58 protein-coding genes (1 of these 58 running past the window's edge) are annotated in these 53,507 nt (G+C 68.0%); 37 read left to right on the top strand and 21 right to left on the bottom strand.

Features of this window, described 5'->3' with window-relative positions; translation table 11 throughout:
- On the bottom strand, positions 1 to 299 hold the 5' portion of the coding sequence (locus GH815_RS01920; RefSeq protein WP_153747055.1) for a DUF3280 domain-containing protein. 181 nt of this gene lie to the left of the window's left edge; 299 of the gene's 480 nt are visible here — the first part of the coding sequence; the start codon lies at positions 297 to 299; its stop codon lies off the left edge, out of view.
- A gap of 239 nt (positions 300 to 538) precedes the next feature.
- On the opposite strand from GH815_RS01920, the gene GH815_RS01915 reads away from it, so the two are divergent.
- From GH815_RS01915 to uvrC, 12 genes are all read left to right on the top strand, one after another.
- Positions 539 to 1,513, top strand: a complete 975-nt coding sequence (locus tag GH815_RS01915; RefSeq protein ID WP_153747054.1) for an ABC transporter substrate-binding protein — start codon at positions 539 to 541, stop codon at positions 1,511 to 1,513.
- A gap of 9 nt (positions 1,514 to 1,522) precedes the next feature.
- A complete protein-coding gene (locus tag GH815_RS01910) occupies positions 1,523 to 2,272 on the top strand; it encodes an ABC transporter permease (RefSeq protein WP_153747053.1) in 750 nt (249 codons plus the stop codon).
- Positions 2,218 to 2,880, top strand: coding sequence for an ABC transporter ATP-binding protein (locus GH815_RS01905; protein ID WP_246176270.1), 663 nt, complete (start codon positions 2,218 to 2,220; stop codon positions 2,878 to 2,880). Before GH815_RS01910 ends, GH815_RS01905 begins: the two co-directional genes overlap by 55 nt.
- Positions 2,877 to 3,614, top strand: a complete 738-nt coding sequence (locus tag GH815_RS01900) for an ABC transporter ATP-binding protein (RefSeq protein ID WP_153747052.1) — start codon at positions 2,877 to 2,879, stop codon at positions 3,612 to 3,614. Before GH815_RS01905 ends, GH815_RS01900 begins: the two co-directional genes overlap by 4 nt.
- Positions 3,611 to 4,402 (top strand): ABC transporter permease, encoded by a 792-nt coding sequence (locus tag GH815_RS01895; RefSeq protein ID WP_153747051.1) that lies wholly within the window; start codon positions 3,611 to 3,613, stop codon positions 4,400 to 4,402. The genes GH815_RS01900 and GH815_RS01895 overlap by 4 nt, the downstream gene beginning before the upstream one ends.
- Before the next feature lie 176 nt (positions 4,403 to 4,578).
- On the top strand, positions 4,579 to 4,791 hold the full coding sequence (locus tag GH815_RS01890; RefSeq protein WP_153747050.1) for a hypothetical protein: 213 nt from the start codon (positions 4,579 to 4,581) through the stop codon (positions 4,789 to 4,791).
- 57 nt (positions 4,792 to 4,848) lie between these two features.
- The gene (locus GH815_RS01885) at positions 4,849 to 5,724 is read left to right on the top strand and encodes a class I SAM-dependent methyltransferase (protein WP_153747049.1); all 876 of its coding nucleotides are present in this window, start codon (positions 4,849 to 4,851) and stop codon (positions 5,722 to 5,724) included.
- A gap of 80 nt (positions 5,725 to 5,804) precedes the next feature.
- Entirely contained in the window at positions 5,805 to 6,608 is an 804-nt protein-coding gene (locus tag GH815_RS01880) for a S49 family peptidase (RefSeq protein WP_153747048.1), read from the top strand.
- Between the two features lie 3 nt (positions 6,609 to 6,611).
- Entirely contained in the window at positions 6,612 to 6,794 is a 183-nt protein-coding gene (locus GH815_RS19110; protein ID WP_170290274.1) for a hypothetical protein, read from the top strand.
- A gap of 4 nt (positions 6,795 to 6,798) precedes the next feature.
- Positions 6,799 to 7,779: a calcium/sodium antiporter gene (locus tag GH815_RS01875; protein WP_153747047.1), complete on the top strand. Its 981-nt coding sequence runs from the start codon at positions 6,799 to 6,801 to the stop codon at positions 7,777 to 7,779.
- Positions 7,776 to 8,558: an SDR family oxidoreductase gene (locus tag GH815_RS01870; protein WP_153747046.1), complete on the top strand. Its 783-nt coding sequence runs from the start codon at positions 7,776 to 7,778 to the stop codon at positions 8,556 to 8,558. Before GH815_RS01875 ends, GH815_RS01870 begins: the two co-directional genes overlap by 4 nt.
- A 300-nt stretch (positions 8,559 to 8,858) precedes the next feature.
- Positions 8,859 to 10,739 carry an excinuclease ABC subunit UvrC gene (gene uvrC, locus GH815_RS01865; protein WP_153747045.1) on the top strand — a complete coding sequence of 627 codons (1,881 nt, stop codon included), beginning with the start codon at positions 8,859 to 8,861 and terminating at the stop codon, positions 10,737 to 10,739.
- A gap of 37 nt (positions 10,740 to 10,776) precedes the next feature.
- On the opposite strand, the gene gdhA is transcribed toward uvrC, so the two are convergent.
- Positions 10,777 to 12,126: an NADP-specific glutamate dehydrogenase gene (gene gdhA, locus GH815_RS01860; RefSeq protein ID WP_343030610.1), complete on the bottom strand. Its 1,350-nt coding sequence runs from the start codon at positions 12,124 to 12,126 to the stop codon at positions 10,777 to 10,779.
- 179 nt (positions 12,127 to 12,305) lie between these two features.
- Here gdhA and pgsA point away from each other — a divergent pair, with 179 nt between their 5' ends.
- The 3 genes from pgsA to GH815_RS01845 are packed head-to-tail and all read left to right on the top strand — an operon-like array spanning position 12,306 to position 13,566.
- Complete coding sequence (gene pgsA, locus GH815_RS01855; protein ID WP_153747044.1) at positions 12,306 to 12,872, top strand: CDP-diacylglycerol--glycerol-3-phosphate 3-phosphatidyltransferase; 567 nt, start codon at positions 12,306 to 12,308, stop codon at positions 12,870 to 12,872.
- Positions 12,872 to 13,117, top strand: a complete 246-nt coding sequence (moaD, locus tag GH815_RS01850) for a molybdopterin converting factor subunit 1 (protein WP_343030625.1) — start codon at positions 12,872 to 12,874, stop codon at positions 13,115 to 13,117. The genes pgsA and moaD overlap by 1 nt, the downstream gene beginning before the upstream one ends.
- 2 nt (positions 13,118 to 13,119) lie before the next feature.
- Positions 13,120 to 13,566: a molybdenum cofactor biosynthesis protein MoaE gene (locus tag GH815_RS01845; protein WP_153747042.1), complete on the top strand. Its 447-nt coding sequence runs from the start codon at positions 13,120 to 13,122 to the stop codon at positions 13,564 to 13,566.
- 40 nt (positions 13,567 to 13,606) lie between these two features.
- On the opposite strand, the gene GH815_RS01840 is transcribed toward GH815_RS01845, so the two are convergent.
- From GH815_RS01840 to ubiA, 3 genes are read right to left on the bottom strand one after another with little or no spacing between them, the layout of a single operon-like run.
- Complete coding sequence (locus GH815_RS01840) at positions 13,607 to 13,933, bottom strand: hypothetical protein (RefSeq protein WP_153747041.1); 327 nt, start codon at positions 13,931 to 13,933, stop codon at positions 13,607 to 13,609.
- Positions 13,920 to 15,800 (bottom strand): OmpA family protein, encoded by a 1,881-nt coding sequence (locus GH815_RS01835; RefSeq protein WP_153747040.1) that lies wholly within the window; start codon positions 15,798 to 15,800, stop codon positions 13,920 to 13,922. Before GH815_RS01835 ends, GH815_RS01840 begins: the two co-directional genes overlap by 14 nt.
- 54 nt (positions 15,801 to 15,854) lie before the next feature.
- Positions 15,855 to 16,835 (bottom strand): 4-hydroxybenzoate octaprenyltransferase, encoded by a 981-nt coding sequence (gene ubiA / locus GH815_RS01830; RefSeq protein ID WP_153747039.1) that lies wholly within the window; start codon positions 16,833 to 16,835, stop codon positions 15,855 to 15,857.
- Between ubiA and GH815_RS01825 the strand changes: the two genes are divergently transcribed.
- From GH815_RS01825 to GH815_RS01815, 3 genes are read left to right on the top strand one after another with little or no spacing between them, the layout of a single operon-like run.
- A complete protein-coding gene (locus tag GH815_RS01825) occupies positions 16,834 to 17,568 on the top strand; it encodes a 16S rRNA (uracil(1498)-N(3))-methyltransferase (RefSeq protein ID WP_153747038.1) in 735 nt (244 codons plus the stop codon). The two genes, ubiA and GH815_RS01825, sit on opposite strands and share 2 nt — an antisense overlap.
- The gene (locus tag GH815_RS01820) at positions 17,565 to 18,086 is read left to right on the top strand and encodes a hypothetical protein (RefSeq protein WP_153747037.1); all 522 of its coding nucleotides are present in this window, start codon (positions 17,565 to 17,567) and stop codon (positions 18,084 to 18,086) included. The genes GH815_RS01825 and GH815_RS01820 overlap by 4 nt, the downstream gene beginning before the upstream one ends.
- Positions 18,087 to 18,144: 58 nt before the next feature.
- Positions 18,145 to 19,515 carry a glutamate--cysteine ligase gene (locus GH815_RS01815; protein ID WP_153747036.1) on the top strand — a complete coding sequence of 457 codons (1,371 nt, stop codon included), beginning with the start codon at positions 18,145 to 18,147 and terminating at the stop codon, positions 19,513 to 19,515.
- A gap of 217 nt (positions 19,516 to 19,732) precedes the next feature.
- On the opposite strand, the gene plsY is transcribed toward GH815_RS01815, so the two are convergent.
- Genes plsY through GH815_RS01795 form a run of 4 tightly spaced genes read right to left on the bottom strand, consistent with a single transcriptional unit; the run spans position 19,733 to position 23,002 of the window.
- Complete coding sequence (gene plsY, locus GH815_RS01810; protein ID WP_153747035.1) at positions 19,733 to 20,341, bottom strand: glycerol-3-phosphate 1-O-acyltransferase PlsY; 609 nt, start codon at positions 20,339 to 20,341, stop codon at positions 19,733 to 19,735.
- A gap of 6 nt (positions 20,342 to 20,347) precedes the next feature.
- On the bottom strand, positions 20,348 to 21,622 hold the full coding sequence (gene pyrC / locus GH815_RS01805) for a dihydroorotase (RefSeq protein WP_153747034.1): 1,275 nt from the start codon (positions 21,620 to 21,622) through the stop codon (positions 20,348 to 20,350).
- Positions 21,619 to 22,053 carry a hypothetical protein gene (locus GH815_RS01800; protein ID WP_153747033.1) on the bottom strand — a complete coding sequence of 145 codons (435 nt, stop codon included), beginning with the start codon at positions 22,051 to 22,053 and terminating at the stop codon, positions 21,619 to 21,621. The genes pyrC and GH815_RS01800 overlap by 4 nt, the downstream gene beginning before the upstream one ends.
- Positions 22,046 to 23,002, bottom strand: coding sequence for an aspartate carbamoyltransferase catalytic subunit (locus GH815_RS01795; RefSeq protein WP_153747032.1), 957 nt, complete (start codon positions 23,000 to 23,002; stop codon positions 22,046 to 22,048). Before GH815_RS01795 ends, GH815_RS01800 begins: the two co-directional genes overlap by 8 nt.
- A gap of 103 nt (positions 23,003 to 23,105) precedes the next feature.
- Here GH815_RS01795 and GH815_RS01790 point away from each other — a divergent pair, with 103 nt between their 5' ends.
- From GH815_RS01790 to GH815_RS01770, 5 genes are all read left to right on the top strand, one after another.
- On the top strand, positions 23,106 to 23,876 hold the full coding sequence (locus GH815_RS01790; protein ID WP_153747031.1) for a uracil-DNA glycosylase: 771 nt from the start codon (positions 23,106 to 23,108) through the stop codon (positions 23,874 to 23,876).
- A complete protein-coding gene (locus GH815_RS01785; RefSeq protein WP_153747030.1) occupies positions 23,873 to 24,478 on the top strand; it encodes a metallophosphoesterase family protein in 606 nt (201 codons plus the stop codon). Before GH815_RS01790 ends, GH815_RS01785 begins: the two co-directional genes overlap by 4 nt.
- A complete protein-coding gene (gene moaB / locus GH815_RS01780) occupies positions 24,475 to 25,017 on the top strand; it encodes a molybdenum cofactor biosynthesis protein B (protein ID WP_153747029.1) in 543 nt (180 codons plus the stop codon). Before GH815_RS01785 ends, moaB begins: the two co-directional genes overlap by 4 nt.
- A gap of 100 nt (positions 25,018 to 25,117) precedes the next feature.
- Positions 25,118 to 26,575 carry an efflux RND transporter periplasmic adaptor subunit gene (locus GH815_RS01775; RefSeq protein WP_153747028.1) on the top strand — a complete coding sequence of 486 codons (1,458 nt, stop codon included), beginning with the start codon at positions 25,118 to 25,120 and terminating at the stop codon, positions 26,573 to 26,575.
- 3 nt (positions 26,576 to 26,578) lie between these two features.
- Positions 26,579 to 29,983 (top strand): efflux RND transporter permease subunit, encoded by a 3,405-nt coding sequence (locus GH815_RS01770; protein ID WP_153747027.1) that lies wholly within the window; start codon positions 26,579 to 26,581, stop codon positions 29,981 to 29,983.
- Between the two features lie 34 nt (positions 29,984 to 30,017).
- Here GH815_RS01770 and GH815_RS01765 read toward each other — a convergent pair whose 3' ends face one another.
- Positions 30,018 to 30,830 (bottom strand): protein-disulfide reductase DsbD domain-containing protein, encoded by an 813-nt coding sequence (locus GH815_RS01765; RefSeq protein ID WP_246176268.1) that lies wholly within the window; start codon positions 30,828 to 30,830, stop codon positions 30,018 to 30,020.
- Between the two features lie 87 nt (positions 30,831 to 30,917).
- Here GH815_RS01765 and GH815_RS01760 point away from each other — a divergent pair, with 87 nt between their 5' ends.
- Positions 30,918 to 31,526, top strand: coding sequence for a YqgE/AlgH family protein (locus GH815_RS01760; protein ID WP_281354763.1), 609 nt, complete (start codon positions 30,918 to 30,920; stop codon positions 31,524 to 31,526).
- Here GH815_RS01760 and GH815_RS01755 read toward each other — a convergent pair whose 3' ends face one another.
- Entirely contained in the window at positions 31,527 to 32,492 is a 966-nt protein-coding gene (locus GH815_RS01755; RefSeq protein ID WP_153747024.1) for an L-threonylcarbamoyladenylate synthase, read from the bottom strand.
- Positions 32,493 to 32,632: 140 nt separating this feature from the next.
- Between GH815_RS01755 and GH815_RS01750 the strand changes: the two genes are divergently transcribed.
- The 3 genes from GH815_RS01750 to GH815_RS01740 all read left to right on the top strand — a co-directional run bounded on the left by GH815_RS01750 (position 32,633) and on the right by GH815_RS01740 (position 36,133).
- Positions 32,633 to 34,339: an acyl-CoA dehydrogenase gene (locus GH815_RS01750; RefSeq protein ID WP_153747023.1), complete on the top strand. Its 1,707-nt coding sequence runs from the start codon at positions 32,633 to 32,635 to the stop codon at positions 34,337 to 34,339.
- Positions 34,336 to 35,394, top strand: a complete 1,059-nt coding sequence (locus GH815_RS01745) for an MBL fold metallo-hydrolase (protein ID WP_407072151.1) — start codon at positions 34,336 to 34,338, stop codon at positions 35,392 to 35,394. The genes GH815_RS01750 and GH815_RS01745 overlap by 4 nt, the downstream gene beginning before the upstream one ends.
- Positions 35,395 to 35,455: 61 nt before the next feature.
- Positions 35,456 to 36,133, top strand: a complete 678-nt coding sequence (locus GH815_RS01740; RefSeq protein WP_246176267.1) for a hypothetical protein — start codon at positions 35,456 to 35,458, stop codon at positions 36,131 to 36,133.
- A 103-nt stretch (positions 36,134 to 36,236) separates the two neighbouring features.
- Here GH815_RS01740 and GH815_RS01735 read toward each other — a convergent pair whose 3' ends face one another.
- From GH815_RS01735 to greA, 4 genes are all read right to left on the bottom strand, one after another.
- Positions 36,237 to 36,566 carry an AzlD domain-containing protein gene (locus tag GH815_RS01735; protein WP_153747022.1) on the bottom strand — a complete coding sequence of 110 codons (330 nt, stop codon included), beginning with the start codon at positions 36,564 to 36,566 and terminating at the stop codon, positions 36,237 to 36,239.
- Positions 36,563 to 37,270, bottom strand: a complete 708-nt coding sequence (locus tag GH815_RS01730) for an AzlC family ABC transporter permease (protein ID WP_153747239.1) — start codon at positions 37,268 to 37,270, stop codon at positions 36,563 to 36,565. The genes GH815_RS01735 and GH815_RS01730 overlap by 4 nt, the downstream gene beginning before the upstream one ends.
- 82 nt (positions 37,271 to 37,352) lie before the next feature.
- Positions 37,353 to 38,360, bottom strand: a complete 1,008-nt coding sequence (locus tag GH815_RS01725) for a hypothetical protein (RefSeq protein ID WP_153747021.1) — start codon at positions 38,358 to 38,360, stop codon at positions 37,353 to 37,355.
- Between the two features lie 18 nt (positions 38,361 to 38,378).
- Positions 38,379 to 38,849, bottom strand: a complete 471-nt coding sequence (greA, locus tag GH815_RS01720) for a transcription elongation factor GreA (RefSeq protein ID WP_170290273.1) — start codon at positions 38,847 to 38,849, stop codon at positions 38,379 to 38,381.
- Between the two features lie 243 nt (positions 38,850 to 39,092).
- On the opposite strand from greA, the gene GH815_RS01715 reads away from it, so the two are divergent.
- The 3 genes from GH815_RS01715 to GH815_RS01705 all read left to right on the top strand — a co-directional run bounded on the left by GH815_RS01715 (position 39,093) and on the right by GH815_RS01705 (position 43,400).
- A complete protein-coding gene (locus GH815_RS01715; protein ID WP_153747020.1) occupies positions 39,093 to 40,742 on the top strand; it encodes an electron transfer flavoprotein-ubiquinone oxidoreductase in 1,650 nt (549 codons plus the stop codon).
- Positions 40,743 to 40,846: 104 nt separating this feature from the next.
- Positions 40,847 to 42,556 (top strand): tetratricopeptide repeat protein, encoded by a 1,710-nt coding sequence (locus tag GH815_RS01710; protein WP_246176266.1) that lies wholly within the window; start codon positions 40,847 to 40,849, stop codon positions 42,554 to 42,556.
- On the top strand, positions 42,546 to 43,400 hold the full coding sequence (locus tag GH815_RS01705; protein ID WP_153747019.1) for a 4-(cytidine 5'-diphospho)-2-C-methyl-D-erythritol kinase: 855 nt from the start codon (positions 42,546 to 42,548) through the stop codon (positions 43,398 to 43,400). The genes GH815_RS01710 and GH815_RS01705 overlap by 11 nt, the downstream gene beginning before the upstream one ends.
- Here GH815_RS01705 and GH815_RS01700 read toward each other — a convergent pair.
- On the bottom strand, positions 43,397 to 44,398 hold the full coding sequence (locus GH815_RS01700) for a polyprenyl synthetase family protein (protein ID WP_153747018.1): 1,002 nt from the start codon (positions 44,396 to 44,398) through the stop codon (positions 43,397 to 43,399). The two genes, GH815_RS01705 and GH815_RS01700, sit on opposite strands and share 4 nt — an antisense overlap.
- Positions 44,399 to 44,454: 56 nt before the next feature.
- On the opposite strand from GH815_RS01700, the gene GH815_RS01695 reads away from it, so the two are divergent.
- The 3 genes from GH815_RS01695 (at position 44,455) to GH815_RS01685 (ending at position 45,705) form a co-directional block, all read left to right on the top strand.
- A complete protein-coding gene (locus tag GH815_RS01695; RefSeq protein ID WP_153747017.1) occupies positions 44,455 to 44,676 on the top strand; it encodes a putative signal transducing protein in 222 nt (73 codons plus the stop codon).
- Positions 44,673 to 45,434 carry a tRNA1(Val) (adenine(37)-N6)-methyltransferase gene (locus GH815_RS01690; RefSeq protein WP_153747016.1) on the top strand — a complete coding sequence of 254 codons (762 nt, stop codon included), beginning with the start codon at positions 44,673 to 44,675 and terminating at the stop codon, positions 45,432 to 45,434. The genes GH815_RS01695 and GH815_RS01690 overlap by 4 nt, the downstream gene beginning before the upstream one ends.
- A 103-nt stretch (positions 45,435 to 45,537) precedes the next feature.
- Complete coding sequence (locus GH815_RS01685) at positions 45,538 to 45,705, top strand: YdcH family protein (RefSeq protein ID WP_153747015.1); 168 nt, start codon at positions 45,538 to 45,540, stop codon at positions 45,703 to 45,705.
- Here the strand turns inward: GH815_RS01685 and yddG are convergent.
- The 4 genes from yddG to GH815_RS01665 form a co-directional block, all read right to left on the bottom strand.
- Positions 45,696 to 46,568, bottom strand: a complete 873-nt coding sequence (gene yddG, locus GH815_RS01680) for an aromatic amino acid exporter YddG (protein WP_153747014.1) — start codon at positions 46,566 to 46,568, stop codon at positions 45,696 to 45,698. The two genes, GH815_RS01685 and yddG, sit on opposite strands and share 10 nt — an antisense overlap.
- Positions 46,569 to 46,729: 161 nt before the next feature.
- Positions 46,730 to 47,452, bottom strand: a complete 723-nt coding sequence (gene phbB, locus GH815_RS01675; protein ID WP_153747013.1) for an acetoacetyl-CoA reductase — start codon at positions 47,450 to 47,452, stop codon at positions 46,730 to 46,732.
- 96 nt (positions 47,453 to 47,548) lie between these two features.
- Complete coding sequence (locus GH815_RS01670) at positions 47,549 to 48,724, bottom strand: acetyl-CoA C-acetyltransferase (RefSeq protein WP_153747012.1); 1,176 nt, start codon at positions 48,722 to 48,724, stop codon at positions 47,549 to 47,551.
- A gap of 137 nt (positions 48,725 to 48,861) precedes the next feature.
- Positions 48,862 to 49,701 carry an EAL domain-containing protein gene (locus tag GH815_RS01665; RefSeq protein WP_153747011.1) on the bottom strand — a complete coding sequence of 280 codons (840 nt, stop codon included), beginning with the start codon at positions 49,699 to 49,701 and terminating at the stop codon, positions 48,862 to 48,864.
- 132 nt (positions 49,702 to 49,833) lie between these two features.
- On the opposite strand from GH815_RS01665, the gene GH815_RS01660 reads away from it, so the two are divergent.
- From GH815_RS01660 to rplT, 3 genes are all read left to right on the top strand, one after another.
- Positions 49,834 to 50,409 (top strand): DNA-3-methyladenine glycosylase I, encoded by a 576-nt coding sequence (locus GH815_RS01660; protein WP_153747010.1) that lies wholly within the window; start codon positions 49,834 to 49,836, stop codon positions 50,407 to 50,409.
- Positions 50,410 to 50,616: 207 nt separating this feature from the next.
- On the top strand, positions 50,617 to 50,817 hold the full coding sequence (rpmI, locus tag GH815_RS01655; RefSeq protein ID WP_153747009.1) for a 50S ribosomal protein L35: 201 nt from the start codon (positions 50,617 to 50,619) through the stop codon (positions 50,815 to 50,817).
- Positions 50,818 to 50,829: 12 nt separating this feature from the next.
- Positions 50,830 to 51,192 carry a 50S ribosomal protein L20 gene (rplT, locus tag GH815_RS01650; RefSeq protein ID WP_132695107.1) on the top strand — a complete coding sequence of 121 codons (363 nt, stop codon included), beginning with the start codon at positions 50,830 to 50,832 and terminating at the stop codon, positions 51,190 to 51,192.
- A gap of 72 nt (positions 51,193 to 51,264) precedes the next feature.
- On the opposite strand, the gene GH815_RS01645 is transcribed toward rplT, so the two are convergent.
- Positions 51,265 to 51,885 carry a nitrogen fixation protein NifQ gene (locus GH815_RS01645; RefSeq protein ID WP_153747008.1) on the bottom strand — a complete coding sequence of 207 codons (621 nt, stop codon included), beginning with the start codon at positions 51,883 to 51,885 and terminating at the stop codon, positions 51,265 to 51,267.
- A gap of 278 nt (positions 51,886 to 52,163) precedes the next feature.
- On the opposite strand from GH815_RS01645, the gene pheS reads away from it, so the two are divergent.
- Complete coding sequence (gene pheS, locus GH815_RS01640; RefSeq protein WP_153747007.1) at positions 52,164 to 53,237, top strand: phenylalanine--tRNA ligase subunit alpha; 1,074 nt, start codon at positions 52,164 to 52,166, stop codon at positions 53,235 to 53,237.
- Positions 53,238 to 53,507: the final 270 nt, after the last annotated feature.

The following is a 53,507-nucleotide window of genomic DNA, read 5'->3' as shown; positions in this document are numbered from 1 at the left end:
TAATCGGCCCCCAGCTTGTCCGCGATGCGCAACTCGCAGCCATAGCAATTGGCAGGGTTCTTGATGCGGGCCAGATCCTCGGCAACCGGTGCGTTGTCCATCAGCGCAAACCCCTCGGCGCCAAAGCGCGCGCGCACCTCGTCCTCCAGCAGGACGATGCGCGCCTGTTCGTCTTCACGCGCGCCGAAATAGGCGCCTTCGGTCGAGGTATCGAGAAACGCGATCCCGAAGAACGCCACCTGGGCGTCGCGGTTCAACGGCACCTGCGCCGCAAGCGGGGCCGCGGCTAAGGCAATCATGGCGGCCAGAGCCGCAAGACGGGGGCGCAGGTTCATCGGTCGAGCTTATCCCCGCCCGGACGGGTCGCAATGCGCCTTAAGTATCGGTTTCCCATTTGCTCTGCGCTCTGGCACGATCCCCGAAACTCTGCCTGCGCTGCCGGGGAGGGGGCTGGCGGCGATCATGCCCGCCGGTCCGTACGGCGCGGGGCGGACAAGAGCGACACCGGAAACGCGCGCAAGAAACCGGGAGGAAGACCATGTTGAACCGAGTGACGGGCGCGCTTGCGGCCCTTGTGACGCTATGGAGCGCCGCCGCAGCCTGGGCCGAGGATTTGCCGCGGCTGCGTGCGGCCGTGTTGCAGTTGGGCACCGTGACCTGGGAACTGACGACGATCATGGAAAACGGGCTCGATACCGCGCACGGGTTCGAGCTGGTGCTGTCGCCCTTTGCCGATAACGGTGCCACGCGCGTCGCGGTCGAGGGGGGCGAGGCCGACATGATGGTGGTCGACTGGATCTGGGTCGCCCGCCAGCGCGCGGCGGGCCGGGACTATATCGCCATCCCCTATTCGCGGGCGGTGGGCGGTCTGGTGGTGCCCCCGGACAGCCCGGCGCAGACGCTGAAGGATCTGGCGGGAAAGAAGATCGGCATCGCGGGCGGCCCGCTGGACAAGAGCTGGCTGGTGCTGCGGGCCTATGCCGCGCGCGAATACGGCATGGATCTGGCCGCCGAGACCGAACAGGTCTATGGCGCGCCGCCGCTGATCTTCAAGGCGGGGTTGTCGGGCGAAACCGGCGGGGCGATCAATTTCTGGCACTTCCTCGCCAAGATGAAGGCCGCGGGCATGCGCGAACTGATCTCGGTGGCGGATGCCTCGGCGGCGCTGGGGCTTGATCCCGACACGCCGCTTCTGAGCTATGTGCTCAAGGAAAGCTTCCTGGCCGAGAATCCCGGCATCGCCGAAGCCTTTTACGCCGCCTCGCGCGAGGCCAAGGCGATGCTGCTGGACAGCGATGCCGCATGGGAGGCGATCCGGCCGATCATGAACGCCGCCAACGATGCCGAGTTCGAGCGGCTGCGCGACGATTACCGCGCGGGGATCCCGGCGCCGGGCAATGTCGATGCCGAGGCGGCGGACCGCTTTCTGGCGCTGATGGCGGAACTGGGCGGCGAGGAACTGGTGGGGCGGGCCACGACCCTGCCTGCGGGCCTGTTCCTGGATCTGGAGTGAGCGGCGGCGATGCTTGGCCGCCTCGCCGTCCCGGCGATCTCGCTTTCCGGTTTGCTTCTGCTCTGGATCATCGCCGCGGCGCTGACCGCAGATCCGCAGATCCTGCCCCAGCCCTTCGCGCTGGTCGGGCCATGGCTGGCCGAGATCCGCTCGGGCGCGCTGCCCCATCACCTGGGCCAGACACTCGTCCGGGTGATTTGGGCGTTCTGCCTGGCGATGAGCCTGGGGTTGATCCTGGGCCTGCTGATGGGCCGGTTCGAGCGGCTGAACCGCTGGCTTGATCCATGGCTTGTGGTGTTCCTGAACCTGCCCGCGCTGGTGCTGATCGTGCTGTGCTATCTGTGGATCGGGCTGAACGAGACCGCGGCCATCGTGGCGGTGACGCTGAACAAGGTGCCGAATGTCACCGTCACCATCCGCGAAGGCGCGCGGGCGCTGTCGGGCGATCTGGACGCCATGGCGCGGGTCTATCGCATGTCCGGCTGGGCGCGGCTGCGCCATGTGCTGTTGCCCCAGCTTGCGCCCTTCGTGGCGGCGGCGGCGCGGGGCGGCGTGGCGGTGATCTGGAAGATCGTGCTGGTGGTCGAGTTCCTGGGCCGCTCGAACGGGATCGGCTTCAAGATCCACCTTTACTTCCAGTTGTTCGACGTGGGCATGGTGCTGATCTATGCGCTGTCTTTCATCGCGGTCATGCTGGCCGTCGAATGGCTGATCCTGCAACCCTGGGAGCGGCGCGCGCGGCGCTGGCGGACGGCATGATCCGGGTCGATATCCGTGCCAAGTCCTTTGGCGGTACCGCCGTTCTGGGCCGCGTCGCCTTCGAGGTCGCGCAGGGCGAGACTGTGGCGATCCTTGGCCCTTCGGGGATCGGCAAGACCACGCTCTTGCGCATTGTCGCGGGGCTGGACGAGCGGTTCGAAGGCAATGTCGAGCGGCCCGGCCGGATCGCGATGGTGTTCCAGGAGCCGACCCTTCTGCCCTGGCGCAGCGTGCTGAAGAACCTGACGCTGGTTCATCCGGGCCTGACGCGGCGGGCGGCGCGCGACATGCTGGCCCGTGTCGGCATCGGCGACAAGGCGCATGCCTTTCCCGGCCAGTTGTCGCTGGGCCAGCAGCGGCGGCTTGCGCTCGCGCGGGCATTTGCCGGGCATCCCGAGCTTCTGATCATGGACGAGCCCTTCGTCTCGCTCGACCCTGCCACCGCCGAGGCGATGCTGGCGCTGACCGAGCGGCTGATCGCCGAGGAACGGCCCGCCACGCTGTTCGTGACCCATTCCCGCGCCGAGGCCGAACGGCTGGCGACCCGGATTCTGGACCTTGTCGGCCGGCCCGCTATCCTCACCCCTGCCAACGGACAGGACATATGACCCGCACTCCCGCCCTTCGCGTTTCCAATGTCAGCCTGTCCTACGGGGCAAGGCGGGCGCTGGACGATGTGTCCTTTGCGCTGGAGCGGGGGCGGTTCTGCGCGCTGCTGGGGCCGAACGGGGCCGGAAAATCGACGCTGTTCTCGCTGCTCACGCGGCTTCTTGTGACGCGCGAGGGCAGGATCGAGGTCGCGGGCTTCGATCTGGCCCGCGATCCGCGCGCGGCGCTGGCCCGGATCGGGGTGGTGTTCCAGCAGCCGACGCTGGATCTGGACACGACGGTCATGCGCAACATGCGCTATTTCGCGGCGCTGCACGGGATGGCGGGGCGCGAGGCCACCGCGCGGATCGACGCCGCGCTGGAGCGGCTGAACATGCGCGAGCGCGCGGGCGAGAAGGTGCGCGCGCTGAATGGCGGGCACCGGCGGCGGATGGAGATCGCCCGCGCGCTGATCCATGCGCCCGAGGTGCTGTTGCTGGACGAACCGACCGTGGGGCTGGACACTGCCGCGCGCCGGTCGATCACCGCCCATGTCCACGATCTGGCGGCCGAGGGGCTGAGCGTTCTGTGGGCCACCCATCTGGTCGACGAGATCGAGCCCTCGGACGAGGTCGTGGTGCTGCATCGCGGCCGGGTGTTGCGACAGGCCACCGCCGCCGAGATCGCGGGCGAGGGCGATCTGATCGACGCCTTCATCGAGATGACCGGCGGCAATGACGAGGCCGCGGCATGAACGCCTGGCTGATCGCGCTTCATGCCATCGTCCTGCGCGAGGCGATGCGGTTTCTTCAGAACCGCGGCCGTTTCCTGTCGGCGCTGGTGCGTCCGCTGGTATGGCTGGTGATCTTTGCCGCCGGGTTCCGCGCGGCGCTGGGCCTGTCGATCACGCCGCCCTACCAGACCTATATCACCTACGAGGTCTACATCGTGCCGGGCCTGTGCGCGATGATCCAGCTTTTCAACGGGATGCAGTCGTCGCTTTCGCTGGTCTACGATCAGGAAATGGGCTCGATGCGGCTGTTGCTGACCTCGCCCCGGCCGCGCTGGTGGCTTCTGTTCTGCAAGCTGATGGCGGGCGTGGCGGTGTCGCTGTTGCAGGTCTATGCCTTTCTCGGCATCGCGGCGCTGATGGGCATCAAGATGCCCGCGATGGGTTATGTCTATGTCCTGCCGGCGCTTGTCCTCAGCGGTTTGATGCTGGGGGCGCTGGGCTTGCTGATCTCGTCCACGATCCGGCAGCTCGAGAATTTCGCGGGCGTGATGAACTTCGTCATCTTCCCGATGTTCTTCCTGTCGACCGCGCTTTATCCGCTGTGGAAGATGGCCGAAGCCTCGCGGCTTCTGCGCGACATCTGCGCGGTGAACCCCTTTACCCATGCGGTCGAACTGATCCGCTTTGCGCTTTATGCGCAGTTCAACGGCTGGGCGTTGCTGTGGGTCGGGACGGGGGCGGTCGCGTTCTTCCTGCTGGCGCTGTTGGGCTATGACCCGGCGCGGGGGTTGATGCGGCGCAAGGGATAGCCGCTTTCTGCCCGGGATTCGGGCAGAGCGGGGCGAAACCGCTGCCGATTTCCACTTTGCGTTCGCAGCATCATTTGCGCTGCGGTGCAGCATTGCACGATGCGCCCGCCCGGTTAACCATCGGTGCAGGATTGCCTGCCACCCTTGAGGCAGGAACCGGAAAGCGCGAGGTCGCCATGATCGAACTTGTCTTCGTCGCCTGCTTTGGACTGGCGCAGAATGAACAAGGGGCCTGCGAGGAACGCAGCCTTATCTATACCGACATCACACCCATGACCTGCATGATGGGGGCCCAGCCGGAACTGGCCAAATGGGTCGCGACGCATCCGAACTGGACCGTTGCCAACTGGAAGTGCCGGTATCTGAACACCGCCCAGCGCAAGGTCTGATCCCGCAGGCTGCGTTTGCGCTTGCGGCGGCGGCGGGGCGGGGGTTCATTCGGGGCCATGGCCCAGGACACGCCCCAGACCCCCAAGGATATCGAGCCTCTGGCGCGGATCGCGCGGTTTTCCTGGGACTGGGCGCCCGCGCTTTGTGCGCCCGGCGATGGCTGCGCCGATTACCACCGGGCATGGTCCATGCTGCGGCTGGTGCAGGCGCAGGGCAAGCCGCCCGCGGGCTGGGCGTTCTTTCATGCCGAGATTGCGCGGGCGGCGGCGCAGGGCGCGCGGCGCGTGCTGATCTCGGGCGGGGCCGATACCGGGGTGCTGGCCATTGTCGCCTCGGGGTTCCGCAATGCGGGTGTTGCGCCGCAGATCACCTATGTCGACCGCTGCGCGACGCCGGTGATGCAGAACCGCCTGCTGGGCGCCGAGCTGGGCCTTGATCTGACCGCCCGCACCGCCGACATGCTGACCTTCCGTGCCGAGGGCATGGACCTGGTGATCGCCCATTCCTTCCTTGTCTTCTTTCCACGCGACCAGCGCGGCCGGGTCGTCGCCAACTGGGCGGCAAGCCTTGTGCCCGGGGGCGCAGTGCTGATGTCCGGCGCGCTGGCCGAGGATGGCGAGGGCGAGCCCTGGCGGCCAGCGGGCGCCGACGACATCCCCACCCGGCAGGCAAGGCTGACCGAACAGGCGCGCGCCGCAGGGCTTGCGCCCGCCAAGGCGACAGAACTGGCCGAGGTTGCGGGCCGGTTCTGGACAACCCGCCCGACACGGCGCACCGGCCCCCTGGCCGAGACAGAGCTGCGCGGGCTGTTCGAGGCCGCCGGGCTGACGGTCGAGCGGGTGGATTATACCGCCAAGTCAACAGCCGCGCGCACCGGAACCGGGACCGTGCGCCGATGCCGGGCCGAGATCGTCGCGCGCAAGCCCGCCTGAGCCGGGCGGCGATGCAACAGCGCGGGGCCATTTCTTCGCGCGTCTTGTTCGGGCTCGCCCCTCACTCTACATGCGAGTCCATGAAACGGTGGCTTCCCTTCGTCAAATCCGACCCGCTGGTGGCGGTGATCCGTCTGTCCGGGCCGATTGCGGCGGGTGGGCGGGGCGGATCCAGCCTGTCGGATGCGGGTCTTGCCCCCGTGATCGAACGCGCCTTTCGCAAGGGCCGGCCGGCCGCGGTGGCGCTGGCGCTGAACTCTCCCGGCGGATCGCCCGCGCAAAGCGCGATGATCGGCGCGCGGATCCGGCGGCTGTCCGAGGAATGCGAGGTTCCGGTCTATGCCTTTGTCGAGGATGTGGCCGCCTCGGGCGGGTACTGGCTGGCCTGTGCGGCGGATCAGATCTGGATCGACCGCAGTTCGATCATCGGCTCGATCGGGGTGATCTATGCGGGCTTCGGCTTTCCCGAGTTCCTGTCCCGCTACGGCGTGGAACGCCGTGTCCATACCGCGGGCGAAAGCAAGAGCTTCCTCGACCCGTTCCAGCCCGAAAAGCCCGCGGATGTGGCGCGGCTGATGCAGTTGCAGACGCCGATCCATGACGCGTTCAAGGACCATGTCCGCGCGCGTCGCGGCACAAGGCTGAAAGAGGATCGCGACCTCTTTACCGGCGATGTCTGGGTCGGCGAACAGGCGGTCGAACTGGGTCTGGCCGACGGCATCGGCCATATGGTGCCGGTGATGAAGGAACGCTTCGGCGACAAGGTGAAATTCGCGCTGCACAGCCCGCGCAAGGGGCTCTGGTCGCGGCTCGGCGCGCCTGCGGTGACGAGCGTTCTGGACGAGATCGAGGCCCGCGCGCTGTGGGCCCGCTATGGATTGTAGGTCATGCTCCTCAAGGTCGTTACCCTGTTCCTGATCGCCATGGCGGTGCTTGCCATGTTCGGACGGCTGCGTCTGCCCGGGAAGGGGGACGGCCGGTTTGCCCTTGGCCGCGCAAAGACCGGCAAATGCCCCGCCTGCGGGCGCCACCGGATCGGCAGCGGACCCTGCCCCTGCGGAAAGGCATAGGGTCATGGCAATCCAGTTGCTGTATGCCGCTCTCGGGCTGGCGCTTCTGGTTCTGGCCGGGGATGCCCTGGTCAAGGGGGCTGTGAACCTGTCGCTGCGGCTGGGTGTGCCCGCGCTGATCGTGGGGCTGACCATCGTCGCCTTCGGCACGTCCGCGCCCGAGCTTCTGGTCTCGATCCAGGCCGTTCTGCGCGACTCGCCGGGCATCGCGCTGGGCAATGTCGTGGGCTCGAACATTGCCAATGTGTTGCTGGTGCTGGGCCTGCCCGCGCTGATCATGGCGATCCGGACGGATGAATGCGACACAAGGCGCACCTATGCGATGATGCTGGGCGCGACCGTCTTCTTCATCGCCATAGCGCTGACCGGAACGATCACCTGGATTCACGGTATCGCCCTTTTGCTTGCGCTGAGCTTCGTGCTGGCCGACGCGTTCATGACGGCCCGCAACCACCGGCGCGCGAACGGTGCAGCGGCGGCGGCCGCTGCTGCTGCCGTCGACAACCCGGACGAGATCGAAGGCGCCGACGCCGGAATGGGCTGGCCCAAGATCGTGATGTTCCTTGTTCTGGGCCTGATCGGTCTGCCGCTGGGCGCCGATCTGCTGGTCGACAGCTCGATCGAGATCGCCCGCGCGCTGAACGTCTCGGAAACGGTGATCGGGCTGACGCTGGTCGCCATCGGCACGTCCTTGCCCGAACTTGCCACGACGGTCATGGCCGCGCTGCGCCGTCAGGCGGATGTCGCGCTGGGCAATGTCATCGGCTCGAACATGTTCAACCTGCTCGCCATCGTCGGGGTGGCCAGCTTCTTCGGCAATATCCCCGTCCCGGCCGAGATGCTGCGCTTTGATCTCTGGGTGATGCTGGCGGCCGCGCTGTTGATGCTGCCCTTCGTGTTCCGCGGCTGGCCTCTGACCCGGGCTTGGGGGATCGTCTTCTCGGTCCTGTTTGTCGTCTATATCGCGTTGGTGGTTCTGGCATGACAGGCCGTGCACTGGTGACGGGCGGTGCGCGGCGGTTGGGCCGGGCGATGGCCCTGCACCTTGCGGCGCGCGGGTATGATGTGGCGGTGCATTATGTCGGCAGCGCCGACGAGGCCGAGGATGTGGCGGACCTGATCCGCGCCATGGGCCAGCATTCCGCGACCCTTCAGGCCGATCTGCTGGACGAGGGTGCCGCCGCGGCGTTGGTCGGCCGCGCGGCCGAGGCGCTGGGCGGGCCGCTGACGGTGCTGGTCAACAATGCCTCGATCTTTGAACACGACACGATCCACACCGCCACCCGCGACAGCTGGGACCGGCATATCGGCTCGAACCTGCGCGCGCCGTTCCTGCTGACCCAGGCTTTCGCGCATCAGGCGCCCGACCATGGCCAATGCGAGGGCGGCGAGCCGCTGGCCTCGGGCCTGGTGGTCAACATGATCGACCAGCGCGTGCTCAAGCCGACGCCCGAATTCATGACCTATACCATCGCCAAGATGGGGCTCTGGGCCTTTACCCGCACCGCGGCGCAGGCGCTGGCCCCGGCGATCCGGGTGAACGCGATCGGCCCGGGGCCGACGCTGCGCGGCGGGCGGCAGTCCGAGGATCATTTCACCCGCCAGCGCGCCGCGACGATCCTGCGCCGCGGTGCCGATCCCGACGAGATCTGCGCCGCGCTGGACTATTTTCTCGATGCACGCTCGGTCACGGGGCAGCTTCTGTGCGTCGATGGCGGCCAGCATCTGTCCTGGCAGACCCCCGACGTGCTGGGGGTCGAGTGACCGGGGTGGGGCGCCGGGCGCGTTAACTTTTCCACCGCGCGCGGATCGGGTCATATTTTCTTCACTGTTTCTTTAGGAAATTCAACAATTTGCAACATTGTGAAATTTCTCCATGTTTTTCAGCCGCTTAAATGTGCGCACAAAATTTAGGCAAACCATTGAAAGGGGCGGAATACAATGGAAAATCCGGCGCACCCCAAGCTTATGCGCAGACTTATCCACAGAATTCGTGGACATGTTTAGACTTGATGCGCCGCCGATTATCGTTGCAGCCATGCCGGGAATCACGACTGCGAGACCATGACCACTGAGCCGACAGCCGCCGAAACCGCCCCCCGCCCGCAGGGCCATGCCTGCGTGCAGTCCTATCTGGCGACGCTGGACAACTCGCCCGGCGTCTATCGCATGCTCGATGCGCAGGCCCGCGTCCTGTATGTCGGCAAGGCGAAAAGCCTGAAGAAACGGGTCGCGAATTACGCCAAGCCGTCCGGCCACAGCCCCCGGATCGCGCGGATGATCTCGGAAACCGCGTCGATGATGTTCCTGACGACGCGCACCGAGACCGAGGCGCTGCTGCTGGAACAGAACCTCATCAAGCAGCTCAAGCCGCGCTACAACGTGCTGCTGCGCGACGACAAGAGCTTTCCCAACATCCTGATCACCACCGGCCACCCGTTCCCGCAGATCACCAAGCATCGTGGGGCCAAGACCGAAAAGGGGGCCTATTTCGGCCCCTTCGCATCCGCGGGCGCGGTGAACCGGACGCTGAACCAGTTGCAGAAGGTGTTCCTGCTGCGCAACTGCTCGGATTCGGTGTTCGACAGCCGCACCCGGCCCTGCCTGCTGTTCCAGATCAAGCGGTGCAGCGGTCCCTGCGTGGGCCGGATCTCGCAACAGGAGTATGGGGCGGCGGTGCGCGATGCCGAACGCTTTCTTCAGGGCCGCACGACCGGCGTGCAGGAGGCGCTTGCGGCCGAGATGGCGGCGGCCTCGGATGCGATGGAGTTCGAGCGCGCGGCGGCGCTGCGCGACCGGATCCGGGCGCTGACCCAGGTGCAATCGGTGCAGGGCATCAACCCGCGCGGCGTGGCCGAGGCGGACGTGATGGCGCTGCATATGGAGGGCGGACAGGCCTGTGTGCAGGTCTTCTTCATCCGGGCGAACCAGAACTGGGGCAACCGCGACTACTATCCCAGGACCGGATCCGGCGCCGAGGCCGCCGAGGTGCTGCGCGGTTTCCTCGGCCAGTTCTACGAGAACAAGGATCCGCCCCGGCTGATCCTGCTGTCCGATGATATCGAGGATCGCGACCTGATGGCCGAGGCGCTGTCCGAACGCGCGGGCCGCAAGGTCGAGATCGCGGTGCCCCAGCGCGGCGAAAAGGCGGACCTGGTGGCCGGGGCCGCCCGCAATGCCCGCGAAAGCCTGGCCCGGCGACTTTCGGAAAGCGTGGCGCAGGGCAAGCTGCTGGCCGGGCTGGCCGAGGCGTTCGGGCTGGACGCCCCGCCCGCGCGGATCGAGATCTACGACAACAGCCATATCCAGGGCACGAATGCGGTCGGCGCGATGGTGGTGGCCGGCCCCGAGGGTTTCGCCAAGAGCCAGTATCGCAAGTTCAACATCCGCGGCACCGACCTGACGCCGGGCGACGATTTCGGCATGATGCGCGAGGTTCTGACCCGCCGCTTCCAGCGCCTGCTCAAGGAAGACCCGGATCGCGAGGGCGAGACATGGCCCGACCTGCTGCTGATCGACGGCGGCGCCGGGCAGGTGGGGGCGGTCGCGCAGATCATGGCCGATCTGGGCGTCGAGGACATTCCCGTTCTGGGCGTGGCCAAGGGCATCGACCGCGATGCCGGGAAAGAGGAATTCCACCGCCCCGGCCAGCGCCCCTTTGCGCTGAAGCACAATGACCCGGTGCTGTATTTCGTGCAGCGCCTGCGCGACGAGGCGCACCGCTTCGCCATCGGCGCGCATCGCCAGAAGCGGGCCAAGGCGGTCGGCGCCACCCCGCTGGACGAGATCCCCGGCGTCGGCGCCACCCGCAAGCGCGCGCTGCTGGCGCATTTCGGCAGCGCCAAGGCCGTGGCCCGCGCGGGGCTGGCCGATCTGAAGGCGGTCGAGGGGATTTCGGATACGCTGGCCGAAACCATCTACGGCTTCTTCCACGACCGCGGCTGATCCCCGGCCGGTCGGCCCGGCCGGGGATGTCGGTTTGTCAGATCACGCCCATCGCGCGCATCGCCTCGGCCACCCGGACGAAGCCCGCGATATTGGCCCCCAGCACATAGTCGTTGGGCGCGCCATATTCCTCGGCGGTGCGGGCACAGCGGTCATGGATGCGCTCCATGATCTCGGCCAGCCGCGCCTCGGTCTGCTCGAAGGTCCAGCTGTCGCGGCTGGCGTTCTGCTGCATTTCCAGCGCCGAGGTCGCTACGCCCCCGGCATTCGCCGCCTTGCCCGGCGCGAACAGCACGCCCGCCTTCTGAAAGGCGCGCACCGCGTCCGGGGTCGAGGGCATGTTCGCGCCTTCGCCCACGGCGATCACGCCATTGCCGATCAGCGCTGCCGCGTCCTTGCCGGTCAGCTCGTTCTGCGTGGCGCAGGGCAGGGCGACATCGCAGGGCACATCCCAGATCGAGCCCTTCTCGATGTAATGCACGCCGGTACCCTTGATGCGGGCATATTCGGAAATGCGCTGGCGGCGGACCTCCTTGATCTCCTTGACCAGGTCAAGGTCGATGCCGTTCTCGTCCACCACATGGCCCGAACTGTCAGAACAGGCGACGACCCTGGCGCCGAAGGACAGCGCCTTTTCCATCGCGTAGATCGCCACATTGCCCGAACCCGACACCGTGACCCGCTTGCCCTCGAAGCTCTGGCCGCGGGTTTCCAGCATCCGCTGGACGAAAAAGACCGTGCCGAAACCCGTGGCCTCGGTGCGTGCGCGCGAGCCGCCATAGACCAGCCCCTTGCCGGTCAGAACGCCTGCCTCGTAGCGGTTGGTCAGCCGCTTGTACTGGCCGAACATGTAGCCGATCTCGCGCCCGCCCACGCCGATATCGCCCGCGGGCACGTCGGTATATTCGCCCAGATGGCGGTAAAGCTCGGTCATGAAGGACTGGCAGAAGCGCATGATCTCGCCATCCGAGCGGCCCTTGGGATCGAAATCCGACCCGCCCTTGCCGCCGCCGATCGGCATGCCGGTCAGCGCGTTCTTGAAGATCTGCTCGAAGCCCAGGAACTTGATGATGCCGACATTCACCGAGGGGTGGAACCGGATGCCGCCCTTGTAGGGGCCCAGCGCCGAGTTGAACTGCACGCGGAAGCCGCGGTTGATCTGGACCTGCCCCTTGTCGTCCACCCAGGGCACGCGAAAGATGATCTGCCGCTCGGGTTCGCAAATCCGTTCGATCAGGGCGTCATTGGCATAGTCGGGATGCTTGGCGATCACCCTGCCAAGGCTTTCCAGCACCTCATGCACGGCTTGGTGGAACTCCTTCTCACCGGCATTGCGGCGCAGGACGGATTCCAGAACGGGTTGCAGCTTCTCGTCGATCGTATGCACAGGGAACCTCTTGTTGTCATTCTGCGCAGCCTATTGGCGGAAATTTAGGCGAAGTGCCATATCATTAATCGACTGACGAAAAATGCCGCGGATCTTGCGGGACCCGGCTGCCTGCCTTCTGGTCGCCGATCTGCCGCGCCCCCCTTTCCCTCGGCCGCAGCGCCCGCTAGGGTCGGCCCATGAGGTGGACCCTGCCCAACATCCTGTCCGTGCTGCGCCTTTGCGCGGCGCCGCTGTTCCCGGCGGTCTATTTCCTGTGGGACAGCCCGCTGGCCGACTGGATCGCGCTGGCGCTGTTCGTCGGCGCCGCGGCGACCGACTGGGTCGATGGCTATCTTGCCCGCAAATGGAACGTCGTCAGCCGCTTTGGCGCGATGGTCGACCCGATCGCCGACAAGGCGATGGTGCTGATCGCGCTGATGGTGGTGGTGGCGCAGGCCGGTATGCCCGCGGTGATGACGCTGGCTGCGGGCGTGATCGTCTTCCGCGAGGTGTTTGTCTCGGGCCTGCGGGAGTTTCTGGGCGCCCGCGCCGGGCAGCTCAAGGTGACGCAGCTTGCCAAATGGAAGACCACGGTCCAGATGGTCGCGATCTCGGTGCTGATCGGCCATGGTATCGTGGCCTCGCCCGTGATCGAGACCCTTGGCACCGCGCTTCTGGTCGTGGCGGCGGGGCTGACGCTGATTACCGGCGCGGATTACTTCAGCAAGGCCTGGCCCCATCTCGCCGAGGGAGAGCGGCGGTGATCGACGTGCTCTATTTCGCCTGGCTGCGCGAACGGATCGGGCTGCCGAAGGAACGGGTCCAGACCTCTGCCGCGACGGTTGCCGATCTGGTCGAGGAACTGAAGGCGCGCGAGGAACGCTATGCCGTCGCCTTTGCCGATCTTGCGGCGGTGCGGGTGGCGCTGGATCAGGAACTTGCCGAGTTCGACGCGCCGCTGGCAGGCGTGCGCGAGGTTGCCTTCTTCCCGCCGATGACCGGGGGCTGACCATGCGGGTCCGCGTCCAGGCCGAGCCCTTCGATTTCGGCGCGGAATGCGGGGCCTTCGCAGCCGGACGCAGGGATGCGGGTGCGGTGGTGACCTTTGCCGGAATCGTGCGCGACGATGGCGGGCTCGCCCGGATGGAACTGGAACACTATCCCGGCATGACCGAAAAGGCGCTGGAGCGCATCGCGGCCGAGGCCATGCGGCGCTGGAGCCTTGTCGATTGCCTGGTGATCCACCGCCACGGGCCGCTGATGCCCGGCGAGACGATCATGATGGTCGCCACCGCCGCCCCGCACCGCGCCGATGCCTTTGCCGCGGCGGAATTCCTGATGGATTACCTGAAATCCCGAGCGCCCTTCTGGAAAAAGGAATTCGGCGCGGATGGCGCGGCCTGGGTCGCGGCCAAGGATGCCGACGAACAGGCGCTGGACCGCTGGTCCGAAGACTGAGCCTTCCGCTTCTTCTTGGCCCAAATACCCATTCTGCCTCTCAATCCGGGCGCATCCGGTCCAGATTGGCGCGCAACTCGCCCGCTTCGGCCCGCGCATCGCGCAGCCCGTCCATCGCGGCGCGCAATTCTGCCTCGGTCTGGCTGAGACGGTTGGTCAGTTCCGCCTCGCGCTGGTGCAGATAGCCGATTGCCTGGTCGCGCTGTTCCTCGGCCTCGTGCAGCGCCTGGGCCATGTGGTCCAGATCGTCCATGTTCTCATGCGTCACCTGCGCCACGCGATGCACCAGAAGCGAGGCGAACCAGCCCAGCAGGAAGGTCGCGAACAGGACCAGTGTGGTCACGATGATGAATTCAGTCCTGTCCATCGGCCTCGTCCTCCTGCCCATTCTCGTTCGCCTCGGCCTCGGGGGCCGCCTCGACCAGCCGGAACTCGATCCGCCGGTTCGCCTCGCGCCCCGCCTCGGTGCCGTTATCCGCGATCGGCTGGCTGGGGCCATAGCCGCGCGCGGTCAGGTTCGAGGTCAGCACCCGTCGCGCCATCAGCGCGGTCAGCACCGCCTCGGCCCGTTCCTGGCTCAACCGTTCGTTCAGCGCCGCCCGGCCCTGGCTGTCGGTATGGCCGCCGATCTCGATCTCGGCGTTGGGGCAGCTGCGCAGCACCTCGGCGATCCGGTCGACAACCCGAACCGCGGCGCCCTCGATCCGGGTCGAGCCCGGCGCAAAGGTGATCTTTTCCTGTGCCAGAATCTCGCCGATGCGCGCGACGCAAGCCTCCGGCGTGGGGCGGCCATCGGGGGTTTCCTGCGGCTCGACATAGGTGATGTCGATCTCGAAGTTCTGCCCCTCTCCCAGCCGGTCGGCCAGCAGCCGCGCCACCCTTGCCTGCGCGGTGTCGTCCATCGTAACCCCGGACAGCCGGACCAGATCGGCCTGTACGGTCACGGTGCCGTTGCGCAGTTGCGACAGAACCTCAAGCCCCGCCAGCACCCGGACCGGCCAGCCTTCGGGCAGGTCGGGATCAAGCCGGGTGGCCGACCGGACATTGTTCAGGCCGAAGCGGGCCCGCGCATAGCTTTCGGCGGCCGACTGCACCAGCGCGTCGGGCACCCGGCCGCGCAACTGCACCTTGCCCTCGGGGCTGAGCGTGGCGACGAAGTCGCGTGGCCCCGCGCTGGCATTCCCGCCCTCCGTCCCGGCCGGATCGGGCAGGTTGGCGGTCAGTTCGAACGGGGCGGGCAGCGCGCTGCGCAGCGTCGCCACCGCCTTGTCGAAGCGTGCCCGCTCGGTGCCCGCGGCGGCGACCAGCGTCACGTCCGCATCGGAAAAGGCCAGCGTGCCGCCGCCGATCTCGGCCAGCGCGTCGATGCCATGGGCGGCGGCCTCGCCCCAGCCGGGTGCGGGCACGCCAAGCCCCAGCGGGCAATCCAGCGCGCCGGTCATCCCCGCGCGCCGGGCGGCTTCGGCGATCAGGGTGACGGCCTCGGCGGTATCGGCGGCGCAGGCATCGAACCGCGCGGTCCCGCCTTCGAGGACAAAGCGCAGGGTAAAGGGCGCGATCATCGGGCGCGGCGCCGAGATTTCCAGGACAGGCGTCAGCCCCGCCGGCGCCGCGGCGCGCAGTTCGCGCGCGATCCGGTCGCGGTCGCGCGGGCTGGGGGCGATGGCGCTGACCGACACCTCGCCCGGCGTGATCGAGACCTTGGCGCTGTCGAACCGGCCCAGCGCGGTGATCCCAAAGGCCAGCGCCGCCTCCCATCCCTCGGGCACCGGGGCGGTGGCGCTTTCCAGCATGTCGGTGACCGGCAGGTTCCGGGCAAGCCGCCCCAGATCGCGCGCAAGCCGGTCGCGATCGGTTGCGGCGGGCACCAGCCCGATCACCGAGATCCCCGAGGCATTGCGCAGCAGTTCCACCGAAAAACGCGGCGCGGCCAGCGGGTTCGGCGGCTCGACGTTGATCTCGTCCAGCACATGCGAGGCGTCTATTACCGCCCCCGCGGCCGACAGCGCGCGGAACCGCGCGGCCTCGTCGGGGGCGGTGCCGGTCAGCCGCATCAGCATGCCGTCTGGCGTGGCCTCCGCCCAGGCGATCCCGGCGTCCGACAGCGCCGCGCGCACCGCCTTGGCCATGCGCGATTCAAGCTGGCCGACCGCCAGATACGCGGCCAGCAGGCAGATCGCCGCCGCCAGCGCGATCACGGCAGGCGCAAGCAACCTGGGCGTCAGGCGGGTCATCGGAGTTCCCCGTCGCTATGGGTCATGGATCGTCCCCCTCCAGCGGCCGTGCGCCTATGCCAGGATCGCAAGCCCGAAGAACAGCACCGGGATCAGCCCGGCATCGCGGTTCGCCCGGAACAGCCGCAGGCAGGCATCGGCATCGTCCGCGTCGAGATTGCGCAACTGCCAGTAAAGATGCGCGCCAAAGCCCGCCACCCCGATCAGCCCGACCACGACCGCGGTCTGACCCGCACTATGGGTCAGCGCGCCCAGCACCGCCAGCGCCATCAGGACAACGGCGCCAATGCCGAACTGCCGAAGCCGCAGCGCCGTCTGGTCGCCGAACAGCAGCGCGGTGGACTTCACCCCGATCAGCGCGTCGTCCTCCTTGTCCTGATGGGCATAGATCGTGTCGTAGAAGATCGTCCAGGCAATTCCCGACAGGTACAGGAACAGCGCAGGCCAGCCCAGGCTGCCGGTATGCGCCGTCCACGCCAGCAGCGCGCCCCAGTTGAAGGCAAGCCCCAGGAACATCTGCGGCCAGTAGGTAAAGCGCTTGGCAAAGGGATAGACCGCCACCAGCACCAGCGATGCGATGCCCAGCGCGATTGCCGCAGTGTTGAAGGTGATCAGGATCAGGAACGCCGTCAGCGCCTGCAACACCATCCAGACGACTGCATTCTGCACCGTGACCTGCCCCGACGGGATCGGGCGCGAGCGGGTGCGCGCCACGCTGGCGTCGAACTCGCGGTCGGTGATGTCGTTCCAGGTGCAGCCCGCGCCACGCATCAGCCACGCCCCGATGGCGCAGCCCAGCACGATCCAGAGGTCGATCCACAGAAACCCGGTCGAGGCCGCAGCCAGCGTCACCGCCCACCAGCAGGGGATCAGCAACAGCCACGTTCCCACGGGCCGGTCGGCGCGCGACAGCCGCAGATAGGGGCGCGTCCAGGCCGGCGCCCGGGTGTCGACCCAGTTGCCCCGGACCGCATCGGCGACCTGGCCTTCGGCCTCTGGCGTTTCGCCGGTCTGGGACGTATCACTGGTAGCCATGAGCGAACCCCGGTCTGCGAAAATCCGGCTCTATGTAGAGCACCCGTTGGGGGAAGGGCAAACCGTTCCTCTGGCCGACGTGCAGGCGCATTATCTCTTTTCCGTGATGCGGCTTGGGCTTGGCGATCCGGTTCTGGTCTTTGACGGGCGCGCGGGCGAATGGCTGGCGCGGGTCGCCGTGGCGGGCAAGCGCGGCGGCGCGCTGCTGTGCGAGCGGCAGACGCGGCCGCTTCAGGTGCCGCCCGATCTTTGGCTGTTTTTCGCGCCGATCAAGAAGGCGCGCACCGATTTCATCGTCGAGAAGGCCGCCGAGATGGGCGCCGCGCGCATCTGTCCGGTGCAGACCGATTTCACCAATGCCGAGCGGATCCGCCAGGACCGGCTGCAAGCTCATGCCATCGAGGCGGCCGAGCAATGCGGCGGAACCTTTGTCCCCGAGGTTTGCGGGTTACGGCGCTTGTCCGACATTCTGGCCGACTGGCCCGAAGGGCGGCGGCTGATGTTCTGCGACGAGGCGCTGGTGGGGGCGGGGGCGGCGCTGGGCGATGCGCCGCGCGGGCCCTGGGCGATCCTGATCGGCCCCGAGGGCGGCTTTTCGGATGCCGAGCGCACCCGCCTGCGCGGCCTGCCCTTTGCCCATCCGGTCAGTCTGGGCCCCCGGGTGCTGCGCGCCGACACGGCGGCGGTGGCGGCGATGACGCTGTGGCAGCAGGCGCTGGGGGATTGGGGGTGAGCTTCCTGCGCCCCGAGATTCGCGCGCTTCTGGATCGCTCGCGCGAGATGCTGACCGCGGGCGGGATGGCGCTGGCGGGCGGCTGGGTCTTTACCTTCGGCGGCTGGTTCTTTCAGGGGCTCGGGCTTGCGCTGATGCTTTTGTCGCTGGCGCTGGGCTATGTCGCGATCCGGCGGCTGCGCTTTGTCCCGGGCGGGGGCGCGCCGGGGATCGTGCAGGTGGACGAGGGGCAGATCACCTATCTGGCCCCCGTCAATGGCGGCTTCGTCGCGCTGAGCGAACTGACCGAACTGGAACTCGTCTTCGATGCCGATGGCGCCCGGCTCTGGCGGCTTACGCAATCGGGGTTTCCCACCGTGACGATCCCCGCCGCCGCACAGGGGGCCGAGGCGCTTTTCGATGCTTTCGTATCATTGCCCGGTGCCCGCCCCGGTCCTATTGTCGCGGCACTCGACCGGAGCCCGGACCTGGGGCCGGTCACGGTCTGGCGGCGCACGCGCGCCCCTGCCTTGACTTGACCCGCCCCCCGTCGCAGGTGACGGGGGAAATACGCGAACGAACCGGAGGCCAGCGCCCATGTCCATCCCACAAACCGGCGGCGGCCCGATCGAGTCCGTGGCGCAACTGGCCGAATATCTCGAAGCCGGCTGCAAGCCCAGGGATGCCTGGCGGATCGGCACCGAGCACGAGAAGTTCGGCTATGACAAGGCGACGCTGAAGCCCATTCCCTATGCCGGCGAGCGGTCGGTTCTGGCGGTGCTGCAAGGCTTGCGCCAGCGCTATGGCTGGGCGCCGATCTTCGAGGGCGAGCATATCATCGGGCTGGAAAAGGACGGCGCCAATGTCAGCCTTGAACCGGGCGGGCAACTGGAACTGTCGGGCGCGCCGCTCTGCACCATCCACCAGACCTGCGACGAGGTGAACGAGCATCTGCGCGAGGTGCGCTCTGTCGCCGACGAGATCGGCGTGGGCTTCATCGGGCTGGGCGCCGCGCCGGTCTGGACGCATGACGAGATGCCGGTGATGCCCAAGGGCCGCTACCGGCTGATGACCGACTACATGGACCGGGTCGGGACCATGGGAAAGACGATGATGTACCGCACCTGCACGGTGCAGGTGAATCTGGATTTCTCGTCCGAGGCCGACATGGTGCAGAAACTGCGCGTGGCGCTGGCGTTGCAGCCCGTCGCCACCGCGCTTTTCGCCAATTCGCCCTTCCTAGAGGGCAAGCCCAACGGGCACAAATCGTGGCGCGCCCGCGTCTGGCGCGATCTGGATCCGGCGCGCACGGGGATGCTGCCGTTTGCTTTCGAGGACGGCTTCGGCTTCGAGCGTTGGGTGGATTACGCGCTCGATGTGCCGATGTATTTCGTCTATCGCGACGGGAAATACATCGACGCGCTGGGCCAGTCCTTCCGCGATTTCCTGGCCGGCCGCCTGCCCGCGCTGCCCGGCGAGGTGCCCACCCTGTCCGACTGGGCCGACCACCTGACCACCATCTTCCCCGAGGCCCGCGTCAAGAAATTCATCGAGATGCGCGGCGCCGATGGCGGGCCGTGGCGGCGGCTCTGCGCGCTGCCCGCACTGTGGGTAGGGCTGACCTATGACCAGTCGGCGCTGGATGCGGCCTGGGATCTGGTCAAGGACTGGGATGCCGAAACGCGCGATGCCTGGCGGGTCGCGGCCTCGGTCCACGGGCTTCAGGCCGAGGTGGGCGGACGCAAGATGCAGGCGCTGGCCGCCGAGGTGGTCGCGATCGCGCGTTCGGGCCTCAAGGCCCGCGCCCGGCCGGGGCTGGGCGGCATGGTGCAGGACGAACGCCATTTCCTGCATGCGCTCGAAGACAGCGTCGAGACCGGCAAGGCCCCGGCCGACGAGTTGCTGGAGCATTACCATGGCGACTGGAACGGGGATCTCTCCCGCATCTACGCCGAATACAGCTACTGAAAAATCCCGGTCGGCCGCTGCCGTGGCGCGAAAAGGGGGGCGCTGCCCCCGTCCTTCGGACTCCCCCGGGATATTTTCGGCCAGAAGAAGCACAATCGGATTTCTTCTGGCGAGAAATATCCCGGGGGTCCGGGGGCAGCGCCCCCGGCGGGTCGCCTCGGCGCAAGCCGGGGCGAAACCCTGGGCCAAAAAAGGTGCCGGACAGGCGGCGTTTGAATCAGCCCTTCCTGCCGATCTTCGGCTCTGTCCCCGCGATCAGGCGGCGGATATTGGCGGCATGGCGGATCAGGATCAGCGCGGCCAGCAGGGCGGCGAGAGCCGCCATTTCGCCATGTCCCAGAACGATTGCCCAGACCGGCGACAGCGCCGCCGCGACCAGCGCCGAGAGCGAGGAATAACGCAGCGCCGCCGCGACCGCGAGCCAGGTGCCGCAGGCCGCCAGCCCCACCGGCCAGGCCAGCGCCAGCAAGGTGCCCAGGAAGGTGGCGACCCCCTTGCCGCCCCTGAACCCCAGATAGACCGGGAACAGATGGCCGAGAAAGGCCGCGAAGCCCGCCAGTTGCGCCGCATCCTCGCCCACGGCGGCGCGTGCGATCAGCACCGCGATGCCGCCCTTGGCCGCGTCCAGCACCAGTGTCAGGAAGGCGGCAGGCTTGTTGCCGGTGCGCAGCACGTTGGTTGCGCCGATATTGCCCGATCCGATCTTGCGCAGATCGCCAAGCCCGAAGAGCCGCGCCATGACGATGCCGAAGGGCACCGCCCCCAGCAGATAGGCCAGAAGCGCCACAAGGCCGAGGGTCAGGGGCGCGGTTTCGATCACGGGCATGGGGGGTCAACCTTTTCCAAAGACGCGCGCGCCCGCGACCCAGGTGCCAAGCACCCGGCCCTGCATCCGCGCCCCGTCGAAGGGGGTGTTCTTCGATTTCGAGCGTAGCGCGAAGCGGTCCAGCACGAAGGGCGCATCGGCGTCGAACCAGACCAGATCGGCCGGGGCGCCGGGGGCAAGCCGCCCGGTTTCCAGCCCCAGCCGCCGCGACGGATTCAGCGACAGCGCCCGCCAGAGCCGCGGCAGGTCGATCGCACCGGCATGATAGAGCCGCAGCGACGCGGGCAGGAGCGTTTCCAGCGCCACCGCCCCGCTTGCCGCCGCCTCATAGGGCAGACGCTTGGATTCCTCGTCCTGCGGCGTGTGCATCGAGGAAATCACGTCGATCAGGCCCGAGGCGACCGCCCCGACCAGCGCCACGCGGTCGGTTTCGGCGCGCAGGGGGGGCTTGACCTTGAAGAAGGTGCGGTAGTCGCCGACATCCAGTTCGTTCAGCGTCAGGTGATGGATCGACACGCCCGCCGTCACGTCGCGGCCATTGCTCTTGGCGCGGTCCAGTGCGGGCAGGGCGCGGGCGGTTGTGATCTGGTCGGCGTGGTAGCGCACGCCGGTCATCTCGACCAGCGCCAGATCGCGGTCCAGCGCCATGCGTTCGGCCATGGGCGAGACCGCGGGCAGCCCGCGCAGCGAGGCGAACTTGCCCGAGGTCGCGCAGGCGCCGTGCGACAGGCCCGGATCCTGCGGGTGGGCGATCACCAGCGCGCCAAGCGAGCGTGCATAGGTCATCGCGCGGGACAGCACCTTGGTGTTCTCGATCACCCGGTCGCCATCGGTGAAGGCCACGGCGCCCGCATCCAGCAGGAAGCCGATCTCGACCATCTCGCGCCCCTCGCGGCCCTTGGTCAGTGCGGCCATCGGCTTGATCCGCACGGGCGAGGCATCGCGGGCGCGGCGGGTGACGAATTCCAGCACCTCGGGCGTGTCGATGGCGGGGGTCGTGTCGGGGCGGGTGACCATCGTGGTCACGCCCCCCGCCGCTGCCGCCGCCCCTGCCGAGCCAAAGCTTTCCTTGTGCCGCTCGCCCGGCTCGCAGACCTTCACCCCGATATCGACGATGCCCGGGGCAAGGCAATGGCCGCCGCAGTCGATTACCGTCCCGGCGGGCGGTGGCTCGCCCGTGCCGGTCGCAAGGATCCGCGCGCCCTCGACCAGCAGCCAGCCGGGGGCGTCGCTGCCTGCCTCGGGGTCGATCAGGCGGGCATTGCCGAAAAGCGTTCTCATCGCCGCTTGCCCTTTGCCGCCTTGATCCGCGCCACGACCGCATCGGGGTCGGCCAGGAACTTGATCAGGTGCTTGTCGCCCGAGCGGGTGACGACCTGCACCGCGGCGCCCAGCTTGCGGGCCTTGTCGATATTCTCGAACAGGATCCGCCGCCCGCCCGGACCCATCAGTGCGCGGTCGGTCAGCGTCCAGGTGGCCGCCAGTTCCTCGCTCATCAGAAAGGCGCCGCGCACGCCGATGCCGAGCAGTGCCGCGACGATCCCGACCCAGGGAAAGGGATTGCCGATCATCACCAGGATCAGCGTCGCCCCGGCCCCGGCGATGGCGGCCAGCAGCAGATGCGCCTTGATATAGGTGCCGCGGTCGGCGCGGAACTGCGCCTGAACGGTTTCGCCGTCTTCCAGATCGGCACCGAGCTTGGGATCAGACATGGATACCCCCCGCCGCCCGTTCCGCCCGCAGGTTGCGCGCCAGCAGATCCATCGCGGCCATGCGCACGGCCACGCCCATCTCGACCTGTTCCTGAATGACGCTGCGGTTGATGTCGTCGGCCAGCGTGCCGTCGATCTCGACCCCCCGGTTCATCGGGCCCGGATGCATCACGATGGCGTCCTCCCTGGCATGGGCCAGCTTCTCGGCATCCAGCCCGAAGCGGTGGTAATATTCGCGCTCGCTGGGGATGAAGCCGCCATCCATCCGTTCCTTCTGAAGCCGCAGCATCATCACCACATCGGCGCCGGCCAGCCCTTCGCGCATGTCCTCGTAGACCTCGACGCCGAATTCGACCGCCTTGGCCGGGATCAGCGTCGCGGGGCCGATCAGCCGCACCCGGTTTTCCATCCGCCCCAGAAGCAGGATGTTCGAGCGCGCCACGCGGGAATGCGCGATGTCGCCGCAGATCGCCACCGTCAGCCGGTGCAGCCGCCCCTTGGCGCGGCGGATCGTCAGCGCGTCCAGCAGCGCCTGAGTCGGGTGTTCGTGCCGCCCGTCGCCTGCGTTCAGCACGGCGCAATTGACCTTCTGCGCCAGCAGATCGACCGCGCCCGATTGCGGATGGCGCACCACCAGCAGATCGGGATGCATCGCGTTCAGCGTCAGCGCGGTGTCGATCAGCGTCTCGCCCTTCTTCAGCGAGCTGGCCTGCATCGACATGTTCATAACATCCGCCCCCAGCCGCTTGCCCGCGATCTCGAAACTGGCCTGGGTGCGGGTCGATGCCTCGAAGAACATGTTGATCTGCGTCAGCCCGGCCAGCACGTCGGAATGTTTCGACGCGCCCCGGCTGAGATCGACATATTGATCGGCAAGATCCAGAATGGTGCGGATGTCGTCTGCCTTCAGCGGCTCGATGCCCAGAAGGTGGCGGAAACGGAACGTCATGGGGCCTCCGACCTGATCGCCCCGCTTATAGAAAGCGCACCTCGCCCCGGCAAGGGATGCGATGGCCATTGCCGCCGCCGCGGGGTCGCCCTAGCCTTGCGCGATGGATTACGGGATCGACCCCCATACCGCGCTGGCCCTGCTGGAATGGCAGATCGAACTGGGCGCGACCGAGGCGATTGGCGAGACGCCGGTCAACCGCTACGAGGCGGCACCCGTGGCCGTGCCGCCCGTGCCTGCGCCCGCGATGGCCCTATTGCCCGAGGTCGATCCGGTCCTTGTCGCCCGTGCGGCGGCCGCCGGGGCGGCCGACCGCCATGGCTTGCGCGCCGCACTTGCCGCCTATAAGCATTGCGAGTTGAAGAAGGGCGCGAAATCGCTGGTCTTTTCCGATGGAAACCCGAAGGCCCGCGTCATGGTGATCGGCGAGGCGCCGGGCCGGGACGAGGATATCCAGGGCAAGCCCTTTGTCGGCCGGGCCGGGCAGTTGCTGGACCGGATGTTCGCCAGCATCGGCCTTGATCGCGCCGCACCCGACCCCGCCCGCGCGCTTTACATCACCAATGTCCTGCCCTGGCGGCCGCCGCAGAACCGCGACCCCGAGCCGCAGGAGGTGGCGATGATGCTGCCCTTTCTGGAACGCCATGTGGCGCTGATCGACCCGCAGGTGCTGGTGCTGATGGGCAACCATTCCTGCGGCGCGCTGCTGGGCCGCAAGGGCATCACCCGGTTGCGCGGGCATTGGGCGCAGGCGCTGGGGCGGCCGGTTCTGCCGATGTTCCACCCGGCCTATCTGCTGCGCAACCCGCTTGCGAAACGCGAGGCCTGGCACGACCTTCTGATGCTTCAGGCCCGTCTGAGGGAGACCGCATGAAGATACTTGCCTTTTCCGACCTCCATATCTCGCAGGACGCCGCCGATGCGCTGGTCGCCGCCTCGGCCGAGGCCGATCTTGTCATCGGCGCGGGCGATTTCTGCAACCGCCGCGAAGGTCTGGATCAGGCCATGGCGATGATCGAGGGGATCGCCGCGCCCTTTGTCATGGTTCCGGGCAATTGCGAAAGCCTGGACGAGTTGCGCGCGGCCGCGCCCGCCGGGGCGCATGTGCTGCATGGCGAAGGGGTCGAGATCGGCGGGCTTAGGCTGTTCGGGCTGGGCTATGGCGTGCCGGTCACGCCCTTCGGCGCCTGGTCCTGCGATCTGACCGAGGAGGCGGCGGCAGACCTGCTGGCCCCGTGCGAGGCTGCCGATGTGATGGTGTTCCATTCGCCGCCCAAGGGCATCGCCGATGTCACGGGGGGATGGTTCTCGGTCGGCTCGACCGCGATCCGCGATGCCATCGCCCGGGTGCAGCCGCAGCTTGCGGTCTGCGGCCATATCCATGATTGCTGGGGGCGTGAGGGGATGATCGGCGCGACCCGCGTGGTCAATCTGGGTCCCCGCGTCAACTGGTTCGAGATCGGAGCCCGGCCATGAGCCACAGCACAGGCCCGAAAGAGTTCATCCCGGTCCGCATCGCGGTTCTGACGGTGTCCGACAGCCGCACGCTGGACGACGACCGCTCGGGCCAGACGCTGGTCGACCGGATCGCGGCGGCGGGCCATGTCCTTGCCGCCCGCGCGATCCTGCCCGACGAGCGCGACCAGATCGCCGCGCAACTGCGCGACTGGTGCGCCGATCCAGGCGTGGATGTGGTGATCTCCACAGGCGGCACCGGGCTGACCGGCCGCGATGTCAGCGTCGAGGCGCATCGCGACGTCTATGAAAAGGAGATCGAGGCGTTTGCGACCGTCTTCACCATCGTCTCGATGCAGAAGATCGGCACCTCGGCGGTGCAAAGCCGCGCGACCGGGGGTGTTGCGAACGGCACCTATCTGTTCGCGCTGCCCGGCAGCCCCGGCGCCTGCAAGGATGCCTGGGACGAAATTCTGGTCCATCAGTTCGACTATCGCCACCGGCCCTGCAATTTCGTCGAGATTTTTCCCCGGCTCGACGAACATCACCGACGGAAATAGATACATCGCGCGTAACGCATATGTGTTGGGTGCGCGGCCCGGCAGGCGCTATTGCTTTGGCACGGGCACGGGTTGACCGGCCGGGAAAGGAAACTGGCAGATGAATTTTCTCCGCCGCAGCCTTGTCGGGCTGTTCCTTGTCGCCCTGACCTTCGGGCTGCTGGCTTGGGCCGGGCATATGGTCAGTTCGGCCATTCAGGCCCGTCTTGCCGATCAGCCCGGCCAGCGCCCCGCCCGCGAACGGGTCTTTGCCGCCAATGTCGTGACCGTCACGCCCGAGACCATATCGCCGGTGCTGACCGCCTTTGGCGAGGTACGCGCGCGCCGCACGCTTGATCTGCGCGCCGAGGCGGGCGGCCGGGTGGTGGACCTGCATCCCGCGTTCGAAGAGGGCGGGCGCGTCAAGGCGGGCGAGCTGATCCTGCGGGTGGACCCCTCGAACGCGCAATGGGCGCGCGATGTGGCGCAGACCGATCTGGCCGGGGCCGAGGCCGATCTGCGCGATGCCGAACGCAAGCTGGTCCTTGCGCGCGAGGAACTGGCCGCGACCGGGGATCAGGCGCGGCTGCGCGCGCAGGCGCTGGCCCGGCAACAGGATCTGCGCGCCCGCGGCGTGGGCACCGATGCCACGGTCGAGGATGCCGCGCTGGCGGCCTCTGCCGCCGCGCAGGCCGTGGTTGCCCGCCGCCAGTCCGAGGCGCAGGCCGAGGCGGCGCTGGAAACCGCGCATAACGCGCTGGCCCGGGCGCGCATCCGGCTGGCCGAGGCCGAGCGCGCGCTGGCCGATACCGAGCTTTTCGCCGCCTTCTCGGGAACGCTGGCCGAGGTGTCGCAGGTCGAGGGCGGGCTGGTCACGCCGAACGAACGGGTGGCGCAACTGATCGACCCCGCCGCGCTTGAGGTCGCGTTCCGCGTCTCGACCGCGCAATATACCCGCCTGCTGGATCAGGGCGGCGCGCTGCGCCCCGCCCCGGTGACCGCCGTGCTGGACGTGTTCGGCGCCGACCTGACCGCGACGGGCCAACTGATCCGCGAAAGCGGTGCGGTTGCGCAGGGGCAGGCCGGGCGGCTGCTGTTTGCCAGCCTGGAAAACGCGCCGGGCTTCCGGCCGGGCGATTTCGTTACTGTCCATCTTGAGGAACCGCCGCTTGAGCGCGTTGCGCGCCTGCCTGCGACCGCGCTGGATGCGGCCGCGCAGGTGCTGGTGCTGGGCGAGGATGACCGGCTGGAGGCGGTGCAGGTCGAGTTGCTGCGCCGTCAGGGCGACGATGTGATCGTGCGCGCCGCCGGTCTTGCCGGGCGCGAGGTGGTGGCCGAGCGCACGCCGCTTCTTGGGGCCGGGATCCGGGTGCGCCCGCTGCGCCCGGGCGCAGAGGCTGCCGGGGACGCCCCCGAAACGGTCGAGCTGTCGCCCGAACGCCGCGCCGCGCTGATCGCCTTTGTCGAGTCCAATCCGATGATGCCCGACGAGGCCAAGGCCCGGGTGCGTGCCCAGCTTGAACAGGACCGCGTGCCGGTGCGGGTGGTCGAGCGGCTTGAATCCCGGATGGGGGGCTAGGCCATGACGCGCCCGATTCCCAGCGCGGTCGGCGGGCTTCTGTCCTATTTCACCCGCCACCGCACCGCCGCGAACCTGTTGCTGGTCATGCTGATCGTCGCGGGCCTGGCCGCCGCGCCCAGGATGCGGGCGCAGTTCTTCCCCGATGTGGTGATCGACAGCGTTACCGTGAGCGTGAAATGGGACGGTGCGGGCGCCGAGGATGTGGATACCGGCATCGTGCAGGTGCTGGAGCCCGTTCTGATCGCGATTGACGGGATCGAGAAAAGTTCGTCGCGCGCGACCGAAGGCTCGGCCTTCATCACGCTGGATTTCGAACCGGGCTGGGACATGTCGCGCGCCGCCGACGATGTGCAGACAGCGGTGGACGGGGTGCGCACGCTTCCCGCCGAGGCCGATGTCCCCGAGGTGCGCCGCGGATCCTGGCGCGATCAGGTGACCGATATCGTCCTGACCGGCCCCGTCGCGGTGGACCAGTTGGGCCGGCTTGCCGACGAACTGGTGGCGCGGCTGTTCGCGGTCGGCGTCACCCGGACCACGCTGCGCGGGCTGGCCGCGCCCGAAACCGTGGTCGAGGTGCCCTCGGCCGAACTGATCCGCCATGACATCAGCATGGCCCAGATCGCCCAGGTCATCGCCGCCGAGGCCGCGACCGCGCCTGCGGGCGATGTGTCGGGCGGCACCGCGCGGGTGCGCACCGGCGCCGAAAAGCGCAGCGCCGAGCAGATCGGGGCGCTGGTGCTGCGCTCGAACGCGGATGGCTCGACGCTGACAATCGCCGATCTGGCCACAATCCGGGTCGAGGGCGTGGATCGCGAGCGCGCCTATTTCGTGGGCGAGGATCCGGCGATCACGATCCGGGTGGACCGCTCTGACCGGGGCGACGCGATAGAGTTGCAGCGCCGGGTCGAAGCCGTGGCGGCCGAATTGCGCACCACCCTGCCCGAAGGCGTCTCGGTCGAACTGATCCGCACCCGGGCCGAATACATCTCGGGGCGGCTCGACATCCTGCTGAACAACGGCCTGATGGGGCTTGGTCTGGTGCTGGTGCTGCTGTTCCTGTTCCTGAACGCGCGCACCGCCTTCTGGGTTGCGGCGGGTATTCCGGTGGCGATGCTGGCCACCGTGGCGCTGATGTATGCCTTCGGGCTGACGATCAACATGATCTCGTTGTTCGCGCTGATCATCACGCTGGGCATCGTGGTGGACGATGCCATCGTGGTGGGGGAACATGCCGATTTCCGCGCCCGCCGCCTGCGCGAGGCGCCCGTCGAGGCCGCCGAGAACGCCGCCCGTCGGATGGCGGCGCCGGTCTTCTCGGCCACGCTGACCACGATCATCGCCTTTCTGGCGCTGGTCGTGATCGGCGGGCGGTTCGGCCACATGATCGCCGACATTCCCTTTACCGTGATCGCGGTGCTGGTCGCCTCGCTGGTGGAATGCTTCCTGATCCTGCCGCATCACATGGCGCATGCGCTGGCCCACACCGCCAAGGAGCATTGGTATGATGCCCCCTCGCGCGCCTTCAACCGCGGTTTCCGCTGGGTGCGCGACCGTCTGTTCCGGCCCTTCATGGGGCTGGTGATCCGCGCGCGCTATCCTGTGCTGGCGCTGGCGGTGCTGCTGCTGGCCAGCCAGGTGGCGCTGCTGATCCGGGGTGATGTGTCCTGGCGGTTCTTCAACGCGCCCGAGCAAAGCTCGGTCACCGGCAATTTCGCGATGCTGCCCGGCGCCAGCCGCGAGGACACGCTGGAGATGATGCGCGAGATGCAGCGCGCCACCCAGGCCGTTGCCGCCCGCTACGAGGCCGAGCATGGCCGCAACCCGGTCGATTACGCCATCGCCGAGATCGGCGGCAATGCCGGGCGCGGGATGGCGGGGGCGGATGTCAAGGATGCCGACCTGTTGGGCTCGATCGCCATCGAACTGATCGACCCCGATCTGCGTTCCTATTCCTCGTTCCAGTTCGTCGCCGATCTTCAGGACGAGGTGCGCGAGCATCCGATGGCCGAGACGGTCAGCTTCCGCGGCTGGCGGTCGGGCCCCGGCGGCGATGCGCTGGACGTGCAGTTCTATGGCGCCGATGCCGCCACGCTCAAGGCGGCGGCCGAGGCGCTGAAGGCCGCCCTTGCCCAGTATGGCGAGGTTTCGGCGGTCGAGGACAGCATGGCCTATGACAAGGAGGAATTGCTGCTCGACCTGACGGCGCAGGGCGCGGCGCTGGGCTTCACCATCGAGGAACTGGGCCGGGTGCTGCGCCACCGGCTGAACGGGATCGAGGCCGCGACCTATCCCGACGGGCCGCGTTCGGCCGCGATCCGGGTGGAACTGCCCGCGGGCGAGTTGACGGCGGATTTCCTGGACCGCACGCTTCTGCGCGCGCCTTCGGGGGTCTACCTGCCGCTGGCCGATATCGTCTCGGTCGAGCGGCGCACCGGCTTCTCGACCGTGCGGCGCGAGAACGGGCTGCGCGTGGTTTCCGTCACGGGCGATCTGTCCGAGGACGATCCGGCGCGGGCCGAAGAGATCATGCGCGAGCTGGAGCAGGTGATCCTGCCCCGCATCGAAAGCGATCTGGGCGTTGCGTTCCGCCTGGGCGGCCTGTCCGAGCAGGAACAGGACTTCATGGCCGATGCCCGGCTGGGGCTGAGCCTCGGGCTGATCGGCATCTACCTGACGCTGGCCTGGATCTTCTCAAGCTGGTCGCGGCCGGTGGTGGTGATGGCGATCATTCCCTTCGGGCTGGTCGGCACGATCTATGGCCACATGGCCTGGGACGTGCCGATGTCGATGTTCACCGTGGTCGGGCTGATCGGGATGGTGGGCATCATCATCAACGATTCGATCGTGCTGGTCAGCACGGTGGACGATTACGCCCGCTCGCGCGGCCTGATCCCCGCCATCGTGGATGCGGCCGCGGACCGGCTGCGGCCGGTTCTGCTGACCACGCTGACGACCGTTCTGGGGCTGATGCCGCTTCTGTTCGAGAAATCGCAACAGGCGCAGTTCCTGAAACCGACAGTCATCACGCTGGTCTACGGGCTGGGCTTCGGGATGCTGCTGGTCCTGCTGGTGGTGCCGGCGCTTCTGGCGGTGCAACAGGATGTCAGCCGCCAGATCCGTGCCCTGCGCCACGGCCTGCGCGGACGCGCGCGCGGCGGCCGGGCGGCGGTCGTGGGGCGCGCGACGGGGCTGGCGGCGGTGGGGCTGGCGGTGCTGTTCGCGGCGACGGTCGGGGTAGTGCTGGCGACGGGTGCGCCGCCTGCGCCGCTGCCGGGGATGGCCGGACAGCCGATGGCCGCGGCGCTGGTGCTGTTCCTTGTCGGCGCTGCGGGGATGCTGGTGCTGGCCTATGGGCTTGCTGCGCGCGCCATGGCCCGCGCGGGGGGCAGCGGCCAGGCACCGTAACCCCCATAGGCCGGGTTTCGCTCGCAGCGGGCGCTCAGCGCCCCGCGCAGCCGCGGATATCGACCGCCCGACGCTCGCCCAGCAGCGTGATGCGCAGTTCCGAACGGTCCAGCGCAAAGGGCGTTCCGCTTGCCGGAACCAGATCCGCCTGCGCGACCAGCCGCCCGCCTTGCCGCGCCATGTCGGCCTCGGACACCCAGATCGACGGGTCCGGCAATTCGAACACCACCGTTTCTCCCGCGCCCAGCGCCGCCACCTCGATCTCGGCGGTCAGACGCAGACCGTCCCGGATCGGTTCCACGGTGCAGCGCACCGCGCCGACCTTTGCCTCGCGCGCGGTCAGCGGCCGGGCGTCAAGCGCAGCACGGATCGCCTCGGCCCCGCCTTCGGCGGGCAGCATGCCGGTAAGCCGCAATTCCATCGGCAGGCAGATGTCCTGACATACCCCAAGCTCGACCCGGGCGCGCAGTTCGACCGGCTGGCCCGGCTCGCGCGGCGTCAGTTCCAGCGGCAGCACCACCTCGCGTTCATAGCCGATAGTGCGCAGCCCGTTCGACGTGAACACCCGCGGCACCGGCCAGTGGACCCGGACGCCCGCCATGTTCCCGGATCCCGACCAGTCGAAGCGCGGCGGCACCCCGGCATCGCCCGGCGCCCGCCAATAGGTCTTCCACCCCGGCGCAAGCCGCAGTTTCAGCCCGGCCATGTATGTCCCCTCGGGGGTCTTCCAGCCGGGCAGGATCTCGGCGCGCAGGACATCCTCGGGCGGACCTGCCGGGGCGGTCTGCGCCAGTCCCAGCGCAAGCGCCGCTGCGGCGGCCAGTCGGACAATGCGGGTAGAGGTCATGGCCAGCAACATAAGCAGCGGCGCACAGGCGGGAAATCACATTCGGGCGAGAGCGTCGCGAAAATTGTCGCGTGCTGCCCTTGCGCCATGGCGCCCGGAGGCACATGCTGTCAGCAACGGCGGTCCGGGCGGTATCAGATGCAACTTGGCGGCAAGCTTCTTATCGCGATGCCCGGCATGGGCGATCCCCGCTTCGAGAAAAGCGTGGTCTTTCTTTGTGCCCATTCCGAGGAAGGGGCGATGGGGCTGATCGTGAACAAGCCTCTGTCCGAGTTGTCCTTTACCGATCTGCTTGGCCAGCTTGGCATCGCGCGGGCGCCCGACGCGCGCGACATCCGCGTGCATTTCGGCGGCCCGGTCGAACATGCCCGCGGCTTCGTGCTGCATTCGGGCGAGTACAATTCCGGCAGCGAGACGACGCTGCGGGTGGATGGCCGGTTCGGCATGACGGCGACGCTGGATATCCTGGAGGATATCGCCCGGGGGCAGGGTCCGGCCGAGTCGCTTCTGGCGCTGGGCTATGCCGGCTGGGGGCCGGGCCAGCTTGAAGGCGAGATCCGGGGCAATGGCTGGCTGACCTGCGAGGCGGTGCCCGAAATCGTGTTCGACAATGCCGATGGCTCCAAATGGGAACGCGCGCTCAGATCGCTGGGGATCGAGCCGCTGATGCTGTCGGCAACCGCCGGTCGGGCCTGATCAGCCGCGCGGCGCAGCGGCCCGGCGCAGCCGGTCGTTGATCGCCCGGCCCAGCCCGTGATCGGGAATCGGCGCGACGGCGATGGGCTGGCCCGGCGCGGCACGGGCATCCAGGTCGCGCAGCGCATGGAACAGGTTCGCCGCCGCCTCGACCAGATCGCCCGCTGGCGACAGGTTCAGCGCCGCCCCGTCGCAGCCCGGCCCAAAGCCCAGCCAAAGCGCGCCCTCGGGCGGCGTCTGGGCCTCCAGCATCACGGCCGCCCCCGGGGCGTAATGCGACGAAAGCTGCCCCGGCGCGCTGATCGCATCGCCCGCCTTGCGCACGGTCAGCCGCGCGCCAAGGCACTCCTCGATCGCCTCGACCGGCAGCCCGCCCGGGCGCAGCAGCACCGGCGCGGGGTCGAAGCCCAGAATCGTCGATTCGACCCCCACCGGGCAGGCCCCGCCATCCACCACCGCCGCGATCCGCTCGCCAAGCCCGTGCAGCACATGCGCGGCGCGTGTCGGGCTGACGCTGCCCGAGCGGTTGGCCGAGGGTGCGGCGACCGGCCCGCCGAACGCCGCCAGCAGGCCATGGGCCACCGGATGATCGGGCACCCGCAGCGCTACGGTTGGCAGCCCTGCACTGACCAGAGGCGACAGCCTTGCATCCGTGCCCGCATCCGTGCGCAAGGGCAGCACCAGCGTCAGCGCACCGGGCCAGAAGGCTGCGGCCAGCCGCTCGGCCGCGCCGTCCAGCACCGCGTATCGCGCCGCATGCGCGGCATCGGCCAGATGCACGATCAGCGGGTTGAAATGCGGCCGCCCCTTGGCCTCGAAGATCCGCGCCACCGCCCGGTCGTTGCGCGCATCCGCGCCCAGCCCGTAAACCGTCTCGGTCGGAAAGGCGACCAGTTCGCCCGCCCCCAGCAGCGTCGCCGCACGGGCAAGCCCGTCGGCATCGGGCTTCAGTATCTCTGCGCTCATGGTCTGCGCCCCTGGTGACGTTGCGTTGGACTTGATGGGGCGGGGCGGTCGTTTACCCTGCGCACGACCTCTGCCATACCCCGCCGGACTGGTACAGCCGCCCCGCCCCGGGGACAAGGCAGCAGGAGAGGGAGGATCCCATGTCGTACCGTGCCCCCGTGGCCGATATCCGCTTCCTGCTCGATCATGTGGCAGGCTTCCCCGATCTCGCCGCCACCGCGCGTTTCGCCGAGGCCACGCCGGATCTGACCGCCGCGATCCTGGACGGCGCGGGCAGGCTTTGCGAGGACGTCATGGCACCCCTGCAACGGGTGGGCGATCTGCACCCCGCGCGGCTGGAAAACGGCATCGTCCGCACGCCCCCCGGTTTCGCCGAGGGCTGGCGCGCCATTGCCGAAGGCGGCTGGATCGGTCTGGCCGCCCCCGCCGAGCATGGCGGCATGGGCCTGCCCCAGACGCTGGCCATGGCGGTGACCGAAATGATGAGCGGCGCCTGCCTTGCGCTTCAGATCGCGCCCCTGTTGACCCAGGGCCAGATCGAGGCGCTGAGCCATCATGCCAGCGACAGGCTCAAGGCGCTTTACCTGCCGAAACTGATCTCGGGCGAATGGTCGGGCACGATGAACCTGACCGAACCGCAGGCGGGCAGCGATGTGGGGGCGGTGCGCACCGTCGCGGTGCCGCAGGGCGACGGAACCTACGCGATCACGGGGCAGAAGATCTTCATCTCCTGGGCGGATTCCGAATTCATCGGCAATGTCGTCCATCTGGTCCTTGCCCGCCTGCCCGATGCGCCCCCGGGCACCCGCGGCATCAGCCTGTTCCTTGTGCCGCGCAACATCCCTGATGCCGACGGCAATCCCGGTGCGCGTAACAGCCTGCGGGTGGTCAGCCTGGAACACAAGCTGGGGCTGCATGGCAGCCCGACCGCGATGATGGATTATGACGGCGCGACCGGCTGGCTGGTGGGCGAGGCGCATCGCGGCATGGCGGCGATGTTCACCATGATGAACAATGCCCGCCTTGGCGTCGGGATGCAGGGGATCGGCGTTGCCGAAGCCGCGTTCCAGCACGCGCTGGCCTATGCCCGCGAACGGCGACAGGGGCCGACACCGCAGGGCGAGGCCATCATCGGCCATGCCGATATCCGCCGGATGCTGGCCGCCATGCGGGCCGAGATCTTCGCCGCCCGCGCCATCGCCCTGTCCTGCGCGGTGGCGATCGACATGGCGGACGCCACGGGACAGGCCGACTGGGCCGCCCGCGCCGCATTCCTGACGCCCATCGCCAAGGCCTATGGCACCGATACCGGGGTCGATGTCGCCTCGGCCGGGATGCAGATCCATGGCGGCATGGGCTTTGTCGAGCAGACCGGCGCGGCGCAATTCCTGCGCGACGTGCGCGTGACTCCGATCTACGAGGGCACCAATGGCATCCAGGCGATGGATCTGGTCGGCCGCAAGCTGATGGATGGCGGCGAGGCGGCCTGGCGCCTGCTGGAAGAGATCGAACAGGGCGCCGAAGCCGCGCGCGCCCTGCTGCCCGATCTTGCCGGCGAGGTCTGGGCCGCCGCCGAGACGCTGCGCGAGACGACCGAATGGATGCTGACCCGGGACCAGACCGACCGCTTCGCCGGTGCCGTGCCCTTCCTGCGCGCCTGGGCGCGGGTGCTGGGCGGCCACGCCCATCTGGCGGCGGCCCGCGCCGAGGGGGGCGCAGGGTCCCGCAGCGCGCTTGCCCGGGTCTTCATCGGGCGGCTGCTGCCCGAACATCCCGCCCTGCTGGCCCAGGCCCGGGCCGGGGCGGCGGCGCTTTATGCGCTGTCCGACGACGATCTGGCCGCATGATGGACGGCACGCGCGGCCCGATCCGCTACCCCTTCCCCGACCCGCCTGGCCCCGACACCGCCATCGAGATCGCAGAGGGCGTGCTGTGGCTGCGCCTGCCGCTGCCGATGGCGCTGGATCATGTGAATGTCTACGCGCTGGACGATGGCGCGGACTGGACCGTGGTCGATACCGGCATCGCCTCGCGCCGGTCCCGCGCGCTGTGGCAGGCGCTGATGGCGGGGCCGCTGAACGGCAAGCCGGTCACGCGCGTCATCGTCACCCATCACCATCCCGACCATGTGGGGCTGGCGGGCTGGTTCCAGTCCGAACATGGCGCCGAACTCTGGACCAGCCGCGTCGCTTGGCTGTTCGCGCGCATGCTGCAACTCGACGAACAGGACCGCCCCGCGCCCGAGACGCTGGCCCATTGGCGCGGCGCGGGCATGGATCCTGCCCTTTACGCCGAACGCGCCGCCCAGCGCCCGTTCAATTTCGCCGACACGGTGGCGCCGATGCCGCTGGGCTTTCGCGACATGGCCGAGGGCGACGTGATCCGCGCGGGCGGGCGCGACTGGGACGTGCGGCTGGGCGACGGGCATGCGCGCGACCATGTCACCCTCTGGAGCCGGGACTGCAATCTCGTGATCGGCGGCGACCAGCTTCTTCCCTCGATCTCGCCCAATCTCGGGGTCTACGCCACCGAACCGCTGAACGACCCCGTCGCGGCCTGGCTGTCCAGCTGCACCCGGCTTGCCGCCCATGCGCGCGAGGATCATCTGGTGCTGCCCGGCCACAAGCTGCCCTTTACCGGCTTGCCCACGCGGCTGGTGCAACTGATCGACAACCATCACGGCGCGCTTGACCGGCTGATCGCCCATATCGACCGGCCGCGCACCGCCTGCGACTGCTTCCCCGCGCTCTACCGGCGCGAGATCGGCCCGGCCGAATATGTCCTCGCCCTGGTCGAGGCGGTGGGCCATCTCAACCACCTGTTCCTGACCGGCCGCGCCCGCCGTTCGCAGCGCGAGGATGGCGCCTGGCTGTTTCAGCGCGTCGAGGGGCCGGGGGCGTGACAGCCCCCACCCGATCCGCTAGCCTGCCGCCCGGGGCAGGAAAACGGGACAAGGCGCGCAGATGATATCGACCAACCCGGTGCCGGTGGGACAGGCGCACCGCCCCTTCGCCGCCACGAAACTCCCCCTCCTCGCTGCCCTGCTCCTGTTCCTGCTGGCCGGTTGCGCCGAACCGGTCTGGGCGCCGGACGAGGATGTGGCCCGCGCCGCCTATCGTCATCCCGGCCCGCCCTCGATCACGCTGTTCACGGTGATCGCCAATCGGTCGGATGCCGGGGCACATTCGGCCCTGATGATCAGCGCCAGCCAGCGGGTGATCTTCGATCCGGCCGGAACCTGGTGGCACCGCACCGTGCCCGAGCGCAACGATGTGCTTTACGGCATCACGCCCACGATGCTGGATTTCTACATCGACTACCACGCGCGCGAGACCTATCGCGTCATCACCCAGACAGTCGAGGTTTCGCCCGAAACCGCCGAACGGGCGCTGCGCGTGGCCGAAGCCTTCGGCGCCGCGCCCAAGGCCATGTGCGGCCGCTCCGTCAGCCAGGTGCTGCGCCAGGTGCCCGGCTTCCAGACCATCCCCGCCACCGTCCGGCCCAGGTCGATCATGGATGCCTTCGCCGCGCTGCCCGGGGTCCGGACCGAAACCATCCGCGACGACGATCCGGACGGGAACAGCGAACTTCTCAAGGCCCAGCATCGCGCCCGCGTTGCCGAACTGGCCGCGGCAGACTGAGCCCGGCGTCCCGCCATCCCCTTCTCCTGGCCAAAAATATCCCGGGGGTCCGGGGGCAGCGCCCCCGGCGGGTCGGCTTGCGCAGCAAGCCGAAACCCGGCGCCTATCCCAGCAGGAACAGCATCCCGTACAGCGTGACCGCCCCCGCCCCGATCGCGGCCAGCACATTCTTCGTGACATGGCCCACCCCCAGCGTGGCAAGCGCGGCCAGCATCCGGGCGGGGTCGGTCTCGCCGCCCGTCGCCTGCGGCCAGACCACCATGGGGGCGACCAGCGCGGGCAGTACCGCGACCGGGGTATAGCGCAGATGCCGCAGCAGCCAGTCGGGCAAGGGCCGTTCGCCGATCATCCCCAGGAACGAGAACCGGATCAGGAAGGTTCCGATCCCCAGCAGAATGATGATCGTCCAGATCTCCAGGCTCGACTGGGTCATTCCCGGTTTCCCATCCGCAATTCCACCTGTGCCCCCACGATCATCGCCACCAGCCCCGCGATCAGCACACCCGCCTGATAGGGCAGGACGGCCAGCGTCAGCGCCACCGCGACCGAGGTTCCGGCCGCAGCCACATGGGCCAGCGTCCGCAGCGCGGGCGCCACCATCGCGAGGAAGGTGATCGGCACCGCGAAGTCCAGCGCGAATTCGGGCGGGATCGCCTGGCCTGCCAGCGCGCCCGCCAGCGTCGCGGCATACCACATCGGGCAGACCGGGGTGATGCTGCCCGCGTAATAGGCCAGCCGCTCGCCCAGGGTCATCTCGGGGCGCGAGTCGTAGCGGGCCTGGGCCAGCGCATAGGTCTGGTCGACCAGGAAATAGGCGGCCAGCGCCCGTTGCCAGAGCGGTGCGCCGCCCAGATGAGGGGTCAGCGCGGCGGAATACATCGCCATGCGCAGGTTCACGGCCAGCGCTGTCACCAGCACCAGCACCGTGGGCGCCTGATCCACCATCAGCTGAACGGCCGTGAATTGCGCCGCGCCCGCGATCACCAGCACCGAAAAGCCCATTACCTCGGCGATGTTCAGCCCTGCCTCGGTGCCGACCACGCCGAACAACAGGCCGAAGGGCAGGATCACCAGAAGGAACGGTGCGCCGTGGCGAAAGCCGGTCCAATAGGCCGATCCGAGGGGCGAGGCGGTCATGGTCATGCTCTGGCTTGGGATTGTCCGGCGGGGGTAAGCCGCCCAATCGCGGGCTGCAACCACAAAGCGGGGGCGAACCCCGCTAGCCGAACATCCCCGTCACCCGGCCCAGCAGCATGAAGGCGCGCGCGGTGCGGGTTTCGGCCAGATCGCTCAGTTCCTGGTCGGTGGCGTCGGGCTCGAACTCGGTCAGGATGCGGTCGAACTGGCGCAGGAAATGATGCGCGACATCGCGAAAGACCGGATCCTGCTTCATCCGCGCCGCGGTCAGCGCAAGGCAGGACCGGTCGCGCACCCCGCCCAGCGCCGAAACGCCCGCGCCGCGCTCGCCCTGGGCGAAACGGCGCCAGATCTCGGGGCGTGCCCGGTCCGGCGTCAGATCGTCCATGTAGATGCCTTCCTGGCTGAGCAGGGTCAGCACATCCTGCGCCGACCGGATCAGCTTGGCGGCCATCCGGTCGTCCAGCGCGCGGCGCAGCGCGCGGAAACCGTCGCGGTCCTCGGTGGTTTCGGGGAAGTTCAGCGCGCGGATGAACTCGCGCTTTTCCAGCGGCGGCTGCAATGTCTCGGCGGTTGCGCCCAGCGCCAGCGAGGGCTGCGCCTCGGGCTGTGGCGGCGGGGCCGGGTGCGGCTCGGCGGCCGCCTCGCGCGCGCGGGTCGAGACGAAGGTCGCGACCACGGTTTCGGTCTTGCGCTGGGCTTCGGCGATTTCCTCGATCCGTCTTTCCAGTGTCGGCCGCAGATCGGTGCCCCCGGCGCGCTGCTGCTGGATCTGGCTCTGACGCAGGGCATCCAGCGCCGCGTTCAGCCGTGCCGAATCCTCGCGCAGGATGCGCGCGCTGCGGATCGTGGCCGCGCCCACCCAGATCAGCGCAAGTGGCGTCACCACCGCCAGAAGCAGCAGAACGATGCCCGACAGGTCGCCCCCCCCGTCCGCCCTCCGCCCGAACGCCAGGACAAGCCCCGCCACGGCCAGCCACAGCACCGACAGCGCCGCGGCAACGATATCCGCCCTGGTCATTCCGGCCTCGCGGCCCGGGCGCGTGAAAAAGCCCATCTCGAACGGCGTACCCTGCTTTTTCCCGGCCATGAAACGGTTCCTGCCCGCTCAGATATAGCGGACCGCGAGCACCTCGTAGCCGCGTTCGCCGCCCGGGGTGCGCACCTCGACGCTGTCGCCTTCCTCCTTGCCGATCAGCGCGCGCGCCAGCGGCGAGTTGATGTTCAACAGCCCCTTCTCGATATCGGCCTCGGCCTCGCCCACGATCTGATAGGTCCGCTCTTCCTCGGTATCCTCGTCGACCAGCGTCACGGTGGCGCCGAACTTGATCGCCCCGGACAGTTTCGAGGGGTCGATCACCTCGGCCCGCGACAACAGCGCCTCAAGCTCCTTGATGCGGCCCTCGACAAAGCTCTGCCGCTCGCGCGCGGCGTGATATTCGGCGTTCTCCGACAGATCGCCATGCTCGCGCGCCTCGGCGATCGCCCGGATGACGGCGGGACGCTCGACGGTCTTGAGCGATTTCAGTTCTTCATCAAGCGCGGTATGGCCCGCGCGGGTCATCGGTATCTTTTCCATGGCCGGGATGTCTTTCGGGAGAAGGTTGCGCAAGACCCAAGCAAATTCGCCCGCTGAATGCAAGCGTGCCGGGCAGGGGGTCGGCAAGGCTTTGCGCGGGTGGGGCAGGACGCTCTGTTGCGCGATGCCGCTGTGCAGCGAAATCTTGTTGCGTTGCGATTGAACTGGTCGGCGGCCTGCGCTAACGGTTTGCGGAATGCTTAACGTGGGGCGGCGCCCGCGCCGTTCGAGAGGGGAAGGTCCATGGCCGAGATCGAACGGGAGTCGATGGAATACGATGTGGTCATCGTGGGGGCGGGGCCTGCGGGTCTGTCCGCTGCGATCCGGCTCAAGGAACTCGATCCCGATCTGTCCGTCGTGGTGCTGGAAAAGGGCTCCGAGGTCGGCGCGCATATCCTGTCGGGCGCGGTGCTGGATCCCACGGGGCTGAACGCGCTGTTCCCCGACTGGAAGGAGCGCGGCGCGCCGGTCCGGGTCGAGGTGAAGGAGGACAATTTCCTCTTTCTCGGCAAGCGGCGCAAGCTGCGCTTTCCCAACTGGCTGATGCCGCCGCTGATGTCGAACCACGGCAATTACATCGTCTCGATGGGCAATGTCTGCCGCTGGCTGGCCGAACAGGCCGAGGGACTGGGCGTCGAGATCTTCCCCGGCATGTCCTGTTCGGAACTGGTCTGGGGCGAGGATGGCCGGGTCGCGGGCGTCGTCGCGGGCGAGTTCGGGCGGCAGGCCGACGGCACGCCGGGGCCGGGCTATGAGCCGGGGATGGAGCTGCGCGGCAAGTATGTCTTCCTCGCCGAAGGCGTGCGCGGCTCGCTGTCGAAGCAGGTGATCGCCAGATACGGCCTGTCCGAGGGGCGCGACCCGCAGAAATATGGCATCGGCATGAAGGAGATCTGGGAGATCGACCCCGCCAAGCACCGCGAGGGCACGGTCACCCATACCATGGGCTGGCCGCTCGATGGCAATGCCGGTGGCGGCTCGTTCATCTACCACGCCGAGAACAACCAGATCTTCATCGGTTTCGTGGTCCACCTGAACTACGAGAACCCGCATCTTTACCCCTATATGGAGTTCCAGCGCTTCAAGCATCATCCGGCGGTCGCCGAGTTGCTGAAGGGCGGCAAGCGCGTGGCCTATGGCGCGCGGGCGATCTCCGAGGGGGGCTATCAGTCCATCCCCAAGGCCGCCTTCCCCGGCGGCGTGCTGCTGGGCTGTTCGGCGGGGCTGGTCAACGTGCCGCGGATCAAGGGCAACCACAACGCCATGATGTCGGGGATCGAGGCCGCGACGGCCGCGGTCGCGGCGATCCGTGCGGGGCGCCAAGGCGATACGCTTGAGGATTACGACACCGCGCTGCATTCGGGCGCCATCGCCAAGGATCTCAAGCGGGTGCGCAACGTCAAGCCGCTCTGGTCGCATTATGGCAACCTGATGGCGACCGCGCTGGGCGGGTTCGACATGTGGATGGCGAACCTGACCGGCTGGAACCCGCTGGGTACGCTGCACCATGAAAAGACCGACGCCGCCCATACCGGCAAGGCCAAGGATCACGCGAAGATCGACTACCCCAAGCCGGATGGCGTGCTCAGCTTTGACCGGCTGACCAATGTGGCGTTTTCCTTCACCAATCACGAGGAAAGCCAGCCCAGCCACCTGCGGCTGACGGATCCGGCCCTGCCGATCCGGGTGAACCTGCCCGAATTCGCGGAACCGGCGCAGCGCTATTGCCCGGCAGGCGTCTACGAGGTGGTCGAGAAGGACGGCAGCAAGCAATTCGTCGTCAATTTCCAGAACTGCGTCCATTGCAAGACCTGCGACATCAAGGATCCCAGCCAGAACATCACCTGGGCGACGCCGCAGGGCGGCGACGGGCCGAACTACCCCAACATGTAACATCCGCGCGACGGCGGCAGGGTTTGCGGGGGCGGCCCGGGGCGGCGGATTGCCTTGTCCGGCGCCGGGCTCTAGGTTGGGAACAGATCAACCGGAGTGTGTCCTTGGCTGCCCGCCTCCCGCGTTTTGCCCTTCTTGCCGCTGCCGGGCTTGCTGCCCTGACGCTGGCCACGCCCCTCCCTGCGCAAGAGGGGCTGGCCGGTCCCTATCTGGCTGCGCGTCAGGCCAGCATGTACAGCGACTATGCCGAGGCGGCGCGCTATTTCGATGCCGCGCTGGCCCGCGATCCGTCGAACCCGTTCCTTCTGGAAAACGCCCTGACCGCCCATGTCGGGCTGGGCGAGATCGACCGCGCGGTGCCGATTGCGCGGCGGCTGGAAAGCGGCGGGCATGTCAGCCAGATCGCCAACCTCGTACTGGTTGCCGAGCAGATGAAGCGCGGCGCATGGGACGAGATGCTGGCCGACATGGAGGCCGGGCGCAGTGCCGCGCCGCTGGTCGATGCGCTGCTGCGCGCCTGGGCGCGGTTCGGCCAGGGCCGCATGGCCGAGGCGGTCGAGGCGTTCGACGCCGCCGCCGCGCAATCCGGGCTCCGGGCGTTCGGGCTGTACCACAAGGCGCTGGCGCTGGCCGCGGCGGGCGATTTCGAGGGCGCCGACCTTATCCTGTCGGGCGAGGCCGAGGGGCCGCTGCGCGCGACCCGGCGCGGCGTGATCGCCCATGCCCAGGTGCTGAGCCAGCTTGAACGCGAGGCCGACGCAATCGAACTGATCGACATGGCCTTCGGCGGCGATGCCGATCCCGGCGTGGGCCGTCTGCGCGCGCATCTGGTCTCGGGCGAACCGCTGCCCTTCGACGTGGTGCGCGACGCGACCGAGGGCGCGGCCGAGGTGTTCTATACCGTCGCGGGCGCGCTGAACGGCGATGCGATGGACAGCTACACGCTGGTCTATTCCCGGCTTGCCGAATACCTGGCCCCCGCCAATACCGATGCGCGCCTGCTGTCCGCCAACCTTCTGGAATCGCAGGAGCGCTACGAGCTTGCCATCGCCGCCTATGCCAGCGTCGCGCGCGACGATCCGGCCTTTTACGCCGCCGAGGTCGGCCGCGCCGAGGCGATGCGCAAGGCGGGCGATATCGACGATGCGATCGGGGTGCTACAGGCGCTGGCGGCCGAGTTTCCCGACATCGCCATCGTCCATGTGACGCTGGGCGACACCTTCCGCAGCCAGGAGCGGTACGAGGAAGCCCGGCAAGCGTATGATGCGGCCATCGCGCTGTTCGACGAGCCCGCCCGCGGCCAGTGGATCGTCTATTACGTCCGCGGCATCACGCATGAGCGGATGGACATATGGGACAAGGCCGAGGCCGATTTCCTTCAGGCCCTCGAACTGGAACCCGACCAGCCGCAGGTGCTGAACTATCTGGGTTATTCCTGGGTCGAGATGAAGACCAATCTCGACGAAGCCTTGGACATGATCGAACGCGCCGTCGCCGCGCGGCCCGATGACGGCTATATCACCGACAGCCTGGGCTGGGTGCTGTACCGGCTTGGCCGCTATGACGAGGCGGTGCCGCATATGGAACGCGCGGCCGAGTTGATGCCGGTCGATCCCATCGTCAACGACCATCTGGGCGATGTCTACTGGGCCGTCGGGCGGCGCAACGAGGCGCGGTTCCAGTGGCACCGGGCGCTGTCCTTCGACCCCGAGGAGGACGAGGCCAACCGTATCCGCCGCAAGCTGGAAATCGGGCTGGACAAGGTGCTCAAGGAAGAGGGGGCGCCGCCGCTCCATCCGGGCAATGACGGTTGAGGCTTTCGCCCCCGCCAAGATCAACCTGACCCTGCATGTCACTGGACAGCGGGCGGATGGCTATCACCTGCTCGACAGCCTTGTGGTCTTTGCCGATTGCGGTGACCGGCTGACACTGGCGTCGGCCGACGATCTGACGCTGCGCGTCACCGGCCCCCGGGCCGAGGGCGTGCCGACCGACGGGCGCAACCTGGTGCTGAAGGCTGCGGCGCTGTTCGGGCCGGGGCGTGGCGCGGCGATCGCGCTGGACAAGCACCTGCCCGCCGCGGCGGGGATCGGCGGGGGGTCTTCCGATGCGGCGGCGGCGCTGCGCGGTCTGGCGCAGCTTTGGGGCCTAGCCCTGCCCGACGCGCGGGCGGTGCTGTCGCTGGGCGCCGATGTGCCGGTCTGTCTTGCGCCCCGGCCGCTGCGCATGCGCGGTGTCGGCGAGGACATCACCGAGGGGCCGCGCCTGCCCGCGATGGGGTTGGTGCTGGTCAATCCGGGCGTCGAGGTGCCCACGCCCGCCGTGTTCAAGGCGCTGGACCGCAAGGACAATCCGGCGATGCCGCATCCGCCGGGCTGGGCAAGTGCCGCGACCATGGCGCATTGGCTCGGAACCCAGCGCAACGACCTCGAGGCGCCCGCCATGGCGCTGGCCCCGGTGATCGGCACGGTGATCGGGGCGATTGCCGCGACGCAAGGTTGCCTGCTGGCCCGGATGTCGGGCTCGGGCGCCACCTGTTTCGGTATCTATGAAAGCCGTACCGAAGCCGAGGCTGCCGCCACCGCCCTCAGCGTGGCGAACCCGGGATGGTGGGTGGCCGCGGCGGAGCCCTTCACGCTGAAACCCGCACGGGCCTAGCTGATCCGGGCAACGACGTAATCGGCCAGATCGCTCAGCATGTCGCGGATCTCGTGATCGGGCAGGCAGGCCAGGGCCTCTTTCGCCCGTGCCGACCAGGCCAGAGCCTCGATCCGCGTCGCCTCGATGGCGCCGCGCTTGTGCATCAGCTCCAGCGCATGGTCCAGATCGCCCTCGCGCTGATCGCCCTTGGCGATGGTCCGCTTCCAGAACGCGCGTTCCTCGTCATCGGCCGCCGCGATCGCCTTGATGATCGGCAGCGTCAGCTTGCGTTCGCGGAAATCGTCGCCGATGTTCTTGCCGGTCGCCTTGGCATCGCCCGCCACGTCCAGCAGGTCGTCGACGATCTGAAAGCCCACCCCCAGCGCATCGCCATAGGTGTAAAGCGCACGAACCTGATCGTCGGGCATGCCGGCGATCACGCCGCCCACCTCGGTCGCGGCCGCGAACAGCGCGGCGGTCTTGCCGCGGATGACCTTGAGATAGATGTCCTCGGTGGTGCCCAGATCGCGCGCCGCGGTCAGTTGCAGCACCTCGCCCTCGGCGATCACGGCGGCGGCATTCGCCAGGATGTCCAGCACCTGAAGATTGCCGGGCGCCACCATCAACTGGAAGGACCGCGCAAACAGGTAGTCGCCGACCAGAACGCTGGACTTGTTGTCCCACAACAGGTTCGCCGTCGGCCGCCCGCGGCGCTGGCCGCTTTCGTCCACCACATCGTCATGCAGCAGCGTGGCGGTATGGATGAACTCGACCGTCGCGGCCAGATAGACGTGATAGGGCCCGTCATAGCCGCACATCCGCGCCGCCGCGATGGTCAGCATCGGCCGCAGCCGCTTGCCGCCCGCGCCCACGATATGGGCCGCCACCTCGTCGATGCGCGGGGCGTATTCCGACCGCATCCGCTCGCGGATCAGCCGGTCGACCGCGGCCATCTCGTCGCTCAGCAAGGCGGCAAGACGTTCATGCGGTTTGGTGATTGCGTCGTCCAAGCCCATCACGGCCTCGTCAGGATTTCTCGACAAGCGGGGCGCTCTGCCCTTAAGTCGCTGTCATGAAGGAACTCATCCGCACCAACGACCCGACGGTCATCGCCTTTGTCTCGGCGCTTCTACAGGGCGAGGAGATAGACTGCTTTCAGATGGATGTCCACATGAGCGTACTTGAAGGTTCGATAGGCGTTTTGCCGCGCCGGATCATGGTGGCGGACCGCGATCTGTTCATGGCCCGGGCCGTCCTGCGCGACAACGGGATCGAGCTTCCCGAAGACGGATGAGCGCGGTGGAGGGGCTGACGCAGGACGCCTTTCTTGGCGGAAGGCTGGCGATCCGCCAGCCCGAACGGGGCTATCGCGCCGGGATCGACCCGGTTCTGCTGGCCGCCGCGGTGCCTGCCGCGGCGGGGCAGTCGGTGCTGGAACTGGGCTGCGGGGTGGGGGTGGCCAGCCTCTGCCTGGGTGCGCGGGTGCCGGGGCTGGCGCTGACCGGGGTGGAATTGCAGCCCGCCTATGCCGATCTCGCGCGCGAGAATGCCCGCGCGAATGGCATCGCTCTCGACATCGTGACCGCCGATCTGGCCGCGCTGCCCGCATCCCTGCGCGGGCGCGGTTTCGATCATGTCATCGCCAACCCGCCCTACCACCTGCGCGAGTGCGGCAGCGCCGCCCCCGATCCGGGCCGCGAGACCGCGCTGGGCGAGGCGACGCCGCTGGCGCTGTGGATCGAGACCGCCGCGCGCCGCCTTGCCCCCGGCGGCTGGCTGACCCTGATCCAGCGCGCCGAGCGGCTGCCCGCAGTGCTGGGGGCAATGGATACACGTTTAGGTAGTGTCGAGCTGCTGCCCCTGACAGCCCGCCTCGGCCGCCCCGCCAAGCTGGTCCTCCTGCGCGCGAGAAAGGGGGGCAAGGGCGCCTTCAGGTTGCATAGCCCGTTGATTCTGCACGAAGGTTCCCGTCACGAACGGGATGGTGACAGCTATGTACCGGCCATCTCGGATGTCCTGCGTCGGGGCGCCGCACTTTCCTGGCCCGGCTGACGAAACCCGTTATGCGCGAATCCGTGATTTTCAAGGAGGTGACACGACTCGTTTTTCGTGCTGCACTATGACTGTTCGATGACACCAGAAGAGGAGCCGGACCATGACCCTGAGTTCGCATCTGCAGGAACTCCGCCGCAAGCACCAGGCGCTTTCGGACAAGGTCGAAGAGGCGCAGCGAACGCCCGCCACCGATGGCCTTCACATTGCGGAGCTGAAAAAGCAGAAGCTCAAGCTCAAGGAACAGATCGAACGGCTGTCTCAGCCCTGAGATCGCCGGGCGCTGGCCCTGGCCGCCAGCGCGGCCCCGCCGGTGATGAGCACCGCGGCAGCCAGGATGGTGGGCGTGGGGGCGGCAATCCCTGCGCCAACCAGGACAAGGGTAGACAACAGCGGCGCGGCATAGCTGGCAACCCCCAGCAACTGGATGTCGCCCCGCTTCACCCCGATATCCCAGACATAAAAAGCCAGCCCCACCGGCCCCAGCCCTAGCGCAAGCACGCTGACCCAGCCCGCCGTGCCATCGGGCCAGACGGTCTGCTCCAGCATCAGGTGAAAGGGCAGCGACAGGGCCGATGTCGCCAGGCAGAACACCGCCACGCTGGCCGTGGGGATCGTGCCCAACCGGCGCGACAGCACCGAATAGCCCGCCCAGGTCAGCGCGCAGAGCAGCGCCAGCCCATAGCCCGGCAGCGCCGCGCCATCGAACCCGGCTCCGCCCCGCGCCACGATCAGCGCCGCCCCGGCAAAGGCCGCAACCGCGCCGAACACATGGCCCGCCCGCAACCGCTCGCCGGGCAGAAGCCCCGAGAACAGCACGATCAACAGCGGCCAGAGATAGGAAATCAGCCCCGCCTCGGCCGCCGGTGCCAGCCGCAGCGCGGAAAAGTAGAGCGCGTGAAAGCCGAAAAGCCCCGCGGTACCGAAGGCATAGACCTTCAGCGGCACCTGCGTAAGCTGCCGCGCCTCGCCGCTGGCCGCGACCCAGACCAGCCCGACCGCGCCGCCGATTGCGAAACAGATCGTGTTCAGCTGGAACGGCGGCACCGGCGCCGAGCCCACGGTCAACAGCGCCAGCAAGGCCCAGAGCAGGACGGCAAGGAATCCGATGGTGGTGGCACGGGAACGGGACATGGCGGGTGCTCTATACCGGCCGCGCCGCGCCGCCCAGAGGGTTTCGCGCCCCCCTGTCTTCTTCTTGGCAAAAATACCCATGCGCGCAGCGCGCCCGCGGCACGCGGGCATGAAAAAGGGCGGCCCGGACGGACCGCCCCCGCATTCGCATGGACCCGCGCTCAGACGAAGAACTGCGCGCCGTTGGCCGAGATGGTCGAGCCGTTGACAAAGGTCGCATCGTCCGAGGCCAGGAAGGTCACGCAACGCGCGATTTCCTCGGGCTCGCCCAGCCGACCGGCCGGGATCTGGGCGATGATCGCCTCGCGCACCTTCTCGGGCACCGCCATCACCATTTCGGTCGCGATATAGCCCGGGCAGATCGCGTTCGCGGTGATCCCGAAACGCGCGCCTTCCTGGGCCAGCGACTTGACGATGCCCAGATCGCCCGCCTTGGTCGCGGCATAGTTGACCTGGCCGAACTGGCCCTTCTGCCCGTTGATCGAGGAAATCACGATCACCCGGCCGAACTTGCGATCCCGCATGCCGGGCCAGATCGGGTGGACGGTGTTGAACACGCCGGTCAGGTTGGTGTCGATTACCTCTTTCCACTGTTCGGGCGTCATCTTGTGGAACGGCGCGTCGCGGGTGATGCCCGCATTGGCCACCACCACGTCGATCGGGCCCAGATCGGCCTCGACCTTCTCGACCCCGGCCTTGGACGCCTCGTAATCGGCGGCGTTCCACTTGTAGGTGGGGATGCCGGTTTCCTCGGTGAACTTTTTCGCGGCGTCGTCATTGCCGGCATAGTTTGCGGCCACGCTATAGCCCGCCGCCTTCAGCGCCTTGCTGATCGCCGCGCCGATGCCGCGGCTGCCGCCGGTGACGAGTGCAACTCTTGCCATGATTCCTCCAGAATGGATGCCGTTTGCGTCGGCAACGGTGTTACGCAAGAAAGATCGGGCGCGCAACAATATTGCGCGCCCGTTTTCCCATCGCGATTACGGCCGTTCCAGGCACATCGCCACGCCCATGCCGCCGCCGATGCAGAGGGTCGCAAGGCCCTTCTTCGCGTCGCGGCGCTTCATCTCGAACAGAAGGGTGTTCAGGATGCGCGCGCCCGAGGCGCCGATCGGGTGGCCGATGGCAATGGCGCCGCCGTTCACGTTCACGATTGCCGGATCCCAGCCCATGTCCTTGTTCACCGCGCAGGCCTGGGCGGCAAAGGCTTCGTTCGCCTCGACCAGATCCAGATCGCCGACCTTCCAGCCCGCCTTTTCCAGCGCCTTGCGGCTGGCATGGATCGGTCCCACGCCCATGATCGAGGGATCAAGACCCGCCGTCGCGTAGGAGGCGATGCGCGCAAGCGGTTCCAGCCCGCGGCGTTCGGCTTCGTCGGCCGACATCACCAGAACGCCTGCCGCGCCGTCATTGATGCCCGACGCGTTTGCCGCGGTCACGCTGCCATCCCGGGTGAAGGCGGGGCGCAGCTTCTGCATGCTGTCAAGCGTGGCGCCGTGGCGGATATACTCGTCCGCATCGACGATGGTATCGCCCTTGCGGCCCTTGACCGTCACCGCCACGATCTCGTCGGCGAACTTGCCGGCCTTCTGCGCGGCCTCGGCCTTGTTCTGGCTGGCCAGCGCGAATTCGTCCTGCATGTCGCGGCTGATCTGCCACTGGTTCGCCACGTTCTCGGCGGTCTGGCCCATGTGATAGCCGTTGAAGGCATCCCACAGCCCGTCCCGGATCATCGAATCGATGAAGGACAGATCGCCCATCTTCTGGCCCGCGCGCAGATGGGCGACATGGGGCGAAAGCGTCATGTTTTCCTGCCCGCCGGCGGCGACGATGGCGGCATCGCCAAGCTGGACATGCTGGGCCGCCAGCGCCACCGCGCGCAGGCCCGAGCCGCAGACCTGGTTCAGCGACCAGGCGGCCGATTCGATGGGCAGGCCCGCATTGACATGGGCCTGGCGGGCGGGGTTCTGGCCCTGGCCCGCGGTCAGCACCTGGCCGAGGATGGTCTCGGACACCTCGGCCTTGTCGATGCCGGCGCGCTCGACCAGCGCTTCCAGCATGATGCGGCCAAGCTCGTGGGCGGGCACCGTTGCGAAAGAGCCGTTGAAGCTGCCGACTGGCGTGCGCGCGGCCGAGACGATGACGACGTTGGTCATGGTTGGGTCCTTCTCCCCTGGGTCGATTTTCGCGCGCACTATAGGGGATGCAGATGCAGAAAGGCACCCCCTGTCAGCGACCGGGGATGCCCTTCGAAGGCGGGAAACTGCCGGGATGCCGCGCCGCGGCGCTTGCGTCAGGCGCGCAGCTTCTCGCGGCCCTCGCGCCATGGCGGCACGAGCGAGGGCGCGCCAAAGGCGAAGCCCTGCATGCAGTCGATCCCGGCCGCGGCCAGCCAGGCCGCATCGCGCGCGGTTTCCACGTTCTCGGCGACCGTGAACATGTCGAAATGCTGGCCGATGGCGATCAGCGCTTGGGCCAGAACCTGGTTGTCGGGATTGTCAGCGATGCCGCGGATGAACTGGCCGTCGATCTTGAGGATGTCGAAGTAGAATTCGCGCAGGTAGCGAAACGCCGTGTAGCCCGCGCCGAAATCGTCCAGCGCAAAGGCGATGCCCCTGGCCTGCAATTCGCGCATGAAGACCGAAACGAGGTCGGGCATGACCATGGCCGAGCTTTCGGTAATCTCGAGGATCAGCCGCTCGGCCACCGTCCTGTCGCGGGCAAGGCCCTGTTCCAGAGTGGTCTTCCAGCGCGGATAGCCGATCGAGCGGGCGGACATGTTGATCGCAAGCCGCAGGTCGGGCGCCTCGGCCAGTGCGATCAGCCCCATTTCCAGCGCCAGGCAGTCGATCTTGCGGCCAAGCTCGTTCGTCTCGACGGTCTCGATGAAATCGCGCGCGGGGATGACGCGGCCGGTATGGTCGAGGATGCGGATCAGCCCCTCGTAATAGGCGATCTGGCCGTGTTCGACAGACTGCACCACCGGCTGGAAGGCCAGCAGCACGTCGCGCCGTTCCAGCGCCTTCTGGACCGTTTCCAGAATGTCCTTGTCCCGCTGCGAGATGGCCACGGAAAGCGGGCTGTCCTGCCCCCGTTCCACGATAACGCTGGGATCAATCTTCGCGCTTGGCATGCTGTCTCTCCGCTTCGACGAAGACCAGTTGCGGGCAAAGCCGTTAAGAGCGAATGAATGTTCGTATTTGGTTCCAATTTTTCGTAAACTGGACGGGTCGGGCCAACCTTTTGGCAAGCAACGGAGATTTCGATGGGCGAGCGGTGCGGATGGTGCGGGACGGACCCGCTTTACGTTACGTATCATGACACCGAGTGGGGCGTTCCCGAGCAGGACGGCCGGGCGCTGTTCGAGAAACTGATTCTCGACGGCTTTCAGGCGGGGCTGAGCTGGATCACCATCCTGCGCAAGCGCGCGGCGTTCCGTGCCGCCTTTGCGGGCTTCGAGCCCGGGGTGATGGCGGGCTGGGGCGAGGCCGATATTGCGCGGCTGCTGGCCGATCCCGGCATCGTGCGTCATCGCGGCAAGATCGAGGCCGCGATCGGCAATGCCCGCGCCTGGCTGGCGATCGAGGAACGCGAGGGCTTTGCGCCCTTCCTCTGGCGCCATGTCGATGGGCGGCCGCTTCAGAACAGCTTTGCCGCGCCGGGCGACGTGCCGGCCGAAACGGCGCTGTCGCGGCAGCTTTCACGCGAGCTGCGCGCCGCGGGGTTCCGGTTCTGCGGGCCGACGATCACCTATGCGTTCATGCAGGCGGTGGGCATGGTGAACGATCATCTGGTGACCTGCCCGCGCCATGCGCAGGTGGCGGCGCTGGCCGTGCGGTAACGGGCGGCCCGCTGTGTCGACAAGGGGGGCGCTGCCCCCCGTCCTTCGGACTCCCCCCGGGATATTTTCAGCCAGAAGAAGGGGGAAGCGACGGGGCTTTGTGCTTGCCAGCGGTCCGGCCGGGTCTTATAGGGGCGGCTTCGAGTTGCGCGGCCGGCCGGTGTGGCATGCCGAGTCGCGCCTGAACCGCCCGAAGAGGAGACGGAAATGCCCAAGATGAAGACCAAGTCGAGCGCCAAGAAGCGCTTCAAGGTGACGGCGACGGGCCGCGTGCTTGCCGCCCAGGCCGGCAAGCGGCACGGCATGATCAAGCGGACGACCAAGTTCATCCGCAGCGCCCGCGGGACCTCGACGCTGTCGGCCCCGGACGAGAAGATCGTCAAGACCTACATGCCCTACGACCGCTGAGGAGGCCGACAGATGTCCCGAGTCAAAGGTGGAACGACCACCCACGCCCGTCACAAGAAGGTCATCAAGGCGGCGAAAGGCTATTACGGCCGCCGCGGCAATGCCTATCGCACCGCGACCCAGGCCGTTGACAAGGCCAACCAGTACGCGACCCGCGACCGCAAGCAGCGCAAGCGCAACTTCCGCGCGCTGTGGATCCAGCGGATCAACGCGGCCGTCCGCGCCTGTGACGAGACGCTGACCTATTCGCGTTTCATCAACGGTCTGGCCACCGCCGGGATCGAGGTGGATCGCAAGGTTCTGGCCGATCTTGCCGTGAACGAACCCGAGGCGTTCGGCGCCATCGTGGCCCGGGCCCGCGCCGCGCTGGCCTGATCCATCGCGCAACCGCGTTTCAGCCCCCGTCCGGTCGCATGCCGGGCGGGGGTTTTGCGTTGCGAGGGGCGCTCAGGCGTGGCTGTGGGCGGGCAGGCCGTTTGCAATGCGGGCCAGACGTGCCTCGCCGGTTTCCTCGCCGAAGCAGGTCTCGAAATCGTTGCAGGCGGTGCAGACCGGCGCGGCGCAGAGCACGAAGCCCTCGTCTTCGCAGAGCTTGCGGTAGAAGAACCGCTTCCATTTCATGTTGTCGGTATTCTGGCGGGCAAGCGGCGCGAAATGCCGATCGAGCAGCGCAGTCAGTTCGCCGCGATGGCGCAGGCCCAGATCCTGCCAGAGATGGTCGGGTTCCATCGCGCGGCGGGCGATCATCGCGGCAAGCTGGGTTTCCAGCGGGCGTTCCCCGGTCGCGTGGGCCAGAAGCAGGTCGCGCAGCGAGGTCTGTTCGGTTTCTGCCGCGGGCGGGGGGAGCCGTGCCATGCGGTCGAGCCCTGCCATGCAGCCCGGAAAGACCATTCCCGCCAGCGCCCGCAGCGCGTCCTGATCCAGACCGGCATGGGCGCAGAGCCTGCCTGACGCGCCGCCCTCGGCAATTGCCAGCGCCAGGATCGCGGCCAGTACATGGGTGTCGAACGTATCCCCGCCCGGTGCGGCGCCCCCGATCAGCCAGCGATAAGCCTCGTCTGCGGTCATGCCCGGCTCCTTTCGTGCAAGAGGCGGAGGCGGCGCCCACCGGCCTGGACGGACAACCCGCGTCCACCGCTTGCCCCCTGATGGTCGCCGTGCTGGCCCTGCGGTCAACGCTGCGCCGGTGCTGCGCTGCGCCGATCCGCCCCGGCGCCCGGTTTTTCGGCAGATGCGCCCGCCGGTGCCGCCCTGACCGGCAATCCCTGCCCGACTGCCGCACGCATTTGCAATCGCTGGCCCCTGTGCTATCGACGCCGCCGAATGCCAGCGAAGGGGCCCCGGGAATGGACGATCTCAGGCAGAAATATCTCGACGCGATTGCCGGTGCGGGTGACGAGGCGGCGATCGAGGATGTGCGGGTTCAGGCGCTTGGCAAGAAGGGCGAGATCAGCCTGAAGATGCGCGAGCTGGGCCAGATGTCGGCCGAGGAACGGCAGGCGATGGGGCCGAAGCTGAACGCGCTGAAGGACGAGATCACCTCGGCCCTGTCTGCGCGCAAGGCGTCGCTGGCCGATGCCGCGCTCGAGGAACGGCTGGCGGCCGAATGGCTGGACGTGACGCTGCCCGGCCGCCCGCGCCCGCGCGGCACGATCCATCCCGTCAGCCAGGTGACCGAGGAAATCACCGCGATCTTTGCCGATATGGGCTTTGCCGTGGCCGAGGGGCCGCAGATCGAAAGCGACTGGTACAATTTCGACGCGCTGAACATCCCGCCCGAACACCCCGCGCGGCAGGAGCATGACACGTTCTTCATGGCGCGCGCCGCCGGAGACAATCGCCCGCCGCATGTGCTGCGCACGCATACCAGCCCGGTGCAGATCCGCGCGATGCAGGGCACCGGCGCGCCGATCCGGGTGATCGCGCCGGGCCGCGTCTATCGCTGCGACTATGACCAGACCCATACGCCGATGTTCCACCAGGTCGAGGGGCTGGCCATCGACCGCGACATTTCCATGGCGAACCTGAAATGGGTGCTGGAGGAATTCTGCCGCGCCTTCTTCGAGGTCGAAGGCGTGGAACTGCGCTTCCGCGCCTCGCATTTCCCGTTCACCGAGCCGTCGGCCGAGGTCGATATCCGCTGTTCCTGGGAGGGCGGCACGCTGAAGATCGGCGAGGGCAATGACTGGATGGAGATCCTCGGGTCCGGCATGGTGCATCCCAAGGTTCTGGCCGCGGGCGGGATCGACCCGGATGAGTGGCAGGGCTTTGCCTTTGGCATGGGCATCGACCGTCTGGCCATGCTGAAATACGGCATCCCCGACCTGCGGGCGTTCTTCGATTCCGATCTGCGCTGGCTGAGGCATTACGGGTTCAGCGCGCTGGACATGCCGACGCTGCATGGGGGGTTGAGTAGGTGAGACGGGACCATCGACTCCAAGAGGAGATTCTTAATCGGATAGAAGCCCATGACTACCCGTTGATGCGTTTTGAAAGCTTTTGGAATGACGCAGAAGGGTTCGAGGATATTAAAACGCCAGGCTGGACTCCGGATGAGGCTTACAATATCCGGCTGCTGATAAGGGACGGCCTACTCTTCAAAGAGCATCTGAGCCCGCGATATTCACCGGCCGGCTGACATTGGAGCCAAGGTGCTGCTTTCGGGCGGGTCGAGGGCGTCCTGAGGGCCC

Source organism: Rhodovulum strictum, from assembly GCF_009649175.1.
GTDB lineage: Bacteria > Pseudomonadota > Alphaproteobacteria > Rhodobacterales > Rhodobacteraceae > Rhodovulum > Rhodovulum strictum.
The sequence above is the reverse complement of the archived record's forward strand: the minus strand, read 5'-3'. Positions and strand labels throughout refer to the sequence as shown.

What these genes read in the sequence shown, in the direction of transcription:
- GH815_RS01915 (WP_153747054.1), top strand. Translation starts at nt 539, where the DNA reads ATGTTGAACCGAGTGACGGGCGCGCTTGCGGCCCTTGTGACGCTATGG.
- GH815_RS01910 (WP_153747053.1), top strand. Translation starts at nt 1,523, where the DNA reads ATGCTTGGCCGCCTCGCCGTCCCGGCGATCTCGCTTTCCGGTTTGCTT.
- GH815_RS01905 (WP_246176270.1), top strand. Translation starts at nt 2,218, where the DNA reads ATGGCTGATCCTGCAACCCTGGGAGCGGCGCGCGCGGCGCTGGCGGAC.
- GH815_RS01900 (WP_153747052.1), top strand. Translation starts at nt 2,877, where the DNA reads ATGACCCGCACTCCCGCCCTTCGCGTTTCCAATGTCAGCCTGTCCTAC.
- GH815_RS01895 (WP_153747051.1), top strand. Translation starts at nt 3,611, where the DNA reads ATGAACGCCTGGCTGATCGCGCTTCATGCCATCGTCCTGCGCGAGGCG.
- GH815_RS01890 (WP_153747050.1), top strand. Translation starts at nt 4,579, where the DNA reads ATGATCGAACTTGTCTTCGTCGCCTGCTTTGGACTGGCGCAGAATGAA.
- GH815_RS01885 (WP_153747049.1), top strand. Translation starts at nt 4,849, where the DNA reads ATGGCCCAGGACACGCCCCAGACCCCCAAGGATATCGAGCCTCTGGCG.
- GH815_RS01880 (WP_153747048.1), top strand. Translation starts at nt 5,805, where the DNA reads ATGAAACGGTGGCTTCCCTTCGTCAAATCCGACCCGCTGGTGGCGGTG.
- GH815_RS19110 (WP_170290274.1), top strand. Translation starts at nt 6,612, where the DNA reads ATGCTCCTCAAGGTCGTTACCCTGTTCCTGATCGCCATGGCGGTGCTT.
- GH815_RS01875 (WP_153747047.1), top strand. Translation starts at nt 6,799, where the DNA reads ATGGCAATCCAGTTGCTGTATGCCGCTCTCGGGCTGGCGCTTCTGGTT.
- GH815_RS01870 (WP_153747046.1), top strand. Translation starts at nt 7,776, where the DNA reads ATGACAGGCCGTGCACTGGTGACGGGCGGTGCGCGGCGGTTGGGCCGG.
- uvrC (WP_153747045.1), top strand. Translation starts at nt 8,859, where the DNA reads ATGACCACTGAGCCGACAGCCGCCGAAACCGCCCCCCGCCCGCAGGGC.
- pgsA (WP_153747044.1), top strand. Translation starts at nt 12,306, where the DNA reads ATGAGGTGGACCCTGCCCAACATCCTGTCCGTGCTGCGCCTTTGCGCG.
- GH815_RS01845 (WP_153747042.1), top strand. Translation starts at nt 13,120, where the DNA reads ATGCGGGTCCGCGTCCAGGCCGAGCCCTTCGATTTCGGCGCGGAATGC.
- GH815_RS01840 (WP_153747041.1), bottom strand. Translation starts at nt 13,933, where the DNA reads ATGGACAGGACTGAATTCATCATCGTGACCACACTGGTCCTGTTCGCG.
- GH815_RS01835 (WP_153747040.1), bottom strand. Translation starts at nt 15,800, where the DNA reads ATGACCCGCCTGACGCCCAGGTTGCTTGCGCCTGCCGTGATCGCGCTG.
- GH815_RS01825 (WP_153747038.1), top strand. Translation starts at nt 16,834, where the DNA reads ATGAGCGAACCCCGGTCTGCGAAAATCCGGCTCTATGTAGAGCACCCG.
- ubiA (WP_153747039.1), bottom strand. Translation starts at nt 16,835, where the DNA reads ATGGCTACCAGTGATACGTCCCAGACCGGCGAAACGCCAGAGGCCGAA.
- GH815_RS01815 (WP_153747036.1), top strand. Translation starts at nt 18,145, where the DNA reads ATGTCCATCCCACAAACCGGCGGCGGCCCGATCGAGTCCGTGGCGCAA.
- plsY (WP_153747035.1), bottom strand. Translation starts at nt 20,341, where the DNA reads ATGCCCGTGATCGAAACCGCGCCCCTGACCCTCGGCCTTGTGGCGCTT.
- pyrC (WP_153747034.1), bottom strand. Translation starts at nt 21,622, where the DNA reads ATGAGAACGCTTTTCGGCAATGCCCGCCTGATCGACCCCGAGGCAGGC.
- GH815_RS01800 (WP_153747033.1), bottom strand. Translation starts at nt 22,053, where the DNA reads ATGTCTGATCCCAAGCTCGGTGCCGATCTGGAAGACGGCGAAACCGTT.
- GH815_RS01795 (WP_153747032.1), bottom strand. Translation starts at nt 23,002, where the DNA reads ATGACGTTCCGTTTCCGCCACCTTCTGGGCATCGAGCCGCTGAAGGCA.
- GH815_RS01790 (WP_153747031.1), top strand. Translation starts at nt 23,106, where the DNA reads ATGGATTACGGGATCGACCCCCATACCGCGCTGGCCCTGCTGGAATGG.
- GH815_RS01785 (WP_153747030.1), top strand. Translation starts at nt 23,873, where the DNA reads ATGAAGATACTTGCCTTTTCCGACCTCCATATCTCGCAGGACGCCGCC.
- moaB (WP_153747029.1), top strand. Translation starts at nt 24,475, where the DNA reads ATGAGCCACAGCACAGGCCCGAAAGAGTTCATCCCGGTCCGCATCGCG.
- GH815_RS01775 (WP_153747028.1), top strand. Translation starts at nt 25,118, where the DNA reads ATGAATTTTCTCCGCCGCAGCCTTGTCGGGCTGTTCCTTGTCGCCCTG.
- GH815_RS01770 (WP_153747027.1), top strand. Translation starts at nt 26,579, where the DNA reads ATGACGCGCCCGATTCCCAGCGCGGTCGGCGGGCTTCTGTCCTATTTC.
- GH815_RS01765 (WP_246176268.1), bottom strand. Translation starts at nt 30,830, where the DNA reads ATGACCTCTACCCGCATTGTCCGACTGGCCGCCGCAGCGGCGCTTGCG.
- GH815_RS01760 (WP_281354763.1), top strand. Translation starts at nt 30,918, where the DNA reads ATGGCGCCCGGAGGCACATGCTGTCAGCAACGGCGGTCCGGGCGGTAT.
- GH815_RS01755 (WP_153747024.1), bottom strand. Translation starts at nt 32,492, where the DNA reads ATGAGCGCAGAGATACTGAAGCCCGATGCCGACGGGCTTGCCCGTGCG.
- GH815_RS01750 (WP_153747023.1), top strand. Translation starts at nt 32,633, where the DNA reads ATGTCGTACCGTGCCCCCGTGGCCGATATCCGCTTCCTGCTCGATCAT.
- GH815_RS01745 (WP_407072151.1), top strand. Translation starts at nt 34,336, where the DNA reads ATGATGGACGGCACGCGCGGCCCGATCCGCTACCCCTTCCCCGACCCG.
- GH815_RS01740 (WP_246176267.1), top strand. Translation starts at nt 35,456, where the DNA reads ATGATATCGACCAACCCGGTGCCGGTGGGACAGGCGCACCGCCCCTTC.
- GH815_RS01735 (WP_153747022.1), bottom strand. Translation starts at nt 36,566, where the DNA reads ATGACCCAGTCGAGCCTGGAGATCTGGACGATCATCATTCTGCTGGGG.
- GH815_RS01730 (WP_153747239.1), bottom strand. Translation starts at nt 37,270, where the DNA reads ATGACCGCCTCGCCCCTCGGATCGGCCTATTGGACCGGCTTTCGCCAC.
- GH815_RS01725 (WP_153747021.1), bottom strand. Translation starts at nt 38,360, where the DNA reads ATGGCCGGGAAAAAGCAGGGTACGCCGTTCGAGATGGGCTTTTTCACG.
- greA (WP_170290273.1), bottom strand. Translation starts at nt 38,849, where the DNA reads ATGGAAAAGATACCGATGACCCGCGCGGGCCATACCGCGCTTGATGAA.
- GH815_RS01715 (WP_153747020.1), top strand. Translation starts at nt 39,093, where the DNA reads ATGGCCGAGATCGAACGGGAGTCGATGGAATACGATGTGGTCATCGTG.
- GH815_RS01705 (WP_153747019.1), top strand. Translation starts at nt 42,546, where the DNA reads ATGACGGTTGAGGCTTTCGCCCCCGCCAAGATCAACCTGACCCTGCAT.
- GH815_RS01700 (WP_153747018.1), bottom strand. Translation starts at nt 44,398, where the DNA reads ATGGGCTTGGACGACGCAATCACCAAACCGCATGAACGTCTTGCCGCC.
- GH815_RS01695 (WP_153747017.1), top strand. Translation starts at nt 44,455, where the DNA reads ATGAAGGAACTCATCCGCACCAACGACCCGACGGTCATCGCCTTTGTC.
- GH815_RS01690 (WP_153747016.1), top strand. Translation starts at nt 44,673, where the DNA reads ATGAGCGCGGTGGAGGGGCTGACGCAGGACGCCTTTCTTGGCGGAAGG.
- GH815_RS01685 (WP_153747015.1), top strand. Translation starts at nt 45,538, where the DNA reads ATGACCCTGAGTTCGCATCTGCAGGAACTCCGCCGCAAGCACCAGGCG.
- yddG (WP_153747014.1), bottom strand. Translation starts at nt 46,568, where the DNA reads ATGTCCCGTTCCCGTGCCACCACCATCGGATTCCTTGCCGTCCTGCTC.
- phbB (WP_153747013.1), bottom strand. Translation starts at nt 47,452, where the DNA reads ATGGCAAGAGTTGCACTCGTCACCGGCGGCAGCCGCGGCATCGGCGCG.
- GH815_RS01670 (WP_153747012.1), bottom strand. Translation starts at nt 48,724, where the DNA reads ATGACCAACGTCGTCATCGTCTCGGCCGCGCGCACGCCAGTCGGCAGC.
- GH815_RS01665 (WP_153747011.1), bottom strand. Translation starts at nt 49,701, where the DNA reads ATGCCAAGCGCGAAGATTGATCCCAGCGTTATCGTGGAACGGGGGCAG.
- GH815_RS01660 (WP_153747010.1), top strand. Translation starts at nt 49,834, where the DNA reads ATGGGCGAGCGGTGCGGATGGTGCGGGACGGACCCGCTTTACGTTACG.
- rpmI (WP_153747009.1), top strand. Translation starts at nt 50,617, where the DNA reads ATGCCCAAGATGAAGACCAAGTCGAGCGCCAAGAAGCGCTTCAAGGTG.
- rplT (WP_132695107.1), top strand. Translation starts at nt 50,830, where the DNA reads ATGTCCCGAGTCAAAGGTGGAACGACCACCCACGCCCGTCACAAGAAG.
- GH815_RS01645 (WP_153747008.1), bottom strand. Translation starts at nt 51,885, where the DNA reads ATGACCGCAGACGAGGCTTATCGCTGGCTGATCGGGGGCGCCGCACCG.
- pheS (WP_153747007.1), top strand. Translation starts at nt 52,164, where the DNA reads ATGGACGATCTCAGGCAGAAATATCTCGACGCGATTGCCGGTGCGGGT.